The organism is Mesorhizobium sp. B2-1-3A, assembly GCF_006442655.1.
Classification (GTDB): domain Bacteria; phylum Pseudomonadota; class Alphaproteobacteria; order Rhizobiales; family Rhizobiaceae; genus Mesorhizobium.
This window is the reverse complement of record NZ_VFWK01000006.1, coordinates 459555-517225: the sequence shown is the minus strand read 5'-3', so window position 1 is coordinate 517225 and position 57671 is coordinate 459555. Positions and strand designations below refer to the sequence as shown.

The window sequence follows — 57671 nt, the reverse complement described above, 5'->3', positions numbered from 1 at the left end:
GAGCCGAACACATCCGTCAATCGTGGTGTTCGCTCCTGGCGGCAGCGGGCTCCCCTACGCCCGCTGCCGTTTCGGCGCCGATGTCGACCCGTCCGCCCGCAACATTGCGCCTGCCATCAGTCACGTGATTGGCGTTATATATCGTAACCTTGATTTGACCTGACCTGCGACGGACAGCTGATGATCCTGTTTGCCATCGTGGGGAACCGCGTCCGGTATCTCCCAGTTCGGACGACACTTTGTGGAGGCCATGGATGTTGGAGGCACCGAACTGGTACGCGCGTAAATACAACTCCGTCGTGGCCCGTACCGGCGGATCCGATCCCGACGCGGAATTCCATATCCGGCAGATCGGATCACAGCGCCATGCATCGCGCCTGGCAACCATCGACTATGGCGACGCATTCATCCTCGACCTGCAGGACAAAGGTGGCATCGCGATGTCGGGGGCGATCAATGACGATGCGCTGACGGCGGTATTCCTTTGGGGTGAAGGCACCACCTTCAACGGGCAACGGAGTGAAGTACCGCGGTTGCGGGTCATCGGCCCGGGAACGGAATTCAACCTGGAGATGCCCGGTAGCTATCGCCTCATGCGGATCGGCCTGCGTAGGTCCGCGCTCGATTCTCTGCGTACGGCATCTGCTTCCCGCCTGGACGGGCGGAACTGGCTGATGCCTGGGGTGCACGGGCAGCGCTTCGCCCCGGCAACCGAACTGGAGCTTCAACAGAAGCTGCTGCTGACCGTTGGATACGCGCAGGCCGCCGCCGCGCGGCCTGGCTACGACCTGAGTGCCGGCCTGGCGGTTGCAGCGAGCGAGGCGGGCGCCGCGCTCGCGCAGGTGCTCTTCCACACGGAGGGCCCGCCCGCCCGCGGCCTCGGTTCCGGCGATCGACGCGATATCGTCGACGCCACTCTCGCCATCCTCGAGACGAAACCGCACGGCCCGGTTTCGGTCAGCGACGTCTGCGGGATACTGGGCGTCGGCGAGCGAACGTTGGAGCGCGCGTTTCACGAACACCTGGGGGTCAATCCCCGCGCCTATGAGCGGGAGCGGCGGTTGCGCGCGGCGCACGGCCTCATCCTGACGCAGGGCGATCGCCTCTCGATCACCGACATCGCCATGAGCTTCAGCTTCTGGCATCTGGGCCGCTTCGCGGGGGCCTATGCGGCGCTCTTCGGATGCTCGCCCAGCGAGACGCGGCGGCGCATTTGGGGGCACGCGCCGCAAGATTGATGGATGTCGTCGATCACGGCTTCAACGCTTTCCGGCAGCCACTCCGCCCTGTCGGAAAGTGGATAGAGATTAGCTCGCCCTCAGGAGATTCTGGTGATGCGGCGTCGTTGCCGCCGGAGCGCCGCTGATCCGCGGATGCCGGGAGCCAGGGTTGGCCGAAATGCAGGAGAGCGGAATGGTGTCCGATCAGCCTTTATAGGCGCAGCCGTCATGCCGCCCCGCTCACGTGACCCGGGCGCGCCGGCATCATCCTGACCATACAACGCGCGGCTCCCAAGGCTGGAAGTCGGCGGAAGCCGAAACAACCCCGACAGATGGCTGGGAAGAGGCGGTGGCGGCTCGCCACGGCCCCCCAGGCGATGGCGTGACAGGAGTTTTGTCATGGACGCAAGAGTAAGCGCAGCCGGCATTCCCAGCGATCCGTACGCTGCCGAGCCACTGAGATGCGCCATCGACCAGAGCACCGCGTCGGTGCCTCCAGCCGAACAGTTCGACTTCTTCCGGACCTGGTACGCCGGGGTTGCCGAGATGCAGCTTCTTCGTGCCGAACAGCCCCTGTTCCCGGCCCATCATCAGGTGTGGCAATTGGGGGATCTGGCACTGGGCACCATCGAAGTTCCCGGTTCCGGCTACGACATCCGATGGGAACATCGCAAACGGCCGCTGCTGGACCATTGGGTCCTGTCCGCGCCGGTTGCACGATCCCGCGGCGGGAAGATGCCCCCTGGAAAGCCTCGCCTGCGGTGCCTGGCCCTGCCCGATGTCGCGGTGACCCATGATGACCTGACCGTCACGCTCTTCCTGCCGCGCACATGGCCGGCGACCCGCTCGTCAAAAATCGAAGCGAGCGACGCGACATTGGCCTTCCTGGCCCACTACGCGATCCTGCTCTACCGCTCTCTCCCCAATCTGAGGGAAGGAGACCTGCCGCACGTCGTCACGGCGACCGCCAATCTCTTCGCGGCGGCACTGACGCCCTCAAAGGATCATCTCGCGGCCGCGCAAGGACCAGTAGACGCCGTCACCATCGCGCGTATCGCCAAAACCATCGTGGAAAGGCTGACCGACCCCGATCTGACGCCCGCCAAGCTCTGCCGTGCGGCCGGCATCTCACGCTCGCGCCTCTATCGGATTTTCGAGCCGGCGGGCGGCGTGGCCAATTATGTGCGCCGCAAGCGGCTGCTCAAGACACGCGATGCCCTGGCCAACAGTTCGGACAGGCGCACGATCTCCAGCATTGCCGAGGCATGGGGCTTCACCGATCCTTCCACCTACAGCCGGATGTTCAAATTGGAGTTCGGCGTGTCTCCCAAGGAGGCGCGCGAGCTCGGATGGCAAGGCATCAAGCACTCCACCTGGCTGAGCATCGACCAGCCGCTCGATGGTGTCGGCACCCTGGGCACCCTTCTCATCAACAATTCCCTAGGGCTGTCACTTTCTTCCAAGCGATGAGTTGTCTCATGCAGGCACGCACTATCAGCGGAAGCGCCAGGATCGGCACCACGGAGCCTCTGAGGTGCGTCGTCGACATCGACACCTCTTCGGCGCCGCCCGCTGAACAGTTCGACCTCTATCGAAGCTGGCACGCCAACATCGCCGACATCGAATTGCTTCGGGACGAGTTCGGTTCGTTCGCCGCGCGCGAGCGGGTGTGGCAGCTGGGCGGCCTCGTCCTGGCCTGCATCGAATATCCCGGAACCGGCTATCATCGCCGCTGGAGCAGCAAGAAGAATCCGGTCTTCGATCACTGGCTTCTCTGCGTGCCGCAAACAATCCCTTCAGGCGGCGGGCAGCCGCGGACAGGACCGTTGCGCTGGCAGTGCCTGGCGACACCGCATCAGGGTCAGGGCGAGGATGATGGCGTGATTTGCCTGTTCCTTCCGCGAGACTTCGCGTTCTCGCAGCCCTTCACGCTCGACATCCGCCAGGAGATGGCGGCGTTCGTCGCCGATTACATCCTGCTGCTTTATCATTCCCTTCCAAACCGCACGGAGAACGATGTTCCCTATATCGCGGCGGCGACCACCAGCCTGCTCGCCGCCTGCATCTCCCCGTCCCGGGATCACTTCTTCGAGGCCCAGGAACCGATCGATGCCGTCATCATGGCCCGCGCCAACAAGCTCATTGCCGCCAGGCTTGCCGATCGGGACCTGACGCCGGAAAGGCTCTGCCAGGAGCTCTCGATCTCACGCTCGCGCCTCTATCGGATTTTCGAACCGGCTGGCGGCGTCTCACACTACATCCGGCGCCAAAGGTTGCTGAGGACAAGGGACGTCCTGGGCGACAGCACGGACGGACGGCCGATCTCCAGCATCGCGGAGGAATGGGGCTTTGTAGACCCTTCCACGTACAGCCGAACATTCAGGAGAGAGTTTGGAATCTCACCCAAGGAGGCACGCGAGGCCGGCTGGCTGGGCATCAAGCATCCGCCCCTGGCCGAGCGAACCGGCGACGACAGACCTTCCTTAAACAGCCTTCTGGCAAGCAACCTTCCACTCGACGGCCACCTGTAGGCACGCGCAAGCGAACTCGTTGCGGCGATCAATGGGTAATTGCCGTATCCTAAAAATGCGCTATTCCGGGCCAATTTTGAGTGTAACCAGTAATTCTGCAGTCTGTCCAATTTGTCCCACCCCTATGCGTGGGGTCCATTTTTATCGGATTGATGGCCAATCGCCGCAAATCTCGAATTCCGTGGCTTTCGACTTTTCGCGATGGGAATATGCTTCTTCGGAACCTTGCCTAAGGAGCTGCCGAATGAAAAGACGCACATTTCTGACTGGGAGCGCGGCTGCCGTTGCCGGACTATCCGTAGATCCCGTCTTTTCACATGCGGCCACCGCCGAACGCCAGCCGCTCTCCGTCACGGACCTCGAAAACTCCGCCGCCCAGCTTCGAAGCCGTTTTTCCCGGGACTTCGATCCCGCTTATATCGAAAACGCAATCCTTCCCTTCTTCCTGGTCAGCGTCTATCAGGGGGAGCGTGCGATGCTGCCCATGATCGATGAGGCGCTGAGCAAGGAAAATGCCCTTCCCACATATCTGTGGGGCCTGATCAGCGAGAGTTGGCGGCCGGCTCCGGAGAAAGGCGTAACCGTCTTCCTTCAGGGCTTGGACAAGCGCGGCCCAGACAATCGCCGCAAGCGCATCTACATGAGCGCCGTCACGGCGGATCTCTATCAGGAGATGTACAGCGCCAAGGTGACAGCGTTCTTTGAAGGCCTGCTGTCGAAGGGCAATGCCGGCAAGCCGTTGATGCGCCTGTACCTCGATACGTTCTGGGACATGTACTGGGACCTGCATCTCGGAGTCAGCGGCGATGCCATACCCCCGAAGGTGCGCCAGATCGGCATGAGCTTCAACACGGTTCTCGCCTATCTCGATCCGACCCAACGCATCGTCTACGAAAACTACATGGTCGTCCGGGACAATCTCGATTTCCTGAAGTCATGGATTGGGGAGCGGCTTGCCGATCTTGAGACGGGAAAGACGCCCCACCCACACAAGACATTTGCCTGGTACTGGCTCAAGAACGGCGAAGGTGACGACAATTTCGCTCACAAGGACGTGGTCTTTGAGTGCTTTCACAACTTTGTGGCGTTCAGCCAGTGGGGCAACTCGCTCTACAACATGATGCTGAAGCTCGGCACGGCGACCGGCGACCCGGACACACGGGCGTCGTTTGCAAAGACGATGAAGGGCAGCTTCGATAGCGCCGGCGAATCCTCTTTCAGCCCACTCGAGCGTTTCGTCATGGAGCTTTTCCGTATCATCTCGCCGAACAGCGGCAGCATCTCCTCGTTGCAGGAAACTTCCCCGCCTGCGTTCGAGCGGTCCGGCTACATCATCAGCCCTCACACTTCGACCAGCCTCGACCCGGTTCACTGGAAGAATCCGGAGGAGTTCGATCCGTCACGATACGAGCGTGTCCCGACGAGCGCACAGGTCGACGAAAAGCATGTCGAGCGAATCGGGATGGCCCGGTGTCCCTTCGAAAAAACCAGCTTCGACGTGAAGGACGGCCGGAAGGCATCACTGCACAACAGCGCGTTCGGAACCGTTTTTGGTGTTGCCGATGGCAAACCCCTGCCGGTGTGCGACCATGCGGGTTTCGCGCCTTTTGGTTTCGGCTACCGGCGCTGCCCCGGCGAGCAACTAACCATCAATGCGTTCGAGGACTTCCTTCGTACGGTCTGGAAAAACAAGATCGACTTTGTGAAACTCAACCTGGCCCAGGCAGAGGTGTTGCCCATCGGTCCGATGACGGTAATCCGTGACGATCTGGGATTCACCGGATCTGCCTGACGACGCGAGCGCGACTGTCGCCAGCTGGGTGTGGAGCAAATTGCGCGTGCCTTGGAAAAGCATTCCGGAGGGCACGACCGGGCTCTTCTGAACCCTTTGGGTTTGGGGTGTCCCGCATTCCCAGCAGAGATGCTTGTTCGATGATTTGTCCTTCAATGAGCGCCAGACATTCCTGAACAGCGTGTTGGGAGGCGGAGCATCGAGGAACGAGGGCTCCCATGAAGAACCTGGCCCATGGCGCATCCCTTGATTCTGAGGACAAGGGTGCTTCATGAGCCTGAGATCAAGCGGCTAGGGAGAGTTCAATCAAATCCACGCGGTTGTCGGAACGGCCGGCGTGGTGATGTGAACCCTGTTTGCAGACCCATGAGGCGGCCCCAAACCAGGAGCCGGGATGGGTCGGCATATCTCCCCAAGCGTGGCCAGGACGGACGGTAAGGGCGACATATCGCGACGTTCGTCCGGACCTGGGCAATCGCAGACTTCCGTTGATTCCGAATAGTACCGCGACCACCGCTGCCAGATTTGGCACTAGCCAGGGTACGGCGCCAATTCCAGTGGTGTCGTACCCATTGGAAGTGTCAGATGCGCTCGGTCTATCTGATGATCCATGACTTAGAGCACTTCACCGTTTCATAGAAACGGCGAGCCACTCTAACTCCTTGTTTTGACGCAACTCCGGACGGAAAACCGCTCACACTTTCCTGGAATTGCTCTAGTGAAAAGCGATATCGTCGTCATGATCGGCGGGCAGCTCGAACGAACCGGTCTCGGCATCGAAGAACAGGACGTCGCGATCGATGTAGGGGGCGGCCCCCAACTCTTCCCTGATCCGGAATGCTACATTGCCAACACTGCGAATGACATCTTTCGAAGGCGTCGGAACGACTGTGGTGCCCTTGATGGTGATGTCGCCGCTGCGAATGCCCGATATCAGCTGGGACGGCGCCGCAGTATTTTCCTTCTTCACGGGAGTAGCCAAAGTCTTCACCGCAGGCGCAACCGAAGTCTTCACTGCCGGAGCTGCCACTGTCTTGACCACGGGCGCAACCGAAGCCTTCACTGCCGGAGCCGCCACTGTCTTGACCACGGGCGCAACCGAAGCCTTCGCCGCCGGAGCCGCCACTGTCTTGACCACGGGCACAACCGAAGCCTTCGCTGCCGGAGCTGCCACTGTCTTGACCACGTGCGCAGCCGAAGCCTTTGCTGCCGGAGCCGCCACTGTCTTGACCACGGGCGCAACCGAGGCCTTCGCTGCCGGAGTTGCCACTGTCACCACAGGCGCAACCGGAGCCTTTGCTGCCGGAGCTGCCACTGTCACCACAGGCGCAACCGGAGCCTTCGCAGCTGGAGCTGCCACTGTCACCACAGGCGCAGCCGGAGGCGCCACTGTCACAACAGGCGCAACCGAAGCCTTCGCTGCCGGAGCTGCCGCTGGCTTCACCGCCGCCGCGGAAACCTGCACATCCGTTTGCGGCTTGGCAGCCTCAAACGCCATCAGGAGTCCGGCCGCGTTTGGCAGCGTCGTTTCATCGAAACCCTTTATGAACGTCAAGTCAGCGGTCGGGCGATAGACCGGCGGCTGAGCGACCGTGTTGATGATTTTGGGCGTCGTGCTGATGCCATTCGCCGGGGCTGACGCGGCGCCAACCCTGACCGAATTCAATCCGATCGGGTCCAGCGATGCTGCCGCGGTCCTGGCATTGGCGCCAAGTTGCGTCATCAGCGGGCTGATCCAGGAGTTGCCCAGCACCAGGCTGCTGGAGCCTGCATCCAGCGACTGACGGACCACATCCGTGCCGCCGCTGGCCTCGACTTTGTCGCGTGTCCGATCGAAGGCATAGATGTTGGTGCCGATGCCGCCATTGACGGTATCGAAGCCGTTGCCGCCGGACAGTTGATCGTTGCCGGCACCGCCCGAAATATAGTCGTCGCCGAGCAGACCATAGAGAACGTCGTCACCGTCGTTGCCGATAAGCCGATCAGCATCGATCTTGAACAGCGATGGCGTGTTCACATCGGTCGTCAAGGCGCCATGCAAGGCACCGAACGCGCCATAGTTGTAGACGTAACGGAGCGTCGCCGTCAGCGTAGCGGCGGTTTCCCCGACAGGCAGCACCCGAATGCTCTGGATCATGCCGGCGCCTGTGGTGCCGGTGACAATCGGAATGACGGCCGCCATATCGCCGAACATCAGGTCATTGCCGATGCCGCCGTCCATGACATCGCTGTCGAGGACAATGTAATCGGCGGCAGGACGCTGCGACTGGCGCTTGTCCTGGGTATTGAGCAGCCAGGAACTCCTTGACCCGCTCTGCGACCAGTCGACGGTCTTGGAAGCGGCAAGCGTCGACTGTACGCCCCAAGCCTCGGCACGCGCCCGCGTTGCGCTGATATTGCCCAGATAGAGCCGATCGATCGTCTTGAAGAAGGCGTCTTGCAGACCGTCGGCAATCGGCTTGGCGGTCGACGACGTACTCGCGATCGTCAGCATCGGCTGCTCGATCAGCCCCACGTCGCCGATCAGGACATCGTTGCCGGCATCGCCGAATATCTGGTCGTTGCCGACATTGAGCGCATAGCCCAGGCCGTTACCGAACAGCCAGTTGCCGACCTTGTTGGCGTTGGCGTTGATGGCGTGGTCGCGCGCTATATGGGCCGCCAGCGCGGTGGTCCGGGTTTTGTCCTGCGCCGCCAGCGCGGCGTTGACAGCGGAGAGTTCGGCCGTCGAGACGCCGGCCAGCGTGGCTGAATTGGCCGCGCTCACCGCTGGCAGCACGACGATGCCGTTGTCGCCGACAATGAAATCGTTGCCCAGGCCGCCATGGATGACATCGTTCCCGATGTTCAGCCGATATGTTGCGCCCCGCAGCGTCGACTGACCGGCAACGAAGGTGGCATTCGCCGTATTGGTCTTGACGCCGAAATCGGCGATCACCTGTTCGCCGGCGGCATGGGCCGTGTACGACATGTCGGTGACCACGGTCTGGAAATCCATCAGCCAGTTGTGCAGGCTGAGCGCCCCAGCGGTAAGGTTGGTGCCGACCACGGTCAGCGCGGTCGCCGGCACGATTATGGTCCCGGTATCGCCGAATATGGTGTCGTCGCCATCGCCGCCGGTGATCTGGTCCGCCCCAACCGTCACATTGATGATGGCCGCTTTTGGAGCCGCATCGAGCGCGTTTTTGGCAAATCCAAGCGATGACAGGTCGAGCAGCAGGTCGTTCATCGAGACCGACAGGCCGGCAACCTCGTTGTCGATAGCCGTCAGGCCGGTCTCGGTGATGGTGGTGATACGTCCGTCGTCGCCGAAAATGCTATCGTTGCCGGCACCGCCGTCGATTATGTCATTGCCGTAAGCCAGGTCCTTCACCCGCGTCACATCCGACAGCACCGAGGCAAACACCTCGATATGCTTTCCATCGACGCGCATGATGTCGTTCTTGGCCGAGAACTCGCCAAGGAAGCCGCTGGCCCCCGGCAGAATCTCGAGCTGCGGCAAGGAATTCGTCAATTCCGATGGCAGCAGGTTTGCACCCGGCACCACCAGCTGGCCGCCGATCGGCAGCGAGATGTTGAGACCCGCTGCCGCGCCGATGATGCGATAGGCATTTACGATCTTGGGCAGGTCCGTCTGGAAACCGCTCCCGTTGGAGGCGCGGTCGCCGAAGATCGTGTCGTCGCCGAGCCCGCCAAGCAGCGTGTCGTTGCCGCGCTGGCCGAAGATCACATCGTTGCCGTCGCCACCGTCGATGTGGTCATCATAGGCGGCTTCAAGGTCTATGCCGATCGCCTGCGTGTCCCATGTCCCGCCAGCCAACGCCACTTGGACGCCATTGGCATCGACGACCCCGCCGACCAGCAGCATGTCGGGACTGAGCAGGTTCGAAGCCAGATTGGCGCGCGATACCGTCTTGCTGGAACTGATCGAGACGATGCTGACCATCGTGGCGACTTCTTCCAGCACCACATCGCGGTGCCAGCTGCCGTCGCTGTTCAGCAACGCGGTTCCGTTGGGGTTGAAAGCTCGCAGAATCTGGCCTTCGTCGCCGAGCAGATAGTCCACCCCGGCGCCGCCTTCGATCGTGTCGGACCCGAGGCCGCCGACGATCTCGTCGATCCCGTTGTCGCCATACAGGCGGTCATCGCCACGCTGGCCGAAAATCCGGTCATCGCCGTCGCCGCCGTGGATCTCATCCTTGCCACCGACGCCATCGATCAGATCGAAGCGGATGACGTCTCGAAGCAACGACGGCGCTTTGCCGGGAATTGCCGGATCGAGTTGCCATACAGTGTTCTTCCACGACGTTCCGCCGACCACCTTGCGGGCGATCAGGCCATTGTCGCCGAGCACGACGTCTTCGCCGGCCCCACCCTCGACATAGTCGTCGCCGTCAGCGCCGCCGATTACATTGTGGCCGCCGGTGATGTCGTCATCGCCATCGCCGCCGAACAGCCGGTCGTTGCCTTGCTGGCCGACGATAATATCGTTGCCGGCATCGCCGTAGATCGTGTCGTTTCCAGCGCCGTCCTGATTGGTGGTGTAGATCGAGATGATCCGCTGGTTTTCCGGCAACGTCAGGTCGAACAGCGCATGATCGCCGAACAGGCGGTCGTCGTTCGCGCCACCGTGGATCTCGTCCGCGCCGGTACCGCCGACCGCAATGTCATTACCGCCGCCCGCATTGATCAAGTCATTGCCGCCATCAAGCGGATTGATGGTGAAGCCTCTCTGCAGGTTGGCAACGCGCTGTCCCAAGACAGTTGCGATCGCGAATTCGAACCGGGCGTTGTCGCCGAAGATGACATCGGCACCATTTCCGGTGGTTATCGCGTCGCCAAAGGCGCCGCCAGCCACGATGTTGTCGCCGTCGCCGGTCGTGATCGTGTCGGCACCACCCTTGGCGGTGTCGATCGAATAGGCGAGCGTCGGCAAGGTGTTGTCGAACTCGGCATATCCGCTGTCGCCGAAGACGACGCTGTTGCCGGTACCGATCTTGATCTTGTCACCGGCACCGCCGCCGAACACGACATGGCTGCCGTTGCCGGCCTGGATATCGTCGATGCCGTCGTCCTTGGTCCATGCACTGCGCACTGACCTCATCTTGCCATCGACGTAGAGGGCAATGCCGTTGTCGCCCAGGATGACATCGTTGCCGCCGCCGGCAACGATCTTGTCGGCGAACGAACCGCCCATCAGCACATGATTGCCGCTGGCGATGGTGATGGTGTCGTTGCCGCCATAGGTGACATCTGTCGTCTCGACCGAGACACGCCGGCCTGTCGCATCGAAAATCGCCAGGCCGTTGTCGCCGAGGATGACGCTGTCGCCGTCGCCGGCGGTGATATCGTCGTCGCCATTACCGCCGAAGACGACATTGCGGCCCGATCCGGCCTTGATCGTATCCTTGTAGCCGATCAGCACAGGTGCGCCGTTCAGAAGCGGTGCGAAATCGGCGAAGGTGCTTTCGATGCGAAGCAGGATGTTGTTTGCGAACGTCGCCTTGCCATTGTCGCCGAGGATAACATCGTCGCCGCCCTGCGAGGTCACCTTGTCGTTGCCTGAGCCGGCAATCACGATGTTGTCGCCCGCACCCGTCTCGATCACATCGTCGCCGTAGTAGATCGGGTCCGTGCTTTCGATACTGGTGACATTGCCGATGGCGTCGAACAGGATCACGCCATTGTCGCCGAGCACGACGTCGCCGATGTCCATGGCGCTGCCGCCGAGGACCTTGATGGTGTCGCCGGCCGAGCCGCCGACCAGGATGTTGCGGCCACCGGCACTGGTGATCTGGTCGGCGCCGCCAAACTGCGGATAGGTGGTCTTGACGATCTTCGGCAGACCGTTGGCGAATTCGGCGCTGCCATTGTCGCCGACGATCAGGTCCTGGCCGCCGGTGCTCTTGATGATGTCGGCGCCGAAGCCGCCGAAGACAATATTGGGTCCCTTGCCGGCATCGATCTGGTCGTTGCCGCCCACCGACGGGTTCGATGTCTCGACCTTGATCACCGCGCGGTCGACCATCATGTCGAGCGTGCCGGGCACCAGAACGAGGCTGGAACCGGCGATGGTCGCAACCTGTGTGATGATGCCGTGATCGCCAATGATGACATCACCGGTGTCACCACCGGTGATGATATCGGCGCCGGCCGTTTCAGTGGCGCCCTGGGCGTTGATGCCGTCATCATCGATGATGACGGTGCGGTTGAGGTAGTCGACATCGAAGGACGAGTCGCCGATGATCCAGTTCTTGCCGGTGATGCCACCGAAGATATGGTCGGCGTCGGCGCCGCCGGCGATGAAGTTCGTGCTGTGGCCACCGGTCAGGGTGTCCTTGCCGGCGCCTCCGTCGATGACGACGATACCATGGGCGCCCGATGCGTCGATGATGTCGTCACCGGTGTTGAGGAACGAATAGGCGGTGCCGTTCGGCGTGCCGGGCGTCGAGCTGTAGCGCAAGCCATTGGCCGAGGTGTCGCCGAACAGGACGACCGGTCCGGTGCTGTCGTGGACAGTCAGCGTATCGCTGCCGCCGCCGCCATGCACGACGGTCAAGGTCTGGTCCTTGGTGCTGTTGATGGTGAAGTTGTCGTTGGCCACGCCAAGCAGAACCTCGACCACCTGCAGGTTGGTGTAGGTGATGCCGCGCGGCACGTTGACCGGCGGATTGCCGTCATTGTAGTCGACCGACAACGGGTTTGCCGGCATTCCCAGGCCGGAAATGTGCGTGTCGGTCAACACGCCGGTCAGCGGCGCCTGGGCGGTGTCGCTGAATACGACGAGCTGGTCCACATCGGTGCTGTCATCGACCTCTATCTGCCGGATCACTTCCGGGTTGAACTCGTCCGGCAGCGCCACCGAAGGCGTCAGCGAACGGTCTTCCGGTCCGACACCGCCTTCGACGAACAGGGGGCCGCCGATGCGGGTCAGGTCATGCGGCTGCTGGGAGAAAACACGGACGCCTTCCGGCGGCGCCTGGCCGGCGGCGTCGAAGACCAGGTTGACGGTAACCGGCTGATCCCAGTTGGTGTCGTTGAACGTCACGAAATAGCCGCCGGCGTCCTGTTGCACGCCTGGAGAAGCGGCGAGATCGACGCGCGCCTGGCCGTCAATGGCAATATGGACCGTGACCGGCGCGGTCGGCTTGGTCGTCAGCACGATCTGGTAGCTGTCGGTTTCGCCTGCTTGCGACACGACGGTGCTGCCATTGGTTTCGATGATCCGAACCGCTGCCGTATCGGAATCGACCACCTCGACACTGACCTTCTGGGTATCGACGACGGCATAGACGCCATCCGCCTTGTCCGAAGTGACGACATTGCTGATGGTGGCGACAATACGGTTCTCGGGCGTGGAATCGGTCGGCGAGGACACAAGCACGGTCTGCGCGTCGTTCCAGGCGAAGACATTGTTTGCGGCATCCGCGACCAGCCCGAACTTGATGGCGGTGCGCGACAGATCAACCTGGTTGCTGCTGGAGGACAATGTCACGGTGACGGTTTCGCCGACTGCCGGCGGCTTGTTCAGCACGACAGTATAGCCATCGGCGGCGCCGCCTTCGATCACACTCGTCGAGCCGCCGCTTTCGGTGATGATGGCGTCCGGTTTGTCGTCGTCGATGACGGTGACCAGCACGTTCGGGATCTCGAGATTGTTGAGCGGCTGGGCAACGCCATTGCTGTCGACATTGATGACCGAATGGCTGATGGCAACGACGGTCTTGCCCTCCTCGGCGTTGTCCGAGATCGCCTTGACGAAGATCTGCCGCCCTGCCTGCCAGTTCGAGCCGTCGAAGGCGACGGTCACGGCTTCGTGCCAGTCGTCGGCGTTTCCGGTCAGCGAGACCAGGATGGTCTGGCCCTGCTTGGCACGCTGCTGGGCCGACGCCTGCGCGGCCGAGACCGTGACATAGGCGATGGTGCCGGCAACCGGCGCCATCGGCAGCGTCAGCGTGTAGCTGTCCACCGAGGTCGCGTCGTCTTCCTTGACCGTGAGCCCGTCGCCGACATTGACCGCAACGGCCGTGCTGCCCTTGGTGGTAAGATCGATACCGGGCGTGAACAGGCCGCTGTAGCGCGGGTCGGCGCTGGTCACCGTATGCGTGATCGTGCCGCTGTCGCCATTGGTATCGTCCGACACAACGGTCTGCGTTACGTCGCCCGCGACGTTGAAGGTGTCGCTGCCGAGGCCGCCAATCAGGGTGGTGACGATGTCGTCGGCGGTCGACAGCACGTAGAACGTGTCGTCGCCCTCGAGGCCGTCGACATCCATCGCCTCGGCGTTGCTGACCTTGACCGTCAGGCCGGCGCCGTAGACGCCGTCCTTGGTGATGACAAACGTGTCGGCAAGCTCGGTGCCCAACACCACGACCCTGTCGAACCCGGCGCCGCCATCGATGTTGACCGGCGCGTTGACATTGTACTGGATGACGTCGTCGCCATTGCCGCCATTGACCTTGACATTGACGCCGTCGGCCAGCGCGAAGGCGCGGATGATGAACTCGTCATTGCCGTCCTCGCCCTCGAGCCTGAGGTCGGCATGGTTGGAGTAGACGACGAACATGTCCTCGCCGCTGCCGCCATAGAGCACGGCCGGCACGCTGATGCCTTGCGACAGATAGCCAAGGGTCGTCTCGATCGTGGCGAAGCGGTCTTCTTCCGAGATGATGGCATAGGCGCCGTTGGGGTCGAGTTTGCCATCCGCATCGACTTTCTGGTCGCGTGAGCTCCCGAAGATCTGGCCGACCTGGAAGAAGTCGTTGCCGATGCCGCCGTCAACGGTGAGGATCGCCGAATTGTCGTCGAAATAGAAGCGGTCGTCACCGTCATTGCCTTCGACGATGACGCGGCCGTTGCTGCTGGCATCATAGTTGATGCGCTCGACGGCGGACTTGTAGCCGCCGCTGCCGTCCGGCACCATGTGAGCGATGAAGTTCTTGCGGAACAGGAACGTGTCCGCGACGCTCGTGCCCTCGATCGTCAGCGTGTCGACGCCGTCACCGCCGGCGCCGCTGTCATGGATGTTCATGACATAGTCGGCATTGCCCTTGATGTTGACGACCACGGAATCGGTGCCGCCCTCGCCGTCGATCGTCAGTTCGTCGCGAATGATGCGACCGGTCGCGTCGCGGCCGAAGGCCGGCAGGCCGTTGGCGCCCGGCGCCACGTCCTTGCCCAGGTAGGTGGTCATCGACGGCAGCTTGTTGACGGTGATGAGATCCTCGTCTCCTCCGCCATGGACAAGCGTGTTGCCGCGCAGCGCGGCCACGTCGATCAGGATGTTGTCCTTGTCGCCGCCGCCCGCGATCTCGATCTGCGGCGCCTGCAGCGTGCCGTGCAGTTCGATGCTGGAGCCCACGCCTGGATCGGGGTCTGTCACCGCCGGAGCCTGATAGTCGCCGGCAATCAATATCTTGGTGGGCGAGATGATGACCGAGGTCGCATCCGTATAGACGTTGTCGCCCGCCAGGATACGAACATCGCCGACCGAGGCTTCCAGTGTCACGCCCGCCGCGACGGTGATGTCGTCCGGCAGGTCGTCATCGCCAATGTGTGTGCCCTCAAGGTCGTCCTCGGCCCAGAATTCAAGCGTGGCGTGCTGGGCGATACTGCTTTCGGTGATCAGGATCGGGCTCGACGCCATGATATAGGCGCCGCCCCCGGCATTGACGCCGGAGGTCTCGGCGCGCACGCCGCCAACTTCGAGCGCACCAAGATTCTGAATCCACGTGTCGTTCTCGTAGGACCAGGATTCGAGATTGGCGACCGAGGTTGTGACGCGCTTCGAGGACGTGCCGATGCTCTTGGAAGCGAAAAGATAGGTTTTCTTCGAAATGACATTGGCAAGGCCGTCGGTGCGACCGTTCAGGATGCTGCCGTTGACCGCGGTGATGAAGGCCACCGCGTCGGCGAACGCCGCTGCATTGGCCGTCCCGGCGCCGACCTCGTTGAGGACGAGATCGCCCGAGGTCTCGATGAGATAGATGCTCTCGAGATCGGTGTGCGCACTGACAGTGCCCGGCCCGGACGCGGAGCTGTCGATATCAAGCTCGTTGGCGACGGTGCCGATGCCGAGATGCGCGGTGAGGTTGATGTTGCGGCCGATGACATCGGCCTTTGGCAGCACGACTGCCCGTGTCGGATGCGACGGGTCGATATTCGAGTCCGGAATGGTGAGATTGTAGTTTGGATCGGGAAGCTCGGCATCGATGATCGATCCCTCTTCGGCGACCAAAGTGACATCCCCGTTGATCGAATGGATGCCGCGGACATTCATGTCGCCGTGCGTTTCCGTCAGGAATATCGAGCCGCCCGCTATCGCGATGATCGTGCCGCGGTTCGTCGCATTGATCGCAGGGTCGCTCGACAGGTTGCCGGTGACGTCGATCTCGAGCGCGTTGGTGCTCGTTCCGATGCTTCCGCCGGCACTGAGCGATATATGCTGTGCCTGCACCTTGGTCGCGGTCGAGCCCGGCAGCGCGTCGAGGATCGACTGCACCGTCGCGGTCAGGAAAGCGTCGCCGCCCTTCGAATAGACGGATTCCACCCTGAGGTCGCTGGTCGGAGCGGTGATGCGGACATCGTCCTGTGCCCTGGCGATGAGCCCGCCCTCGCCGCGCATCGTCACGGTGACGGGAGTGCCGTCCTCGCCAATGTGGCCCTTGCTGGCTTCCAGCAGGATGTTGGCGCCGTCCAGATTGACGCCGCTCGTTGCGCCGTTGATCAGACTGCCGCTGGTCTTGATGCGGATGTCGTCGCCGTTCGCGTGGCCCTCGCCGGCAACCACATTGCCGAGCTTGATGGTGGTTTCGGAACCGAGATAGATGGCGCCCCCGGCCTTGGCCGTAAGCAGGTTGCCCACTGTCAAGTCGACGTCTTCGCGGCGATTGACGATGATGCGGGTAATGCGCTCGGTCGTGCTCAGCGGATCGTCGACGACGGCGGCGAGCGTGACCGTGCGGCCGAGCTCGGTGACGAACGACTGATCGGGAGCAAGGTTTACCGTGATCACGTTGCCGACCACCGAGGCAATGGTGAAATAGGCGTCGTCTTCGGTCGTGTTCTGTGTGTTTCCGGCGATGTAAAGCAGGTCACCCGGCTTGAACATGCCGGCCGGCCAGGCGCTGGCGCCGGTGATCGTACCTTTCGTGCCGCCGGCCAGGGCGGCAAAGTTGACGACTGTCGAGGCGATATAGGAACTGGCAACGACGCCAGGCGAGGTCTCATAGCCGCCGACATAGACGATGTCCTGCCGCTCGGCGGCAGCGAGCGCGACGCGCTGGTCGTCGGTCAGGATGATATGCTTGTTGCCGTCGCTGAGATCGATGTTGAGTTCGCCCAGCACGATGCCGATGTTCTGGCTGGTGTGGATCTCGATGTTCTTGCCGACGATGTTGGCGCTTTCGATCACCACTTCGGTGTCGGTCACCGACTTGGTCAGTCCGGATCCGAACGCGTTGAGCAGTTCCGCCTCGGACCAGACCTTGATCGTGCTGGTGAGTTCGGCCGCCTTTTCGCCCTCGGCGAACAGGAGCTTGTATCCGAAGGTCCGGCTGGCGTCCTCCTGCGTCTCGTTCAGCGTCCCGAACTGCTCGTTGAGCTTGTGGTATTCCGTGGTGCGGATATCGCGCTCGGTCTGTATCCCATCGGCCACATAGGCGTCGAGGGCACTCCCGGAAAGGCCGCTGAGCTGACCCTTCGTCGTCAGATCACTTGTCAGGCTGGTCAATTCGGCGCCGGTGATGGCAACGACATATTCGGGATCGAACTTCGTCGGATCGGTCTGGCCGTTCCGATAGTTCCAATACTGGTCATAGTCGGCCTTGATATCGGCGCTCATGAACAGCGTCGTGTCCTGCTGCGCCTCGCCGAGGCCGCCGAACATCAATTGCAGGTCGGCATAATCGGTGAGTTGGCCCGCCGTCAGGCCGACGGCGGTGCCGGGATTGTAGCTGGTCGCATCCGCCTGGGTGTGGCGATAAGCCCAATACTGCTTGTAGGCGGTTTCGATGTCCGGACGATAGGTCGAACCATAGCTGGCGTAAATTGCGTCGAGACTGGTGAACTGCGCCGTCCGAGAGGCTTCAAGCGTAGCAATTGCTGCCGCGGCGTCGTCCGGGGAAAGCGTGTCTTCGTAGTACTGCCGCTCGGCATCGCTGAGCTTCACCGTCCCCGAGACCTGGTCGTAGTTCGCCTTGAGGCGCCAATAGGTGTCGTAGTCGCCACGCTTCAGCATCTCGTAGCCGAGCAGCGTCGAGTTGATCTTGTCCTGCACACCGGTGGTCCCGGTCAGCTGCAGATCGGTCCAGACGCCGGCCTTCAGTTCATCATAGGTGCGCTTGTCCTTGACCGAGACGTCGTCGGAATCGAGCAGCGAGCCGTTCTGGACCTGGATCCAGACGTCGCCCTGGGTGATGGCACGCTCAAGGTGGAGGTCACCGGCAACTTCGGAGACGAAGACGTCGCCCTGCGCTCTGATGTTGACCTTGTCGTCCTTGGTATCACCCGAGTCGAGCAGCAGCGGACGCAGCGCCGAATTGCCGACACCGCCCTGCGCGCCGACCGGCAAGGCGCCCTGCCCGTCGACATAGGTGTCGGCGACCAGCGTGATCTTGGCACCCTTCACCAGACCCTGCAGGTAGGTCCCCGGTCCGGAATCGGCGACGACGATGCCGGCCTGAGCCGTCAGCGTCACATTGCCCTTGTCGGCAACGACCGAATTGATCGACATGTCGCCGGTGCGTTCCTTGATGTAGATGTCGCCATTCGCGGAATGGCCGGTCAGGTAGGCGTAGGCGGTCGGCTTCACGCCGGACTGGCCCTTGTAGCCTTGGGGGTAGAGGTCGACGAGATCGATCTGCAGCGCCCGTTCGGCGGTCCCGACGCCCAGATTGCCGTCGAGCGTGACGCGCACGCCCTGCACGACGGAATCGTCGTTGCTGGCTTCGATCGTGGTGTTGGAGACGATCTGGGTGAGGCCGGTATCGTTGTAGATGCCGTTGTCGATGATGACCTTGCCGGCCCCGGTCGAATTGACCTTAACCGTCGCTTCCTCGTAGCCGATGAAGCTGATCTGCACCGGCAGATCGGCCTTGATCGAATTGGTCGCCGTCGTCTGCGTGCGACGCTCGACAGTGTATTTCTGGTAGTAGGTCTTCTTGCCGTACCAGGTGCTGGTCGTCCACTTGTCGCCAGGCACTGGAGGGGTTTCGCTCAGCGTCACGGTCGATGAGCTGTGGGTATAGGGGTCGGAGACGTTGCTCTGGTAGAAATAATCGCTGCCGGGGACCAGGGTCGGCTTCTCGAGCAGCGTATATTCCGTATTGACGACGTTGTCCGGATCCCTGGCGAGGAAATCGATCCCCAGCCAGGCCGACGTGCCATAGGTGGTCGTCACGCTTTCCAGCGTCTTGGTCGCAACCGACCAACCGTAGCGCCATCCCGCCTGCGGTTTGTACTGCGTGACGTAGTCCCAGGTGCCGTTGTGCTGGCCGGCGTAAGTGTTGAGCGTCACGGCGCCGGTCTCGATCATCTGTTTGGTTGGCACGGGCTGGCCGTTTGCGCCGAGCGCGTTCAACACCGGCGCGAAGTCGACAACGCGCACGTCGACCGTGCCGTCGATCTGGGTCTGGTACCAGGTCTGCGTGTAGCCGCCGTCGGTACGCTTCGACTTGTCGTTCAGGATGATCGTGCCGAGGCCGCGCTCCGTCACGTCGATCCGCTTGATCAGCACGTCGTAGTTGGACGCATTGTTGACGGTGACATTGACATAGGCGCCGAGCGCCTTGATCTGCCCGTTGCCGGTGTTCATCAGCTTGCCGGTGATCGTGATCGATCCGGCCGGCGTCCTGAACTCCTGGACGACGATCTTGCCTAGGTCGGAATCCCAGTACGCCTTGAATTCGTTGTACTGGACGGTCTTCAACATGACCTTGCCGCCCTGGATCTTGCCGCTGGCAATGTCCTTCTTGATCTGGTCGATCTCGGCGATCGTGTCGGCGCCGATGTTCAGGACATAGTCGCTTGAACCGCTCTGGATCAGGCCGTTGAGGTTCACATATTCGGCGTTGATCGAGATCAGGCTGGCATAGATGCCGCTGGTCGGCTGCTTGGCGAGTTCGGCGTCGCGGTTTGCATCGGTCGCCGCGCCCATGCCATCCGGACTGGTGATCTGCTTCCAGGCGATATAGGGGTCGCCGCCGGTGTTGAGCACGCTGCCAGGCGGCAGGTCGATCACCACCATGCCGGCGGTGATGACCTTCAACGAGGCGCTGTGGATACTGCCGGTGATGGTAATGTTGCCAGAGCCGACGTGGTTATCGATCGTCACGTCGGCCGAGATCGCGTCGATGTCGCCGGAGATCGTTATTCCCGGCCACGGATTGTGAGCGGTATCGACGATCAGCGTGTTCTGGATGAGCACCTTGTTGACCGGCGCAACACCGAAGGTGCGGGTAATATCAAGGTTGACGAGGCCCGGCACCAACACCGGCTCGCCGCCGCGCTGGCCGTCCGAATTGTCGGAGTTGGCGTTGGCCTGGTCCTGGGCGGCGATCACACCGTTGAGCAGGCCGCGCACCACGGCCGGATCGGTCGCCGGATTGTCGATCTGCGAAATCTCGTTCTGGAAGCCGTTGAAGTAGACGCCGCCATTGTTCTCGGGGATGTAGATGCCGCCGATGTCGAGGAATGCGACCGTGTTGTTGACGATCGTGACATTGACGTTGCCGGGCGCGTCGAGCTTGCCCTGGCCCTGCAGCACATCGCCCCGGATGTCGATGTACCCGGCCGCCGCCAGGATCGGGTCGACATGGATTGTCAGCACCTTTTTCTGGACCGCGAAAAGCGCGGTCTGAACATGCCCGTTCGAGTCCAGGATCGGGTTGCCGTTACCGTCAACCAGCGTTTCCACCTTGGCAAGCCCAAGGAAGAGCAGCTCGTTGGTCATGCGCGCGATCTCGCGATCGTAGAAATCGACGAGGTCTTGGTTGTCGGCGTATTGGGCCTTCTTGCTTTCCGCATCGGCGATCAGGTCGAAATAACCGGAAACCAGCGGCGCCTGATCAACGCTCAGCGAGACGGTCTCGGAGCCGGGACCGCTATAGTCGATCGTCGGGTTGGCCGTTGTGCCGCCGATGCTGTTGATGGTGATGTTGATGTTGCGGTTGAGGCCGGTTCTCACCGTGCCGTCGACGGTGACGAAGGCGTGCGAATCGGTGTGCGCGGTGCCGTCGAACTGTGCGTACGCATTGCCGCCCAGCGCCTTGTCGATGGCGCCCGACAGCGACGAGGCCCAGTTGACCGCCTTGCCTTGCGAGGTCATGTCGGCGAAGGCGGATTTATCGGCGAACAGCCTGACGTTGCCGCCGGTCTCGACCAGCGCGGCGGTATAGATGGTGATGACGTTTTCCTGGTACAGGAGCGCGTCTGAAACCACGTGGTCGATCGGGATGACGCTGCCAGCGAAGGTGTCGCTGTAGACCGCCACGCGATAGACGTCGTGGTTGGAGTTGGCATCCATGCCCGACAGCATGTTGACGTCGGACAGCGCCTTGATGTGCGAGCCGTTGCCGACAAGGATGCTGTTGGTCGGGCTGAGATTGATGGTGGCGTCGGCCACGGACACGGTCACGCCGCCATAATTGTCGACGCTGACATGCAGTTCCGCATTTGCGTTGGTGTCGGCCTTGAGATCCATCTCGCCGACGGTGCTCAGTTCGACATTGCTGTCGACGGCCGTGTTGGTGCCGATCTGGACGGTCGCGAAGACATTGTCGGCGTCAAACGTGCTCTCTGCGCCAATGCCGGACCCGAGACCGCCGCCCTTGTAGGAGACGTTCTCGTAGAAGGTGATGTCGTTTCGCGCCGCGAGCGTGAACTCGCCGGCGTTGATCGACGTCCCGATCACCTTGAGCTGGGCGTTGTTTTTGACCAGCGTCTTGGTGTTCAGCGTCAGGTGCGTGTCGCTGCTGACGCCCGCGCCGTTGACCAGGCCGCCGGTGCTGCCGTTGACGTTGTCGCCGATATTCGGCTTGTCGAACCGGTTGAGCGACGTGGCGTTGATCGCATAGGCGGTGACCTTGGCGCCGTCGCCGACGATCACGTTGGAGGTCGAGTTGATGTTGTTGTCGGCCTCGGCGCCCGAACCGGAAAGCAAGCCATAGGCGCTGGTGACGATCACAGTGTTGGCGCGCGCCAGATGGTCGGAGGTCATGGCGAAACGGCCGGCGATACCCTGGTAGGCGGTGAAGGCCGCCGCGCTCTCGCCGGCCAACTGGGTAGCGGCCTTGGACAGCGTTACCTGCGTGTTGTTTCCCAGCACCGCCTGAGTGACGGCGTTGGAGGTCGTGTCGGCCACCGCCGCGGCTATGCCGACGAGGCCGCCGGCGCCCGGCGAGCTCGATGCCTTGTTGTCGTCGCTGCCCAGCGCCGAGATGCTCATCGCACCAGCGCTGATCGTGACATTGTCGGCCACCTGGGCCGTGGTGTTGGCGACCGGCACCCCATTGCTGGAATGCTGCAGCGACTGCGCCTTGGCCTTGGTGGCGCCCGCGGCGACCAGACCGTATGCAGCGCTGTTGGAATCGGCGCGCTGGCGGCTGTCGTTCTGCGCCGCGACGCTGACGCTGCGGGCCGCCGTGATGAGCGTGCCGGTGCCGAGCAGAGCGAGCACCGTGCTGGTGTTGATTGCTTCGGTAATCGTCGCATCGACACCGATCAGGCCGCCGGCAAGGCCTTGGGCCTTGGCGTTGGCAGTATCGCCGGTCGAAGGCAGCGTCTGGCTTGCGGCGATGCGCAGGCTGTCCACATTGAACGTGGTGCTGCTGGTCTGGGCGCTCACATGCGTGTCGACATAGGCCTTGGCCACCGACACACCGACCGCTGCGGTGCCGGCGTTGACGCCGGCCGCCTGCGAGCGCGCTTTCGGCGTCATCACCGCCTCGACATCGACCGCCCCGGCCGTGACCGTCGAGCCGGAAATCTCAGCCGAAACGCTGGAATTGACATTGGATTGCGCCGATGCGCCACCGGCGGCAAGGCTGAAGATGCCGATCGCCAGCGAAATCGCCTCGACCTCAGTGACCACAGAGGTGACGTCGCGCGCGCTCATGGTAAACGCGCCGTTGACGTTGATGGTGCTGCCGGTCAGCGAGACCGCCGTGCTCGATGAGGCGGTGTTTTTAGTGACCGCGCCGCCACCGGCTACGGTGACGCCGATATCCGTCGATGCCGCCAGCGAGGCCATGATGGCGGCGGACGAGAGCGAGGCGCTTTCCCTGGCGGTGATCGCCAGCGACCCAGTCTTGGCCTGATAGGCAGGCATGACGCGATCGTACACCGGCGGGATAAAGACGAGCACGTTGTTGACCACGGTCGAGATGCCCGTGCCCGGATGAACAGCGCCGGGCAAGGTGTAGATATAGCCGTTCGACTGCACCGGAATCTGGCCGGTCGCGGTGATGTTCGTGTTCTTGGCGTAGGCCGAGATGTCGTTGGAGATCAGGTTCTCGGCATAGGCGACGCCCAGCGCCAGCGCGCTGCTGCCGCCGCCGAAGCCGACGGAGATGGCCACGGCGGCCGCGCCGGCAAAAGCATCGATGGAAGACGAGTCGATCGCTTCGATGGCAACGTCGCCGGCTTTGATGATGCCACCCTCGATGAAGCCGTGCACATCGGCGCCGACGCGATTCAGCGTCGTGGCGGCCGCGCCCGCGGCGCTGAAGGAATACATGCCGACGGCGAGTGCGACCGATGCGGCTGCGACATTGGCATCGATGGACTGGTTGGAGTTCGCCGACACGCCGAGCGTGCCATATGTGTCGACATTGGTGTTCTTCAGGTAGGCCGAAACCTCGACCGCCGAGCGCGCACCGCCGACCGTGTAGCCGATGGAATTCAGCGCGACGCCGAAACCGAGCGAGGCACCGACCGAAACGCCGCCGATCGCCACGCCAACGGCCGCCGCGATGATGTCGGCCGAGATGGCCGATGTGTTCGCGGCGCTGAAGTCAATGTCGCCGCCCGCGTCGAGTACGCTGTCGAGCGCGTAGGCGCGGGTTCCGCCAAGAATGACGTTGGTCGCGACGGCACCGCCGCCAGCGACGGACACGGCCACCGCGCCTCCGGAAATGGCGACGGCGGCAGCGGCCGAAATGGCGTCGATCGTTGCACCTTCCGTAGCCGAGACCGTGATCTTGCCCGGCGCGGGCGCATTCGCGGCAGGTTCATTCTTGTCGACCACGGCAACGCCTGTCGGATCATTGGTATAGACCGGATCATGCGTGTAGTCGGGATTGTGGATCGGTATGTCGGTGACCGCCACGTCGGCGAAATCGAGATGGGCGTCGACGTCGTTGGCGATCGTGTTCTTGGCGATTGCGACACCGAAGCTGACGCTGGCGCCCACTAAACCAACGGCCGCCGAGATCGCGGCGGCACCGGCTTTGGCCGCGATGTGCGAGGTATCTTCCGCGCTCACCGTCACATTGGCCGCTCTGATCGTCGCCTTGTCTGCGGCGGACTTGCCGGTGATCGAGGCTTCGGTCAGCACGCCGATCATGTTTTCAGTGTAGACGCCCGCGCCGGCGACGCCGACACCGACAGTTCCGGCACCGAGCGCAACGGCGCCAGAGATGACCAACGCGTCGATTGTCTGGTCGGCCTTGGCATGAACCGTCAGCGTGCCGCCCGCCGTCACGTCGCTGTCGATGATGGTGGCACTGACGCCACCGCTGCCGGTCGCGTTGAAGATCGGCGCCAACGTCGGATCGTTGCCGGGATTGTTGGGAACAGTCCAGTTGCCGATCCGGTTGATGGCGGCCGAGACACCAAGGGCGGCACCGACGCCGGGGCCTGCCGACGCTCCGACCGCGAGCGACAACGCGGCGATCTTGGCGGTGATGGAGGATGTCGAAAGCGCCTCGACGGTAACCGCGCCGGCGCTGACCAGCGTGCTGTCGACGACGGTCGCGATCGTGTTGTCGTTGATCGTGTTCTTGGCGGCCGCACCCGCGCCCGAAAACGCGAAGCCGCCCGCACCGCCGATGCCGATGCCGATCGATGCCGCCACCGAGATGGCGTCGATCGTGGCGTTCTGGGTAGCCTCGACGGAGATCGCGCCCGACGTCGTGGTCAATGTCTGGCCGTCGAGGACGCCGGCATAGGTGTCGTTGTGAATGTCGTTGAGGGCGACCGAGATGCCGATTGTGACGGCGACACCCACGGCGCCGAAGCCGGCCGCCAGCGACGCCGCCCCGACGATCGCGTTGATGTGGGACGTGTCGGTGGCGCCTGTAGCCGCCGAGCCGACAGTGATGACGGACCCGGCCTGATCGATCGGATCGTCGAGGAACGCAGCGGTGCGTACCGCGACCGTGTTGCGGGTACCGGCGCCGGCGCCGCTGATGCCTACGCCGGCCGTGCCGGCGCCGATCGCGGCCGACCCGGCGGCGACGATGGCGTCGATGGTTCCGCTCGAGGTCGCGCTCAGCGTAAGCGCACCGGTGGCTTCGATGGAGCCGCCGCGCACATAGGCCTGCACCTGGTCGCGATCCGCCTCGCCATGACCGATCTCGTTGACCGCCACGGCCGCGCCGAAGGATGCGGCGCCACCGACATCGCCGCCGATACCGAGCGAAAGCGATACAGCGAGCGTCTCCGCCTTGATGGTCGAGGACCCGTTCGCGGTGACCGAGACGGAATCCGCCTGTGAAATGCCGCTCGCCTCGATGAAGGCATTGGTGTCGGTGGCGATGTTGTTGAGCGCCACCGCGCCGCCGCCACTGAACGAAATGCCGGCGGAGCCGCCGATAGCCACCGAGATGGAGGCGGTGGCAACCGTCGAGTGGACCTTGGCGGCGTTTTCGGCGCTTATCGAAATGCCGCCCGCCGTCGCGTCCACGCTGTCGGCGTTCTTGAGATAGGCGGCAACGTTGTTCTCTATCTTGTTCTGCGCCATGGCGAAGCCGATCGACACGGCGACGCCGGTGGTGCCGGCCATGCCGGCGGCAAGGCTTGCCGCGCCGGCCAGCACGTTGATCGTCGTTTCGTCCTTGGCCGAGATGTCGATCGATCCGACGGAGACGCTGCTGGCGTCGGTGATATAGGCCTGGGTCGCCACCGCGACGAAATTCAGCGTGTACACGCCCGCGACGCTGACGCCCACGCCGGTCGACCCGCCGCCGGCGATCGCAACCGATCCAGCCGCGACAATGGCTTCGATCGAACCGGTGGAATGCGCATCGACCTTCACCTGGCCGTCGCTGTTCACATCGGTGTTGCTTATGAAGGCGCGCACACCATTGGTGCCGTCGCTGGCAAGCGTTGCATTGCCTGTCGGCAAGGTCTGGCCGCTCGCATCGTCTTCCTCTTCCTCGACCGACCAGTCGCCGATGCGATTGATGGCGACGGCGGCACCGATCGAGGCGCCGATGCCGGCATTGGCGCCCACGCCGATGCCGACGGACGCGGCAAGCACGGTGGCGGTAATCGTCGATTCGCTCAGCGCCTCGACATCGACGCTGGCGCTGTCGATGATGTCCGAGTCCACGATCGAGGCCGAAGTGTCGACGTTGATTATGTTGGACAGCGCGGCGCCCGCGCCGCTGATGGCGATCGAGGTTTTGCCGGAGAAACCGACCGTTATCGACGCCGCGGCGCCCTTGGCATCTATGACGGCGTGGTTGTCGGCCTTTACCTTGACCGCTCCGTCCGAAGTCACATCCGTGTCGGCCACGCCTGCGCCAACGCTGCCCTTGATGTCGTTGAGCGCGACGGCAAGGCCGATCGATATCGCGGTCGCATTCTTAGCGGCAAAGGACGCGGCGATGGTTGCGGCCGCGGCCAGCGAATGGATCTCGCTTGTGTTCACGGCCTCGACATCGACGCCGTTGGCGCCCGCGGTGATGGTCGACTTGCCGTTGGCGACGGTGCCGCCGTCGATCAGAGCCGTTGTATCGGCTGCAATGCTGTTTTGGGCAAATACGCCACCGGCGCTGAAGGACGTGCCGTTGCCGGAAGCCGAGATGCCAACCGCGACGGAACCCGCAACGGTGAGCGCATCGATGGTCTGGTCAGACGTCGCCGACACGCCGACCTTGGAACCGCCGACGCTGGAATTACGGATTCGAGCCTCGGTTTTCAGCGGCGTCGCCACCCCGGGTGCTTCGATACTGCCGGCATAACCGACATAGTTGAAGGCAAGCACGATCCCGACGGCAATCGCGGTGCCAGATGAATTGAAACCTCCGGCGACCGAGGCGGCCGCGGCCGCTATGGTCGCGTCGATGTCGGCGCTGTTGGTGGCGGACACGGTGACGTCGCCGGTCGCCTGGACGTCGCTGTCCTGGATCAGCGCGTCGACCGCGCCCAGTATGGTGTTGAAGGCAATGGTGCCGGCGACGCCGACTGCCAGCCCGCTACCGGTTCCGGCAGCCACCGACACGGAAGCCGCCGCAGCGGTGGCATCGATCTTGCCGGCCTGCGAAGCAGTGACCGAGACGCTGCCCGCATTGAGGTCGGACACGTTGTCGATGGTGGCGGAAACCGTGGCGTCGATCGCATTGCGCGACACCACCAGCCCGATCGAAACGGATTTGCCGTCGGGATCCTGGCCGTAAGTGTAGTTTATGGCTATGACGGGCAGGACCACATGCGATGTGATCTCGCTGATGTTGCTGGCCGAGACCGTAACTAGGCCGTCTGCGTCGATGCTGGTCGAATCCTCGATTACCGCCTCGACGGAATTGATGACCCGGTTGAGGGCGAAAACGCCGCCGACGCTGACCGCCGTCGGGGCACCGCCGCGCAGGGTTTTCACGTAGTTGGAGATTTCCGCGTTGATCGTCTGCGAAGCCGTCGCCGAGACGGTCAGGGCACCGCTCATGTCGGTGGTCGAATTCGAAATCCGCGCGCTGACCTGCGCGGCCGGATCGTGGCCGTAGATGGTGTCGACAAGATTGGTGCCGACCAATGCATCCACGGTGTTGAACAGGAAGTTCTGCCCGGCGAGCCCGATCGTGTTGAACGCCAGCGTGATGCCGGCCGCGGTCGCCTTGGCGATCGTGTCGGCGTCGATCGACGCGTCGATCGACGCGTGGCTTTCCGCCGTGACGGCGAGGTCGGCGCCTTCGACGTGGCTGTCCTCGACCAGCGCGGTGGCATGGCTGACGACGTTGTTGGTGGCGATGACGCCATTGACGGCGATCGACTTGCCCTTGGCGCTGCCCGTAGCCTCTACGCGCGCCGTGGTGGTGGCCACGATCATCCCGGTTTGCAGCGCCGAGACCAGCACGTTGCCGGTGGCGATGATGCTGGCCGCCGTGACGGTGGCGGACGCGCCGCTGTCAATGTCATTGCGGGTGGCAATGCCGCCCGCAGCGATGGCGCTGCCGCCGGCAAGGCTGGGCACGAGGTTGGTGTTGATCCAGTCGATAATGTCGGTGGCGATGAATTTGGACCAGTTGCCGTCCGAGAAATCGATGTTCGACAGATCGATCGACGCGCCGTCGGGGCCGTCATAGACCCATTTTTCGCCGGTTGCCGGACCGCTTAGGCCCGTATCGTCGTCGATATAGACGAGGTCGCCGCTGTTGACCGTCTGGACACCGGACTTGGTGGTGAACTGATAGCTGCCGAGCGCCGAATTGATCAGATTGGTGACCACCGAGGCGCCGTAATCGTTCTTGATCTCGGCGAGCGCCTGAACTTTGCCGTCGGACGTGATCGAGGCATCGTCCGTCGAGGCCACCGTGACGTCCGTGCCTTTGACCTGGGCCGTCGAGGCACCGCTGTTGTCGATGGAAGCCGAGGATTCGCTGGCGATCTTGTTCATCGCCAGGATGAAGCCGAAGGCCTTGCCGTCCGTGCCCGAAATCGAGGTCGAGGACGAGGTAGCCTTGTTGCCGACCGTGGCGTCGATGATCGACTTGTTGTCGGCCGTCACCGAAACAGCACCACCGGCCGCGATGTTGGAATCGACGATGGTCGCCTGCGTCATCGCCGGATTGCGGCCACCGAACGCATCGGCGATCAGGTCGTCGCCAAGCAGGGCGTCGACGCCGTTGAAGAGCACATTGCTCGCCTTCCAGCCGATCGTATTGAAGGCGAGCGTCACGCCGCCCGTGTCGCCGCCGCTCGTGTAGGCCGAACTCTGCGTATCGGCCTTGATTGCAGACACGTTCTGCGCGGCCACGGTTACGGCGCCGGCGCTGGTCACGTCGCTGTTGGAGATCGTTGCCGTCGCGCTGCTCTGCACGATGTTGGTGGCGATGGTGCCGTTGATCGCCAGCACCTTGTCTGCCGGTGTTTCTTCCTTCGGATCGGTCGGCGTCACGGGATTGGCCGGATCGGCCGGCGAGCCCGGCTTGTGGTTGGTGCCGGGATCCGTGTCGGCCGGCTTGCCGTTGCTGCCGTCGGTCTTGGAATCGCCGTCCCAGTCAATCGAACTGCCGCCATTCGCCGTGATCGACGTGTCAACCTTGGCTTTGATGTCGGCGCTTTCCAGCGCCACAACCTGCACGTCGCCGGCAGTGGTGGAGACGGTGGCGTTCTTGATCGAAGCGTCTGAACCGCCGCGCACGTCGTTCATGACCACCAGGCCGCCAACCGCCCGCGAGGGCGCCGCCGACAGGTTCAGATCCTGCAGCAGGACAGTCGCCTCCGGCGCTTCCTTCCAATAGCCAAGATTGGTGAAGTCGGTGCTGGCTAGATCGAGCCCCTGCCCGCTCGCGTTGTCGCCCATGTAGATATAGATACTGCCGGCGTTGCCGCCGATGCGGGTCCAGTTGGGATCGTTGTCGATGTCTTCCGTGCCAGCGTCGATCGCATTGACCAGCGCCTCGAGATCGATGACGCCGTCCTCGCCATTGTACTGGTAGATCGGGCCGCTGTCCTCGCCTTCGGGGGCCTCGAACTGGACCGCGTCGCCGTTCGAGATCGGGAATTTCGACGGCGGCAGCATCTGGTCGAGGTTGATGACCACATTACCGGTGTAGTCGTCGGCGATGCGAACACGGTCGCCAAATTTGATGTCGCGGATCTTGGTGCCGATGCCCGCGTCAGGCCTCGTGTCGTAATCGGCCGGCAGGATGTCGTTGATGGTCTCCTGGATGATCGATGCGCCGCCGTCGGTGCTGACCGAGGTTTCGGCGACCAGCTTGGAGTTCGAATAGATGCCGGAGGAATCGTTGGCCGTGACGGAGATCGTGTCGCCGGCACTGATCGTCTTGCCGGTCGTGCCACTGTTGTCGATGGTCGCCTTGGCGGCCCCCGACACCTTGTTGCCCGATATCACAGCGCCGTAGGAGGCGCCGGATGCCCCGTATAGTGCCGCCGTGTCGGTCACGGCCGCATTGGATACGGTGGCGTTGATCTGCGCGTTGTTGAGTGCCGAGACGTCGATGCCGCCATCGGCGTCGACGGAACTCCTCAGAATCGAGGCGGTGGCGTCGGCGCCGACATTGCCGTCGAAGGCATTGTCGGCGAGGTAAGGCGAACCGATCAGCGTGTCGAGCGTGTTGAACAAAATGTTCTGCGCTTCCCAGCCGACGGAATTGTAGGCGAGCGTCACGCCGACAGCCGTCGCGCCGGATACGCCCGACGAATAGAGCCTGGCGTCGATGCGCGCCTCGTTGTCGGCCGACACGACCAGGTTGCCGCTGGCGGTGACCGAGCTGTCTTCGATGCTGGCCGAGGTCTTGCCGAGCACGACATTGGTGTCGATCTGGCCGCTGAAGCCGAGCACGTCGCCGGAGCCGTCGATGCCGCTGCCGCCGGCGGCCGAAACCGTGTTCGTGGTGTAGGCCGTGATCGTCGACGCGCCCTTGGCCGCAACCGTCAAGTCGCCGCCATTGGCCGCGACCGTCGTGCCCTTGATGTAGGCTTTGGCATCGCCACGGGTGTCATTGTAGGCGATGGACAGGCCGATCGCCTTGGAATTGGTCGTCACCACATTCCCGATGGCCGGGAAGAAGATGTCCTCGAAGTCGGACGTCTTCAGCTGCTGCCATTTCGTGGTGTCGGAATAGTCCACCACTGCGGGATTGTGGCTACCGAGATCGCCCGTAAACGGCGTGTCGCCGATATATCTGTAGACCTCACCCGAATTGACATCGAGAGCCTTCCACTGCGCCGTATTGGTCAGGGTGATGCCGCTTGTCTGGGTGATAGGATCGTCGCCGAGATAGCGGTAGATGGTGCCACCCTTCTCGACCAGATCGCCATGCGTGATCTCGACGGCCCCGCTCACCGTGTCGAGATCGTATTTGGCGTCGAGATAGTCGAGCGCGACACGGACCTTGTCGCCGTTCTCGACCGTGCGTGTTCCGGACTTGGTTGTATATTTGTAATCGCCGGCGCCAAGTTCATCGGCCACCTTGCTGACGACATCTTGCAGCGCGCCGAGCGTGCTGCCGGGCGCGGCTGTCGACACCACCGATATGTCGGCCGATATCGTCGCCGCATTCGAGGTCTCGATGTCGACCGCGCCGCCCGCGGTGACGGTCCTGGCCGGGGTACCGCTGTTGTCGATATAGGCGGACGCGCCCGAACTGACCTTGTTGCTGGCCAGGATCGCTCCGGCCGCGGTGCCGCTGACGCCGTATTTGGCGGAAGGCGTGAACGTGTTCGTCCAGTCCATCGCCGTTTCGTTGCCGGTCGTGGCGGTGATGCCGGCCTCATTGACGGCCGACAGATCGATGTTGCCGGCGATGTCGATGCTGGAGTTCGTGATGAAGGCGGTGGTCAGCACCGGTGTTTCGTTGCCGAGCGCCTTGCCGATCTCGGGTGAACCGATCAGCGTATCGACGGCGTCGAAGAGCAGGTTCTGCGGCTGCCAACCGACGGCGTTGAAGGCGAGCACGAAACCGTAGACGCTGCCCGAGCCATAGGCCTGGCTGAGCGCCGTTGCGTCGATCGTCGCTTTGGTCGTCGCCTTGACGGTCAGGTCGTTACCGGCAACTCCACTTGTTGCCTTGGTGACAGAGCTGTTCTCAACGGAAGCCGACGCGCCACCTTGCACGGTGTTGGAAACCGAGACACCGCTGGTCGAATCCCAGGAATCGATGACGCTGGTGTCGACGGCGGTGATGGTGGCGGACTCATCCGCCGTTACCGAAACCGCGCCGTTCGTGGTCACCGAAGTGTTGACGAGCTTGGCGATCACATTGCTCTTGACCTGATTGCGGTCGAAGATGCCGCCCAGGCCCGTGGCATTGCCGACGACGGATTTTTCCGACATGCCGGCCGCCAAAAGACCCGTCTTGGCGAGATCGGCCGGGATCAGGTTGTCGCTGTTGAGCTTCTTCCACAGGCCGAAATCGTCGAAATTGGCCGTCGCCAGATCGACGGCCGCGCCGTCCGGTCCCATGTACCGGTAGATGCCGCCCTTCTCGCCGGTGCCCGCGTAGTCATCCGCGTCGCTGATACGGACGGTGTCGCCCAGATTGAGATGAGGCGTGCCCGACTTCGTCGTATATTTGTAATCGTCCAGCATGTCGCTGGCGATCTCGTTGACGATGTTGACGCCATTGGTGTTGTCGAGCTGGGAACTGACGCCAAGGCCGGTGGTGGCTTCGATGCCGGCCTCGTCGGCGGCACTGACCGCGACTGTCTTGGCGACAACCGTGCCGCCGCTGATGAACGCGGTCGCGGTGCTGCTGACCTTGTTGCCGGAAATGACCGCGCCGTAGCCGGTCGTCGCGCCGTCGAACAGGGCTTCGACCGAGGCGGAGGCCTCGTTGGTGATCGTCGCGGTGATCAGAGCGCTTGATACAGCCTCGACAAGCACTTCGCCATCGGAGGTGACGTTGGAATTGGTGATCGAGGCTTCGACATTGAACGGGTTTTCATGGCGCAGCGACGTGTTGGTATCGCCCGTCGCGCCGGCGACATCGGCGACGACGTCACCGAGCAGCGTCTCCACCGTGTTGAAGAGGAAGTTGCCGCGCTCCCAACCGATCGTGTTGTTGGCGATCTGGAACGCCGCGGCCTTTTCGCCTTCTCCCACTTCAGCGACGGTCTTGTTTTCGGACTGGATCAGCGAATGGTTCTCGGCGTGGACGGTCACGTCGCCGACCGTGTTGGCGCTCGTACCGATGGTGGCGCCGGTGATCTTGGCTGAGGTCTGCCCCTGGATCAGGTTGGTTGCCACGATGGCACTCTGCCCGCTGGTGGCGCCTGCCTTGAACAGGAAGCCCTTGACCGAACCGAGCGCCTTCTGGACCAGCGCATCCTGGTTGAACGGCGAACCGCCTTCGGCTTCGCTGAGCACATCCGCCATGGCCTGGATGGCGCCGGTCGAATCCGCCGTCACCGAGACAGTGGCCGCCTGGACTTTGGCCTTGTTGATGAGCGCGGCCGCGCCGCCTCGCACGTCGTTGAACACTATGGCCGCGCCGATCGCGCTGCCGCCGGTCGCGCGCAGGTTGAAATCGAGTATCGAATAATCGAGATCGGCCTTCCACAGATCCTTGTCGGTGAAATCGACCTGGCTCGGATCCGTCAAGTCGAGCGTCGGGTTGTCGGCGCCCAGATAGGTGAAGGTCTGCCCGCGTTCGCCGGTCAGCAGGACAAAGGCGGGATCGGTCGCGAAATCGACGGTCGTGGAGCTATGCGTGAAATCGATATGCTTGTCGGGGCCGGTATATTTGTAGAGATGGCCGGCGCCGCCCAGCACCGAGACATAGACGATATCGCCGGTCTTGACGTCGATCGACCCGGTGTTGCCGTCGGTCTTGACGTCGTAATCGAGCCCGACCTTGGTGCCATAGGCCAGCGGCACCACCTTGTCGTCGGTCAGCAAGCGGTCTGTGTTGGGCTTCTGCCCGTCATCGAACAGGTCCGCAAGCGCATGCAGTCCGCCGTCGCTGGAGGCGATCGCCGCCGTCTCGATCTTGGTGTTGGAATTGATCGTGGTGTCGTCCCGGGCGCTGACGTCGAGCGCGCCGCCCGCGGTGACCTGCTTGGAGGTTGAACCGCCGTCGATCGTCGCCGAGGCAAGCCGGCTGACCTGGTTGCTCGACAGGATCGCGCCGATCGACTTGGCGCCGCTGGAGAGAATGCCGCCTTCGGAGACATTGCGCGAGGCATTGCTGACCGTGGCGTTGACGACGCCTTTCGAAAGCGCCGTGACCATCAGCGCGCCGGCCGCCGCGACCACGGAATCCGAGATCGTGGCACTGACCTTGACCTGTTGCTCGCTGGTCCAGAACTGGGTGCCGAGCAGGACATCGAGCGTCGCCCTGGCGATACCGGCGGCCGTGCTGCCGACATTGAAGCCGATGACGTTGAGCGCCTCCAGCCCGGTCACAGCCTTCGAAGAACCCATGGCCAGGCTGACCGGACCACGACCGTCAATATCGACATAGATGGTTGCGTCCACGAAGCTGTTGTCGGTGGCCGAAACGACGACATCGGCGGTGCCGGTCGTCTGGACATTGCTGAGATTGATCGTTGCCGTGGTCGAGCCATTGACGACATTGACGGCCAGCACGCCGGCGACCGCTGTCTTGGCGACAACCGGGGCATCCGCACCGACCGGGGCGGAGGACGAGTAGGCCAAAAGGTTGGTCTGGTTTATCGCGGCGACCGTGACCGTGCCGTCGCTGTCGACATTCGACTGCGAAATCGAAGCGGCGGTCGTCTTGGTCACCATGTTGATGACGCTGACGCGCGCGACCTGCGTCGAGGGCGCTGTGTCGTTCGGGTTCACGCGCGGCTGGAACGGTGTCGCGATCGCGATGAAGGTCGAGTAGTCGCCGGCCAGCACAGAAACGCCGCCAATACCGGCGTTGACAACGCTCTCGTCTATCCCGGCGCTGGTTTCGCCGGTGACGCGATTCTCGGCGTCGAGACCGGTCGAACGGTAGGTGGTCGCGCTGTCGGCAGTGACCGCCAGTCCACCGGCATTCACGGTGATCCCACGGGCCAGCGCCTTCGTTGTATCGGAGGCGACATTGGTCACCGAGCCGAGCGAGCCCGAGATAATGGCGTTGCGCACCTCGCCCTTGCTGGACGCGGCGACCGCGACATCGCCATCGGCACTGATCGCGATTGGATGCGTGGAGACGGCGGCGGTTGCGGGACCGACGGTGACGCCCGTGGTCCGGTTGACATTGGTGTCCGAACTGACAGCCGAGAAGATGACAATCCCCTCGGTGCCCGGAATCAGCACATCGGTTTCGGTCTGGAGATTGACCGCAACGCGGCTGTCGTCGGCGGCCGAGATTTGCACGTCCGTCACGCCATCGTTGATCGTGCCGCCGGTCTGAATGATCTTTGCGGCGGCATCGACCGACGTTGTCGTCGTGTTGGTGACAGTGACGTTGGATTGAACCTGCGAGTTCGTAAAACCGTTGATGACGGTCTTCGCCATCGTCGCCAGGTCTTCCGCGGCAATCTCGCCGCGCGACAGAGCGTCATTGAAAGCCTGCGAGCTGGTATCGAAAACGCCGCCGGAGCCGGCCTTGATCTGGGCGATCGTGTCTTGCGGGATGCTGGTGAGAGCCAGCACATCATTCGGAACGACGACTTCGGTCAACCCGAGAAGATTCGGGATCGGCACCTCGGTGATCATCAGGTCGACATCGACACCGGTGTTGGCCGCTATCGTTATCGCCGATCCGGTGAGCGACGCCGTGGCGGCCAGCGTCACCGTCGATGTATCGGTCAGCGTCGCGGCGATGGTGCGCAGGCTGGGCAGGGCCTTGCCGTGGGCCTTGACCGTGTTCGACACCTGAGACGAGACCGTCACCGCACCGCCGGCCGCCGCAAGCGATCCGGCGATGGTGACGGTTGCCGACGTCGCCGTCGTTGCACTGAGCGTCGAAACGATCCCGGCGGCGTCGATCGATGTGCGGGCCCAGTCAACGGCCTCGATGTCGATCGACTGCGCGCTGATCACGGCCGAGGAGCCGATGTTGATGTCCTCGGCGCTCAAGCCAAGGCTGCCCGTGGTTGAAACGACCGAATTGACGGCGATCTCCTCGCCCGCATCCAGCATCAGCGAGAAGCCGGCATCGGTGGGCAACGACGAAAGCGTCGTCACATTGGCGCTGTCGCCGAGATAGAGCCAGACTTTGCTGGTCGCCGCCGAATCGTAATTGGTGCCGTCGATGATCACGCGCAGGGAGTTGGTGCCGTTCGCCTGCACGGTGACGTTCTTGTTGGTTGCCGCCGAAACCGTCGCCGAGCGGTCAACGACGAGCACGCCGCCGCCGACGGCGAAAGGCTCCATGTTCTCGAAGGCAAGTGTCGAGCCGTTCGGATTGGCGAACGTGACCTTTCCGGAGCCGTTCGCCCCCAGCGTCGCGTTGCTGGCGGCCAGGCCTCCAGAATAGACGATCGTATCGTGGCCGCCGAAGCCGCCATCCATCGTGCCGCTGAGCTTGCCAGCGGCTGCGATTGTGAAGGTGTCGTTGTTGCCGTCGGCGCCCTTCAGGTTCTCCGTGCCGGTGAATGCGACATTGACATGCGCGCCATTTACGGTGCCGGCATTGTTGCCGTTCAGCGTCCAGGTGGCGTTGGCGGAGCTATCGAACACCACCTTGTCGTTGCCGCCGCCGCCGTCGAACAGGATCGACTTGGAAAGCGTATTGGCGCCAAACGAATCCGCGTCGATCTTCAGCGTATCCCTGCCGCTGCCGCCGGTGATCGAGATCGACGACGTGTTTGCGCTGGCATTGATGGTGCTCAGGTCGCCGAATGCCAGCACCTTGCCGCCATTGGTCTGGTCGATGATCTGGACCTGCTGGATGGTGGTGGCGACGTTGTTGACCGTCTGCACCTCTTCGATCAGACGGACCAGGATTTCATGGTCGACGTTCGGGCCGTCGGTTGCCAGATTGACGTTGAGGTCGGCATTGAGCAGCAGGCGCGGCTCGAGGGGATCGAAGATCAGCCGAATGCGGTCGGCTAGTTCGCGCTGCACGCGCGAGCCCTTGAGCAGGCGCGCCAGTTTGGCTTTCAGGATTTCAGAAAGCTTCGCCCGCCGGTGCGATATAGGCCTGCCCGAAATGCCTTCCGACTTGAACGGAAATGCCATCTTCGCTTACCCCCCGCTCGCGCGCTCATCTCAATGAACCGCGCGGAACGCCCCAAAATTCCCTGCCCATTTCCATGCCCAGTCACGAAAAAGGGCGCATTGAATGCGCCCTCCTTCAAGTCATGCGTCCGCAGGCTCCGGAGCAGTTTCCGGCTCGGGCGCTTCATCTTTCACCCCGACCGCTCCCGCTCCCATGCGCTCGGCCGTCGCCGACAGATGGCGCATTGACTGCAGATGCAAATAAATCAGTTCCAGGTCATCGGCCCTGGCAAGCTCGGCCAGTTGATCGCCAGACAACGCCTTCAGCCGATCGCGGTTGACCGCGAAAAACCCCGACAGCATCAGCGTCTTGCCATCGCGCAACGTAAAGCGCGCCTGCATCGCTTCGAACAGGTTGAGATCGTTGAGGCGCTTGGTCAGCGCCTGGGTGCGCTGGAACTGCACCTGATAGGCCTGCAGGAAACCAAGCACGTTTTGCAGGTACAATGTGCGTTCGCCGTCGCCGTCGAACAGCCGCTCGCCGCGCCCCTTGCGGTTGCAGCCTTCGAATTCCTCATCGACGCAAAGCGTGAAATTCGCACCGTCATCGGTGCTCGAGAAGACGAAGGGATAGCGGCGCAGGAACGCCGGGACATAGCGCCCGCCCCAGGATCCGTCCTCATTGACAAAGAGATTCTCGCCGTCGCGCACACCGAGAAGAACCACCGGAATTATACTTTCGCCCTGGCCCGCGAAAACCACGGCATATTCGGCCGCGGCACCGGAAAACTCGGCGGCCATCAACGGCACCGAGTTAACCTGCCTGGCGAAAGCAAAATTGTTGCCGGTCTTGACGGACAAGTCGCCATGGCTTTGGCGTGATACCGGTACCGCCCGCTCATATATTAAAAGTTGCTTTACCATTCCCCACCCGTATCAGCACAAAAAAGCAACCGAACGATCCCGTTCGGCCCCCGTCCAAAAAACATTAAGGAAACCCTTAATTAGGAAACTAGACGATGGTTTCCGCAAGGGCAACAGCTTCTTTTGAAGAATTGATCAGCGGGACCAGTCGATCTGCGTGATCGCCATATCTTTTGACATAAGCGCTGTTGAGGCCAAGGCATTGTGTTGACGCGCAACTGTCCCTGTAGGGGCACTGATAGAAGCCGTTTTTCGCAAACTCGTCCCAGAAGGCAGGGTCGATGTAAAGTTGCGGCTGATCGTTAACCAGAAGTAAAGAATCGTCGCCGAGCAGGCACTCGGGAAAATTCTTGATCTCCACCGAACGGCCGTGCGCGCGCGCTTTGCGCGCCGCTTCCTTCAGGTAGGGCAATACGTCCAGATGGTTGGCGGCCAGGCCTTTTTCGTCGGTCTCGGCCATCGGCCAATACAGCCAGAATTCCATCTGCGTAAGCCGCTTCAGATGCGCAAGCCTGTCAACAACAGCCGGCAACAATCGATAGCTGGCTTCAGTTACGACAGTATTGGTGATTGTCGCGACGCCCGGATATTCGTCGAGGATCTCCAATCCGCGTACCGTCTTCTCAAACGAACCTTTGACCGTGGTTATCGTGTCGTGGGTCATGGCGTCGCTTCCGGCGACGCTCACGAAAAATTCATCGACGCCCGCCTCAACGAGGCTCTCACTGTACGCCCGGCGGCCCAGATGCATGCCGTGCGTCTGTATGCGGACATGGTCGAAGCCGGCGGCACGTGCTTGGCGAGCCAGGTCCGGCAGGTCCCGGCGAAGTGTGATCTCCGAGCCGGTGAGGATGAGCCCAGTCCATTGCCGGGTGCGGCTGTTGTGGGCGAGCAACTCACGGAAGGTGTCATCGCTCTCGGGCGCAAGGCGATCCATCGTGCCCTCGATCATGCAATGCACGCATTTGAGGTTGCAGCGGAACTCCATCGTCAGCGAGACGTATTTGCTATGATCGTAGATTGCCATCACGCGCCCATGAGAAAATCTACAGAACGCCGTAATAGGCGCTCTTGAGAATTTCCAGCCTGCCGCCGATCATACGGTAATCGATACCGACATCATAGAGCATGTGGTCGAGCCGGGTTTTATTGGCGGTCAGGAAGGCTTGTATAGCGTCGGGATAGCCTAGCCTGCCGACGAACCAGATCAGTTGGTCGATGCGTATCCGGGAGAAATAAACACCGTCATTATACTTCTTGTTGGCAACGACGATGATGCCGCAGTCGCAGAGTTCCGGCCACAGGATGGAGGAGATATCGAGGCCGTCGAGGTCTAGATGCGCCGACGCCGCGACCTTGCCGACAATATCTTCCCAGTCATCCTTGGCGTCGAAGAAATAATAAAGGTTGTCGAAGCGCAAGCCGGACGGGCTGAGCTGGTAGCAGAGCCCGGAGGAAACCACGCTGCTCGGATTGCCGAGATAGACACTGATCTCTTCGATCCCGCGCTTCCGCTCGCCAAGTGCGGCATCGAGATCGAGCGAGAACATGAAATAGGGGCGCTTCGGCGACAAGGCGAGCGTCGACGGCGCATAGGGCGCCAACGCTGCCAGCACCCTTTCTATCGAGACTTCTCGCTCAAGGCGCTCGTAGTCGTAGAAATAGAGCTCCCAGCTGAAATCGCTCCCTTTCTGCTTGACGCCCCACACGGTCCGGAACGGACCGATTTCGCCCTGCACCGCGCGCACCATGTCGTTCAGCAGGGGCGGAGCGCCAAGCGCCTCGAAGGATTGCCAGAGCAGCGTCGAGGAGCGAAGCTTGCCCGCCGTGGCGGCCACCGGTTTGTAGGGCCAAAGGCAATAGTCGAACTGCTTGTCTCCCGGCTGCGTCCACTCAAGAAAGTCAGCCACGGCCAACGCCCTTTCTTGCGGATGCGCCAAAGTAAAGCGTCGCGAAATCCCGGCCATTGCGTCCAATTCCGCCAGACAGATGACCGAGCGGTTCGCCGGCGATCCGCGAAAGCCATCCATCAATATTAGCCGGCTCGATACCGTAGGCACGCCCCAGCCGCCTGACCGTGTCCTCCACCGAGGCAACCTGGAGACCGGCCGAGTAGAAGTTGATGTCGAAGGAATGCCGCGGCGATCCGTCCTCCTGCACCTCCATGAAGAAAATCCGGTCGTCCGGACAATGGTGGCGCGCCGCCTCGATCATCTCAAAGGCGGCATCGACCGAGGGAAAGGCAGCAGCATTGGCGCGCAATCCGGCTAGACGCTGCCGGACTGCGGCGACGCCACGTGCTTCGGCCGGCCAGAGATAGCGCGAAACCCTGGCGGATTGCGGGTCGTCAGGCCGCCATTTGACGGCGACATGGACCAGTTCGGTCACCGGTTTCGCGCCCTTGGCCAGACCGCGCCGGACCCGTCCGGAAAACTCGACATAGATCTTGTACAGTCCGGCCTTGCCGCCCTCGTAACCGAAATGCACGATCTCGGCCTCGCCAAGATGTTCGCACAACATGGCAAGCATGGCTTCCGGCAGCGAGAGCTTGCGGGCAATCGAACGAAGTCCGGCCTTGGCATCGGTTCCCAGCGAATCCTTGTGCACGATGGCGAGGAACCGATCCTCGTTGATCTCGCCATCGCCAAGCTTGGCCGATCGCTCGAGCCCGAATGGGCAGTTCAGATCCTCGATCAGCGAAAGCATGCGCTTGCCTTGCGCTTCGATCGGCGTCCGCTTCGGGTCGCCGGCCTCGGCAAACCGGTCCAACCGCTGCAGGATCGCAAGCACTGCCTCTTCGGCAAGCCTGTCCACCGAAGCCCGGCCATCCATGATGATATCGGCGGCGGGCCGCACCCGTTCGCGTTGCATGGCATAAGTACCGGCGATGAACCCCGTGTAGTGCGACAGGTAAGACTCCAGCCATCCCATGAAGGCCGGCGCTTCGCCGGGGGTCGCGCGTGCCCTGCCCGCTGCTTCGCCGATCTTGCGGGCCAGCGCTATGTCGGGCGGTGTGTCGACCCAGATCAGCGTGTCGATCAGTTCGCCGGTAGCGCCGTGCGCGCGCCCGAGCAGCGTATCGAGCAGCACGCATTTCGGAGGTGGCGTGGTTTCGGCAAGCCGGATCATCTCCCGGACCAGCGGCTCCAGCATGATCTCGTCGTAGTTCGACCCGCGTTCGATCCAATCCCTGATCTTTGATGGCGGCGATGCGGTGATGGTCTCGAAGTCGTCATAGTGCAGGGCCGGCACGCCGAGTCGATCCTGCAATGCCTTGGTCAGAGAGGTTTTGCCGCTGCCGGGGTGGCCTGATATCGCGACAATGGGCGCTCGCTTCATTGCCATTTCTTTCTCGCGGTGATCAGCGCAAAAGGCATCTCGATCCCGACGGACTGGACACTGATATCGATAAAGCCGAGTTTGTCGAGTTCGACCGCATAAAAATCCGGCTTGCGAAAAAACGGCAGGAAAACAAGGTTGGCGACCATCGAATAGGGAAGCCTGGTGCCGGCGGGCTCGATCGGCATGCGCTCGAAGATCACCATGCGCCCACCGGGTTCGAGCGCGGCGGCGGCTTCCCGCATGAACGTGGCGGCGTCGTCCTGCGGCCAGTCGTGCAGCACCGACTTGAAGCTGATGATGTCGTGGCCGGCCGGCAACCGGTCGCGGCGAAAATCGCCCTCCTTGAAGGTGATCCGCGCTGCCTGTGGCGAGCCTGAAACATGGCGCCGGCCAAGCGCGCAGACGACGGGCAGATCGAAAACCGTCGCTTCCATCGACGGATTGCGCTCGCATACCTGCCGGGCGAATTCACCGCTGTTGCCGCCGACATCCAGGATCCTCCTGTGTCCGGCGAGGTTCAGCCGGTCGAGACAGGCCGGCGCTTCGTATCGGGTGAGCGTCGAGGTGTAGCCCACCCATCGCGCCGTGGCGGCGAGGTTTTCCGGCGTCACCTCCATGCAGCGGTCGTAACGGAAAAGCTCGAACACCTGGGCTCGCGCCATGAACTGCGGAATATCCGAAAGCAGCTCAGCAAAAAGGCCATGAACGTCCGGCGCCACCAGATTGGCGAACCAGAGCTTTGCCTCCAGCAGGTCACGGTGGGCCAGCGCGTCGCGGAAATCGGGCGTCAAGCGGAGCGGATCCTCGCCACGAACCACGCCATTGCTTGCCAGCAGTTGAAGAAAGAAGTCGAAAGCAGTCTCGGGCATCTGAGCCAAACGATGGATATCGCTTCGAGCCGCCGATTGTCGGCCAGCCAGCAGGTCGACCAGCCCACGCGACAAGGCGAGAGCCAGGGCCCGCGACTCAATCTCGGTTTCGAGGAAGCGGTCTACCTGCCGTATCGGGTCGGTATTGATCACGCCCAGTCCTCGCCCACGTTCCACTTGCCAGCCTCATCGATCAGAGCTTTCGACAGTTGAGGCCGTCGATTTTCACCGGCATCGTCATCTATTGTGGCAGATTCAACACAGTACATCGCAAGTGTATAGGATCGAGACCAATCCACGGACAATTTTTTGACACATTTCAGAACCGCGTGTTAGTCGCAATAGCATTGGGTGAGGGAGTGACTTTATGGTCCGCAGTCTGTTTGCAGCGTCGGTCACGATCGCCGCGCTCGTTTCCGTCACCTCGCTTTCACGAGCCGCAGACCAAGTCGTCGCGCCCCAGGAAGCCACCGGCCCGTCGTGGACCGGATTTTTTGTCGGCGTGCACGGCGGTGGTGCCTTCGGCAATATGGGCTACGACTTCCCGTCGGACCCCAATTCGCTCGATTATAAGTTCGGAGCCGCGGACTTCACCTACGGCGTCCATGGCGGCTTCGATTACCAGTTCAGCAATCGCTGGGTGGCGGGTTTTGAACTGGACTATACGCAAATCGACGCCGACTATTCGCCTTTCGCCGCCGGCGGCTTCGGAACGCTGGTCAAGGCAAAATCGATCTATTCGGTATCCGGTCGCGCGGGCTACCTCGTGACGCCGCAGACGCTGGTCTATGGCCGGCTGGGATATGCCGGCATCAAGCTTGACGATATCGAGCAAGGCTTTTTCGACACTGTTAGCAAGACTGTTGGCGCGGCTGAAATCGGCATCGGCGCTGAAACCTTCCTGTTTGGCAATCTGACGGGGCGGATCGAGGCGAATTATTACCACCCCTTCGACAAGTTCACGAACACTGATGCTGAATCCTTCGATCCCCACTATCTCCTGGTGACGGCGGGCCTGGCCTATCGCTTCAACGCGCAGAACGGCTCCGCCTACCCGGTCCAATCAGCACCCGATATGAATTGGGGCGGTTTCTATGCCGGCGTCGATGGTTCGTACAATTTCGGCAACATGCATCTCGATGTCGATGTGCCAGGCGCAACCGTCGGTCCCTATGGGGCGCAGAGCATCGGCGGCGGAATCTTTGCCGGCTACAATTTCCTTCTGGGCTCTTCCTATCTGCTTGGTGTCGAAGCCGGTGCCGACTACCTTGATGCACGCTTCAAGGATCCGTCGCAGAATTCGCTCGATCCGAGCGCTCCGACGCTGTTTGGCACCGTCAAGGCTGAGCTCTCCCTCACTGCTCGCGCCGGCTACTTCGCCACGCCTTCAACCCTTGTCTATGCCAAGGGTGGCTTTGCTGGTCTGTGGACCGACGCCAATGATGAGTTCTTCGGGCTCGACGGTGGCGGCAGCAAGATGCTGTCGGCCTACCAGATCGGCGGCGGTATCGAATCGGCCCTGACAGACAAGCTCAGCCTGCGTGTGGAAGGCCTGTACACCAAGGCGGTGGATGGCCTGACCGTCGCCAACACCCAGCTTGATCAGAATGAGTTGAAGCCGTCGCTGCTGACCGGCAGGATCGGCCTCGCCTATCATTTCTAGCCCAGGCCAGCTCTCGGCTCGCACGCGATTCTTCGCGGTCCGAGCCGTGCGCGGGCCGCGGTAACGTTACCTCCCGCTTCTCCCTTTGCGCTGCGAAGACGCCTTTCGGTCCCGACCCATTTGAATTATTGTCCGCCTCGGGCGTGTCGACCAAGATGGTCGGTGCCTTTCTCGGGGCGAGAATCGTAAAAACCGGCAGCGCATTCGACGATCGCGGTTCTCGACCGCGATCGAGGCAGCGACGACAGGCATGGGAGACCAAATGGCCAAGACACCAGCATCCGCTAAGCCCGCAAGACCCGCAACACCCAAAAAGGAAGACGGCACGGCGCGCAAGGGCGTCCAGTGGCTTGAAGACCAGATGACCACCCACTTCGCCAATGTGGTCAACGTTCAAGGCACCAGGGAGCAGGTCGACCTGTTCTTCGGCACCAACCGGACCTGGAATGTCGAGGATGGCGGCTCCGTTTCTGTCGAGCTGTCCAATCGCATCATCCTGACGCCCCTGGCGGCGAAACGGTTGTGGACCGTGCTCGGTGGCGTGCTGCGCGAGCATGAGGCCCGCTACGGGTCACTCAACGTCGAGTAAGCGACCGGGAAAAATGGCCAAGGTCACGCAAAGCGACGATGCGGATGAGGCCGAAGAGGCCGCATCCGCCAGTTCCTTGACGCTTCTTGCGCCAGCGCTCTGGAAGCGCCTCTCCGAAGCAAGCACGTCCGAGGATCTGGCCACCGCATGGCTTGCCTTGCAATGCAGCATGATCCCCGGCGCGTCGAAGGGCATCGTGCTCGTTGAAGCGCGTGGAGGGATGCGCCTGCTGTCGGCATGGCCCGAAGCGAACGACGAACCAGCAGACCTCAAGAGCACGACGGAGCTGGCCCTGTCCGAACGCCGTGCCGTGGCACGCGGCGCGACCGCCGATTCCGTCGCCAGTCCTTCCGTGGCCTTCCCGATCCTGCTCGACGACGCCGTCATCGCAGTGGTTGCGGTCGGGATCGCCGTCGCCAAGCCGTCGCAGGCCAAGGAGGCGATGCGGGCCGCCATCCGCCAGATCCAGTGGGGCTCGGCCTGGCTGCGCGACCATCTGCGCGGCCAGCGGGCCAGCACCAATGTGCGCCAGCTCGACCGTTCACGGGCCACGCTCGACCTGATCGCTTCGGTTCTCGAACACCAGCGATTTGCTCCCGCGACCATGGCGGCCGCGACGGAACTCGCGATCCGTTTCGACTGCGCCCGGGTCAGTATCGGCTTCACGCGCCGCGGATCGGCCCGTATCGCCGCCATTTCGCACACCGCGCAGTTCGGCCGTCAGATGGGCCTCGTGCGCGCCATCGGGGCGGCCATGGACGAGGCCATCGACCAGCGCTGTTCCATCCTCTATCCCATCGGCGTCGATGAGCCGATCGCCACCCACGCCCACGGCGAAGTCGCCCGGCTACAGCATGACGGCCAGGTGCTGACGGTGCCGATGTTCGTCGTCGACGCCTTTGTCGGCGCCATCACGTTCGAACGCCGGCGCGGTCATGCCTTCGAGCCTGAGATCGTGCAGATCCTCGACATGATCGCCACCGCCATCGGTCCCATTCTCAACGAGAAACGACTGAACGACCGCTGGCTGATCTTCAAGATCGGCGAGTCGCTCTGGCAGCAGATCAAGCGGCTGCTCGGGCCTGGCTACACCGGCCGCAAGCTCGCCGCGATCGGCCTCGCCGCGGCGGCGGCCTTTGGTTATTTCGCCACCGACACCTACCGCGTCAACGCTGACGCGCAAATCGAAGGATCGGTTCGCCGCGCGATCATTTCCTCCTATGACGGCTTCATCCAGGAGGCCAAGGCGCGGGCCGGCGATGTGGTGAAATCCGGGGATGAACTGGCGACGCTCGAAGACCGTGAACTGGCTCTCGAGCGGCTGCGCTGGGCGACCCAGCGGCAGCAATACAGTTTCGAATACGACAAGGCCCTGGCGACCCGCCAGCCGGCCACGATCAATGTCGTTAAAAGCCAGATCGACCAGGCCGACGCGCAGCTCAAGCTGATCGACGAACAGATCGGGCGCACCAGGATCGTGGCGCCGTTCGATGGCCTCGTCGTGTCCGGCGATCTCAGCCAGCGGATCGGCGGCTCGGTCAGCCGCGGTGAATTGCTTTACGAGATCGCGCCGCTGACCGATTACCGCGTCGTCATGCAGGTCGACGAACGCCAGATCGCCGACGTCAGCGAGGGCCAGAAGGGCGAGGTTATCTTTGCTTCCCTGCCGGAAGAGCATTTCGAGCTGACTGTGGGCAAGATCACGCCGGTGGCGCAGGCCAAGGACGGCAAGAACCTCTTCCAGGTAGAGGGCAGCCTGACGCAGACGTCGCCGCGGCTGCGGCCCGGCATGATCGGCGTCGCCAAGATCGCGATCGACCAGCGTCGGCTCGTCTCGATATGGGCGCGGCCGGTGCTGGAATGGTGGCGCCTGGCAAGCTGGCGCTGGATGCCGTGACGTGGCCAAGTCGCTGTTCAGCCCGTCCTGGTATCGTGTCGCCGAGCTGAAGGTCAGGCTACGCAGGCATGCCCAGATTCACCGGCAGAAATTCCGCGGCGAGATCTGGTACGTTTTGCAGGATCACCAGACCGGGCGCTTCCACCGGCTGTCGGCGTCCGCCAACCTGATGATCTCGCTCATGGACGGCAGGCGCACCTTGCACGAGATATGGGATCTCGTCGGGCGACGCGTCGGCGACGACCCGCCGACGCAGGATGAGGCCATCCACCTGCTTGCCGAACTGCACGCTTCAGACCTTCTGCAGGGCGAGCTGCCGCCCGATTTCCAGGAACTGACCGACCGCTCCGCCAAGCAGGCGCGCAACGAGGTGATCAACAAGCTGCGCAACCCGATGGCGCTGCGCATGCCGCTGTTCGATCCTGACCGGTGGCTCGATCTCACCATGCCGCTGGTTCGGCCACTATTCACCATCTATGGCCTGATCGCATGGCTGGCGCTGGTCGGAACCGGCATTGCGCTGGCGGTGCTTCATTGGTCCGAACTGAGCTCCGATGCATCGGATCGCCTGCTCAGCGCCGGCAATGTCGCCTTGATCATCGCCATCTACCCGCTGGTCAAGACGTTCCACGAAGCCGGCCACGCCTACGCCACCAAAGCGTGGGGCGGCGCGGTGCACGAAGTCGGGCTGATGCTGCTCATTTTCGTTCCGGCGCCCTATGTCGATGCAACCGCATCGACCGCCTTCCGCGAGAAATGGCGCCGCGTGGTCGTCAGCAGCGCAGGCATCATGGTCGAATTCGCATTGGCCGCCGCCGCCATGATCTTCTGGGTCAACGCGGAGCCTGGCCTTGCCCGCGCCGCCGCCTTCAACGTCATGGTCATCGGCGGCATCTCGACGCTGTTCTTCAACGGCAACCCGCTGCTGCGCTTCGATGGCTACTACATTTTCGCCGATCTGATCGAGGTTCCCAACCTCGGCACCCGCGCCAATCGTTACTTCTGGTACCTCGTCCAGCATTACCTTCTGGGGATCACGAATATCGACAATCCGGCCTCGGCGCCGGGTGAGCGCAAATGGCTGTTCGGCTACGCCGTGCTGTCCTTTTGCTACCGCATAATGCTCAGCCTCACCATCGCATTGCTGGTCGCCACCAAGCTGTTCTTCATCGGCGTCCTGCTCGCCCTGTTCACGGTTTTCGGCACCGTGGTGATGCCGATCTTCAAGGGCCTGAAATTCCTCATGACGACGCCACGCCTGCAAGGCCAGCGCGGTCGCGCCATCGCATTGAGCGGAGCCGCTGTTGCCGGGCTCGCCACGCTCGTACTGTTCGTGCCCATGCCATACGGCACGGTGGCGCAGGGTGTGGTCTGGATACCGGACCGCGCCGAAGTGCGGGCCGACACCGCCGGTATCGTCACCGAAATTCTCACCGCGCCGGACACGATGGTTTCGGCCGGAACGCCGCTGCTGCGGCTGGAAGATCCAGGCATTAGCGGCCGCGTCGCGCTGATCGAGGCGCAGCGGCACGAGTTGCAACTGCGTTACGAGGCGGTGCGGTTTTCCGATCGCGTCGAGGCGGACGTCCTGCTCGAGCAGATAAAAAACATGGAGGGCGTGCTCGCCTCGGTAAAGCAGCGGCGTGACGGACTGGTGGTGAGCGCCCATGACGCGGGACGATTCATCCTGCCAAAGGCGGCCAATCTGCCCGGCCGGTTCCTCAACCAGGGCGACCTGGTCGGTTATGTCGTCTCGACCGCCACGCCGCAGTTGCGCGTGATCGTGCCGCAAAGCGAGGTCGATCTGGTGCGCGCGCGCACTGACGGCGTCGAGGTCCGGTACGCGGGCGAGTCCGGAAGGCCGGTGCCGGCCCGTATCAGCCGGGAAGTTCCGGCAGCCCAGTTCGATCTGCCAAGCCTGGCGCTTTCCGTGGAAGGCGGTGGAACCGTCGCCATGCGGTCTGGAAACGACGCCAGCGGCAAGCCGCGTGCGCTGGAAGGATTGTTCGTTTTCGACATAGCCCCCCAGCGGGCAGGCGAGCATCTGCTTCTGGGCAGCCGCGTCTTCGTTCGCTTCGACCACGGCAGGGAGCCGCTGATCTGGCGCTGGGTGCGCACCGTGCGCCAGACCTTCCTGAGCCGCTTCAATGTCTGACGCCGCTCTGATCAGGCCGCCGCTGCCGATCCTCTATGCCGAACGGGAAGATGCCAAGCGGGCGCCACTCGATGAATTCGCCTCGCGTGTCCTTGCCTATGGCGTCGTCGCGGGCTCCGGGCGCCGTGCCCGCCGGCTCGCCGATATCGTGCCCAAGGCAGATGCGTTCGACGGCGAGATGCGGGCGTTGTCGGACGAAGCGCTTCGCCTGCGAGCGCGGCATGTGTCGGTGTCGCTCAGGCGCAGGCGCGGCTTTCCGGAAGAAACCGTCGCCGAATGTTTTGCAATCATCCGCGAGCTGTCGGCGCGTTTGAGCGGCAGGCGCCACTACCCCGTCCAGATGATCGGCGCATATGCGATGATCCGCGGCTACCTCGCCGAGATGGCCACAGGCGAAGGCAAGACGCTGACGGCGGCGTTGGCTGCCGGCACGGCGGCGCTCGCCGGCATGCCGGTTCATGTCGTGACCGTGAACGATTACCTCGCCAAGCGTGACGCCGAGCTCACCCAGCCGATCTACGATGCGCTCGGCCTGTCCGTCGGCGTCGTCGTCAGCGGCCAATCGATGCAGGAACGGCAGGCGGCTTATGGTGCCGACATCACCTATTGCACCAACAAGGAACTGGCATTCGATTACCTGCGCGACCGCATCGTGCTCGGCCAACGCGACGGGAACCTGCGGTTGAAGCTCGAGGGCCTGCAGGACGAGACACCACGCTCGAAGAAATTGCGCCTGCGCGGCCTGCATTTTGCAATTGTCGACGAGGCCGACAGCGTGCTGGTCGATGAGGCTCGAACGCCGCTGGTCATTTCGGGCGAAGCGAAGGGCGAAATTTCGGCAGAGGCGGCGCTGGAGGCGTTGGAACTCGCCGCCACGCTGGAAGCGGGCACCGACTATCTGCTTTTGACCGAACAGAAGCGAGTGGTGTTGACCGATGCCGGGCGCGAACGTGTCGCCGAGTTCGCCGAGGCCCATGGCAAGGAATGGCGCGGTGTCATCGTCCGTGAGGAATTCGCACGCCAGGCACTGTCGGCGCTGCATCTTTTTCATCGCGCCGAGGAGTATCTCGTCCGTGACGGCAAGGTGCAGATCATCGACCAGCACACCGGTCGCCTGATGCCTGACCGCGCCTGGACCGACGGGCTGCACCAAATGATCGAGGTCAAGGAGGGCTGCAAGCCCTCGGCGCGGCGCACCACCATAGCCCGCATGACGTATCAGCGCTTCTTCCGCCGCTATGCACATCTTTCCGGCATGACAGGAACGGCACGTCAGGTCGCCCGTGAATTCTGGAATGTCTATCGGCTACCGGTGGTGGCGATCCCGACGCACCGGCCGAGGCGGCGCAAGAACCTGATCGATCGGGTACTGCCCGACGAAGAGGCCAAATGGGGGCTCGCGGTCGACCGCATCGCCGAGCTGCACGCACGTGGCGTGCCGGTTCTGATCGGCACAGGCTCCGTGGCTTGCTCGATGATCGCCAGCGAGCATCTTGCCAATGCCGGGCTTCCTCACCTTGTTCTCAACGCCGCGCAGGACAGCGCGGAAGCCGCCATCGTCGCGCAGGCCGGCGAACTCGGCCGCATCACGGTCGCCACCAGCATGGCGGGGCGCGGCACCGATATCCATCTGGCCGAAGGCGTCGAGGAACTCGGCGGATTGCACGTCATCATGATGGAGCGCCACGAGGCGCGCCGCATCGATGACCAGCTCGCCGGTCGCAGCGGCCGGCAAGGCCAGCCGGGTTGCTTCCAGGCGATCCTGTCGCTCGACGATCCCCTTGTCGAGTTTGCAGCCAGCCGGGCGTTCAAGAACCTCGCCCGGGCAGCTGCTCCGATCCTCGGTGAAAGGCCGTCGCGCTGGTTGCTGCGCCACGCCCAGCGCCGTGCCGAACGTGTGCACGCGGGCATGCGCAAGGACCTGTTGGCTTCCGACGAGAAACAAAGCCGCACCCTCGCCTTCTCCGGCCGTCCAGAGTGAACCAATGAAGCCAATCGTCGCCGTTGCAGCCGCCCTTCTTTCCGTTGCCACCACCGCCGTCAGAGCCATGACGTTCGACTGCGTCGCCGAGCCGGCGCAGCGCGTCCAGATCGGTACTCCGGTCACCGGTCTATTGGCGTCTGTCGCTGTCGGTCGCGGCGCCCTCGTGTTGCCTGGCGACGTGGTGGCGAAGCTGGAATCGACGGTGGAGGAGGCCAATGTCGCGCTTGCCAAGGCGCAGGCGGAGGCCGACGAGGCCGTGCAGGCGCAGCAGACACGGCTGACGCTGGCCGAAGCAGATCTGTCGCGCTCGAAAAAGCTGGTGAACTCAGGATCCGTCGCCACCTCGAAGGTCGAGGAGCTGGAAGCCAATGTCGAGATCGCCAAGCGCGACCTCGACACCGAGAAGCGCAAGATACTGCTCGCGCAGATCGAGCTTCAGCGCCAGCAGGCACTGCTTGATCGGCAAAGCATCCGCAGCCCAATCAAGGGATTTGTCGCCGAACAGAGCCTGCGCGCCGGTGAATTCGTCCGCCAGGACAGCCCTATCATGACGATCGTGCAGATCGATCCCCTGTTTATCGAGGCCTATGTTCCCGTCGATCTGTGGGGCAAGATCATCGTCGGGACTCACGGCTCGATCATCCTCAACCAGCCTGACCAGCAAAGGCGTGGAGCAGCGGTCACCGTTGTGGACAAGGTTTTCGACGCCGCCAGCGGTACGTTCGGGGTTCGATTGGAACTTCCCAATCCCGATGACCAAATTCCGGCAGGCCAGAGATGTCAGGTCGATTTTGACGTGCAGTCGCAGGCAACCGTCTCGCCCTGATCGCTGTTTGATGGAGAAAAGCAGAACGGACCCACCGATCTGCGCGCGGCGCATCAGTCGCGCGATATGGACAGCCCCGCCAGAAGCGGCGCGTACGCGGCGAGCCTGCGGGATACGAACTCGGTGAAGAGCCGCACGCGCTTCGTCTTGCGTGTCTCCCCCTGCGTGAGAAGCCAGAGCGTTCCGTACATGTGCAGGTTGGTGCCCGGCACCCTCACCAGCAGCGGGTCGGCATCTCCGACGAAGCAGGGCAGCGTCGTCATCCCGAGCCCCTGCCGCACCGCGACGACCTGCGCCTCGGCATCCGTGACCCTGAACGGAACCTCGGCGGTGCGAACCTCACCCTCATGGGCCCAGTCCGGAATTCCATGAATGCTTATGACGATCCACCGGATGGGATCAGGCGCGCCCGCACGCCACGCGGCTAGTCGATCGCGGGATATGTAGATACCGCCGAACAGCTCCGGTCCCTTCAGGCCGTGAAGATTGAGCGGCAGGGTCTTGCGGTCGTAGACGACACGGATCGCCACGTCGGCCTCTCGGTTGGTCAGGTTCGCCAGCTCGCCGGACGACAGGATTTCCATCTCGATGTCCGGATGCAGACGCGCGAAATCGGCGAAGTCCGGCATGAGCAGGTGTGTCGCGAGGGGCGGTGCCAGCGTGACCCGCAGAAGCCCGCGCACGCTCTGGTCGCGGCCAAAGACGCGCGTCTCCAGCTGGTGCGACGACGCTTCCATCTGGGCAGCGAGCTCGAGGACCTCCTCCCCCGCGGTCGTCAGGCGATAGCCCGAGGGCAGCTTCTCGAACATGTGCGCCCCGAGGCGTTCCTCGAGTTGGGCGATGCGTCGCAGCACGGTCGAGTGGTTCACACCGAGGCGCTCGGCGGCGGACCGCACCGAGCCGCCGCGCGCGACGGCAAGAAAGTAGCGAACGTCATCCCAGTCGATCATGGTGCAATCTCGCACCGCGCGGTGCGCCTTCCAAAGCCCAAATCTAACACATCGAACCGTATCTCGTCTGTGGGCAGCACGATGGTCATCGTAGCCCAATGCGGACAAAGAGGCCCCAATTCCGAACAGCCGACGCCCATCGTCGCGGCTGGCTTGGGTCGTTCAGCCGGATCGATTTCGCACCACCGATATGCGCGTTTCCGCACTCAACGCCTGAAGCCGGCAGACCTATTTCGAGGCTCTCGGGGATCTCCCCGAACGACCAAAGGCAGAGCCTGAAAGGAAAAGTCATGGGAAAGCTGGACGGTAGGGTTGCAGTCGTCACGGGTGGATCGAGCGGGATGGCGCTGGCGAGCGCCAAGCGGTTCGTTGAAGAAGGCGCCTATGTTTTCATCACGGGCCGGAGACAGGAGGCGCTGGACGAGGCGGTCAAGCTGATTGGCCGGAACGTGACCGGCGTGCGTGGCGACGTGGCCAATCTCGAGGACCTCGACCGCCTGTTCGATACGGTCAAGCGGGAAAAGGGCAAGATCGACGTCCTGTATGCGAGCGCCGGCACGGGCGAAGCCGTCCCACTGGGCGAGATTACCGAGCAGCACTTTGATGCGACCTTCAACCTGAATGCGCGCGGGACGCTGTTTACGGTTCAGAAGGCGTTGCCGCTCTTCAACGATGGCGGATCTATCTTCATGACCGGGTCAGTTGCTTCGGTGAAAGGTTTTCCTGGTTACGGCGTTTATTCGGCGAGCAAGGCGGCGCTGCGCTCATTCGCACGCACTTGGCTCAACGAACTGAAGGGCAGGAATATCCGCGTGAACGTGCTGAGCCCGGGGCCGATCGCCACACCGATGCAGGACCAGGTTCTCACCGAGGAGGCGAGGCGGATGTTCGAATCCCTGATCCCGCGGGGAAAGATGGGGCGCCCTGAGGAAATTGCGGCGGTCGCGCTGTTTCTTGCTTCAGACGATTCGAGCTTCGTGAATGGGGTGGAGTTGTCTGTCGACGGCGGCTTCTCGGCCATCTGAAATCGCGCCGGATCGCGGGAAGCGGCTAACCGGCGAAAACTAGCATGTCCATGGTTGAACGGCGGGACGCCTACGCGAAGGTCGCCACGCAGCGAAACGGACAACCCAGCGCCGTTGAAGGCCAGGGAATCAATGCCAACACAGATCGGAGAAATACTATGAGCTATGCGATTGTAGGATTCGGTAAGATAGGCCAGGCCCTCGCCCACGCCTTCGCCCGTAGGAACATCGACGTGACCGTCGCGAGCCGCCGGCCGCCCGAGGCGTTGGCGCCGCAAGCTCGGGCGATTGGACCCACCGTCGTCGCCAAGTCGCTGCGGGATGCGCTCGAGGCCGACACAATCATCCTGGCGGTCCCGTTCGGGGAACATCGCGAGGTTGCGAAGGCCCTGCCGAGTTGGAAAGGCAAGACGGTCATCGATGCGATGAATGCGTTGGTTCCCCTTGAGGAACTGGACGGTCTCCTGTCCTCCGCCTTCGTTGCGAAGTCGTTCGCCGGCGCCAAGTTCGTGAAAGGCTTCAATCACTTGATCGCAGCCACCCTGGCCACCGATCCGGTTGTCGAGGGCGGCCACCGGGTCGTCTTTTTGTCGAGCAACGATGAGGACGCGACCGCTCCCGTGGCGGATTTGGCCAAACAACTCGGGTACGCACCCGTCAAGCTGGGAAAGCTCGACGAGGGTGGCGCGCTGGTGCACGCACGCGGTCGCACTTGGGGCCAGCTCATCTTCCAGGATTTGTTCAAGAAGGAGCAGTAATCGATCCACGACCCGTGTGATCGACGCCGAGGACTGGTCGCGCGCTAACTTCTTCGAGCAGCGCGCGACCGAATATTTGCAGGCCACAAAGTCGCGAAGGTACTGTGCGGAGCCATCAGGATCGAATGTATGTAGCGTCTCGACCAGAGCTTTGTGCACTTGGAGCGGTGCAACTTCAAACCAGGATGGGTGAACCGCTCCAAGTACTTTCTGCCTAGACTATCTTTAGTTGTGCCGGATTTCCGTGCCGAGCACTTTCAGGCATTCCCGAATGAAGGCTGCCAAGGCCGTCCAGCCTTTGGCTGAAACCATCGTCCCGTCGACATAAGCCTCCGTGGGAGACAGGTCGATGTAGGTGCCGCCGGCGAGTGTGACTTCCGGCTCGCAGGCCCCCAAAGCGCCAACCTTCTTGCCGCGCACGACGCCATCGACTGCAATGAGAATCTGAACGCCATGGCAGATCGTGAAGATCGGCTTTTGGGCTTCGTGGAAATGACGCACGATCGCCTGAACGCGCTTGTCGGTGCGGATGTACTCGGGGCCACGACCGCCAGCGCAATAGACCGCGTGGTATTGGTCGAGCTGCTTCTCAGCGTCGGAAAACGTCTTGTTGATCAGCGCGTAGTGGCCGAGCTTTTCGGTATAGGTCTGGTCGCCCTCGAAATCGTGCAGCGAGGTCTTGATCACGTCTCCGGCGCTCTTGTCCGGGCACACGACGTGGACCGTGTGACCCACGGCTTCCATCGCCTGCTGATAGACGAAGATTTCGTATTCTTCGGTGAACTCACCGGTCAGCATCAGTATCTTCTTGCCTGGCATGGCTCTTCCTCTCGGTTTTGGCTCGGCAAGGCGCAGATCGCGCCTTGCCTTTCTGGGAATCGGATCGGATCAGAATGGCGAGTCAGGGAAATAGTATTCCTTGGCATTGGCCTGGGTGATCAGCGGCGCATCGAGCTTGACGGTGCCGCGGACAGGTGCCTGGCCGATCAGATTGGCAACGGTCATGTAGATCGCCGTCTTGATCATCGACGGCGGGTATGGGGTCTCGACCGGAGTCATCGCGTCGCCGTCGATCACCTTCTTGACGATGTCCTTCATGCCATTGCCACCGAGGGCCAGCTTGATATCGGTCCGGCCCGATTGCTTCACGGCCTCGAGCACGCCAAGCAGCATGTCGTCGTCATTGGCCCAGACCGCATCGATATGCGGATACTTGGCCAGGTAGTCCTGCATCAGCTTGAAGGCCTCGTCGCTGTTCCAATGCGCGTACTGGATGTCCAGCACCTTCAGTCCGGTGCCCTTGATCGTGTCTTGGAAGCCCTTGATGCGCTCGTCATCGATGACCGTCGGAATGCCGCGCAGCACCACGAGATCGCCCTTGCCACCCAGCTTGTCGATCATGAACTTCGCGGTATTGGAGCCCACCGCGATGTTGTCGCCGGCGAGATAGAGGTCCTGAATCGAGGAATCGGTCAGCCCCCGGTCGACGACCGTGATGAAGGTCCCCGCGCCCTTGATGGCCTTGACCGGCTGGGTCAGTTCTTCCGAACTGTATGGCAGGATGACCAAGGCATCCAGTTTGCGGCTGGCGGACAGATCCTCGAGCGCGCTGACCTGCTCGGCGGCCGATGGCGACGTTTTGACGACCACTTCCACGCCGGGGAATGCCGCGTTGATTTCCTTGGCGGCCTGCTGGGCATGATAGACGACGCCCGCGGTCCAGCCATGGTCGGCCGCCGGTATCGACACCGCGACGACCTTCTTGTCTTGTGCCATGGCCTGGCCGGCCAGCAGCAGCGAGCCAAGGGCGGCCGCCGCGATCCATTTTCTACTCAACATTCTCTTCTCCCATTGGACCTACAAAAACCTGGCTCCCGCGTGGTCCGGACACGAGGCTATTTCGAATTGGAAAACCGCTGGATGAGCATGGCGATGATGATGATGACGCCCTGAACGGCGGCCACGAGGTACTCGGAAACAAAGTCCGACAGCACCATCAGGTTGGCGATCAGTTCCAGGATGACCGCGCCTGCGACTGTTCCCCACACATGGCCCTTGCCGCCGCGCAATGCGGTGCCGCCGATCACCACGGCGGTGATCACCTGCAACTCCCAGAGCTGCCCGGTGGTCGGCGTGGCGGCGCCAAGGCGCGGCACGTAGCAGATCGCGGCGATCGCCACGCACGCGCCCTGGACGATGTAGGCGATGGTGCGCGTCTTGATGACCGAGATGCCGGAATAGCGCGCGACATCCTCATTGGCGCCTACAGCCGCGCATTTGCGTCCGTATTTCATCTTGTAGAGGATGAAGGATGCGACGGCCGCAACCGCGATGGATATCAGGATCGGGATCGGAATACCGGCGACCGTACCGAAATAGACAGGTCGGTAGGCGTCGCGCAGCGACCGGTCGATCGGGATCGTGCCGCCGTCGGTCAGATAGGTGATCAGCGCCCGGAAAATTCCCATCGTGCCAAGCGTCGCGATGAACGGCTCGATCCGGCCGACCGTGACGATCAGCCCGTTGGCGAGCCCACACAGCAACCCGACCAGGATCGCAACGACCATTCCGGCGGGAATGGCCCACAGGCCGGCATGCGGTGCCATCGCGTTCATGAACATGATGGTGATGCCGGTGACGAAAGCGGCCATCGAGCCGACGGAAAGATCAAGCCCTCCCGACGAGATCACGAACGTCGCACCTACCGCGATGATCGCGATGAAGGCGCTGCGGGTGATCACGTTGGCAAGGTTGGTGGCCGAGAGAAAGTCCGGATTGATAAGAAAGCCCGCCACGAGCAGGGCAGCCAATGCCAGGAAAGGTCCGACGTCGGTCCAGGTGAGATTCAAATCGCTGATCCGGCGCGTCGTCGGGGATCCGGTCATGACAGCCATTCTGTTTCTCCCTTGGCCTTTGGCCCCGGCTTCGGGCCGCTGGTTGCCAGCAGCGCCACATTGCTTTCAGTCATTTCGGCGCCGCTGACTTCTCCGGTGACATGCCCCTCACGCATCACCAGGATGCGATCGCAGATGCCGATCAGCTCCTGCATCTCCGAGGAGATGACGATGCAGGCCTTCCCCTTGGCGACCAGGCCGTGGATGAAGGCGTAGATCTGCGCCTTGTTGGCGATATCGATGCCGCGCGTCGGCTCATCGATGATGACCACCGACGGGTTGGTCAAAAGGATCTTGGCCAGAAGCAGTTTCTGCTGGTTGCCGCCCGAGAGTTGGGCCGCCTTTGCGGCCGGGCTTTTCACCCTGATGTCATAGGTCTCGACGGCCTTTTCCAAGGCCTCCGTTTCGCGTCGGCGGCCTATCGAAAGGCCGGGATGGAAGACGCCGAGCGCGGAGAGTGTCAGATTGGGTGCCAGGCGCTCCTGCAGCAGCAATCCCTTGCCCTTGCGGTCCTCGGTCAGGTAGCCGATGCCGGCGTCGATCGCGGCGCGCTGCGACTGGAAGTGGACCGGCTTGCCCTCGAGCTCGACCGTCGCGGTTGCCGGGCGCAGGCCGACGATACCCTCGAACAGCTCGGTGCGGCCGGCGCCGACCATCCCGGCAAAGCCGAGTATCTCGCCCTTGTGGACCGTGAACGATACATCCTCGGCATAGCCGGGAACGGTGGCGTTCCTGACACTCAGCATCGGGATATCGGATGATGCCCCGATCTTTTCGGGGTAGAGCGCGGCCAGTTCACGCCCGACCATGAGGCGCGCCATGTCCATCTGGTTCAGCGTCTTGCCGGGATAGGTGCCCACCATCTTGCCGTCGCGCAGCACGGTCACCTTGTCGGCGACCCTTTGCACCTCGTCCAACCGGTGGCTGATATAGAGCACGGCGGTGCCGTGGGCCTTCAACTGCAGAACGATCTCCAGCAGCCGTTCGACCTCACCGCCGGTCAGCACGGCGGTCGGTTCGTCGAAGATCACCACCTTGTAGTCGTCGAGCAGCGCGCGGGCGATCTGCACCATCTGCCGGTCGGCCAGCGAGATGTCGCGCACCAACGCGGTCGGCGATACGAAACAGCCGATCTGCGCCAGCTTCTCGGCCGCCAGCCGCCGCATGGTACGGTCGTCGACGACCGGGCCGCGCGAAAGCTCACGCCCGAGAAACAGATTGTCCGCCACCG

General features: G+C 62.7%; 23 protein-coding genes (1 of these 23 only partly in view). 12 read left to right on the top strand and 11 right to left on the bottom strand.

What is annotated here, in order from left to right:
* Positions 1–254: 254 nt before the first annotated feature.
* The 4 genes from FJ977_RS26660 (at position 255) to FJ977_RS26645 (ending at position 5543) form a co-directional block, all read left to right on the top strand.
* Complete coding sequence (locus FJ977_RS26660; RefSeq protein ID WP_140775133.1) at positions 255–1238, top strand: helix-turn-helix domain-containing protein; 984 nt, start codon at positions 255–257, stop codon at positions 1236–1238.
* Positions 1239–1619: 381 nt separating this feature from the next.
* Entirely contained in the window at positions 1620–2690 is a 1071-nt protein-coding gene (locus FJ977_RS26655) for a helix-turn-helix domain-containing protein (RefSeq protein ID WP_140775132.1), read from the top strand.
* An 8-nt stretch (positions 2691–2698) separates the two neighbouring features.
* Positions 2699–3751, top strand: a complete 1053-nt coding sequence (locus FJ977_RS26650) for a helix-turn-helix domain-containing protein (RefSeq protein ID WP_181180081.1) — start codon at positions 2699–2701, stop codon at positions 3749–3751.
* Positions 3752–3995: 244 nt separating this feature from the next.
* Positions 3996–5543: a hypothetical protein gene (locus FJ977_RS26645; protein ID WP_140775130.1), complete on the top strand. Its 1548-nt coding sequence runs from the start codon at positions 3996–3998 to the stop codon at positions 5541–5543.
* Between the two features lie 715 nt (positions 5544–6258).
* Here FJ977_RS26645 and FJ977_RS26640 read toward each other — a convergent pair.
* The 6 genes from FJ977_RS26640 to FJ977_RS26615 all read right to left on the bottom strand — a co-directional run bounded on the left by FJ977_RS26640 (position 6259) and on the right by FJ977_RS26615 (position 41852).
* Positions 6259–36585 carry an LEPR-XLL domain-containing protein gene (locus FJ977_RS26640; RefSeq protein ID WP_140775129.1) on the bottom strand — a complete coding sequence of 10109 codons (30327 nt, stop codon included), beginning with the start codon at positions 36583–36585 and terminating at the stop codon, positions 6259–6261.
* Between the two features lie 120 nt (positions 36586–36705).
* Positions 36706–37488, bottom strand: coding sequence for a SapC family protein (locus tag FJ977_RS26635; protein WP_140775128.1), 783 nt, complete (start codon positions 37486–37488; stop codon positions 36706–36708).
* A gap of 88 nt (positions 37489–37576) precedes the next feature.
* Positions 37577–38515: a radical SAM protein gene (locus FJ977_RS26630; RefSeq protein ID WP_140775127.1), complete on the bottom strand. Its 939-nt coding sequence runs from the start codon at positions 38513–38515 to the stop codon at positions 37577–37579.
* A 19-nt stretch (positions 38516–38534) separates the two neighbouring features.
* The gene (locus FJ977_RS26625) at positions 38535–39398 is read right to left on the bottom strand and encodes a hypothetical protein (RefSeq protein WP_246683341.1); all 864 of its coding nucleotides are present in this window, start codon (positions 39396–39398) and stop codon (positions 38535–38537) included.
* Entirely contained in the window at positions 39391–40827 is a 1437-nt protein-coding gene (locus FJ977_RS26620; RefSeq protein WP_140775125.1) for a hypothetical protein, read from the bottom strand. Before FJ977_RS26620 ends, FJ977_RS26625 begins: the two co-directional genes overlap by 8 nt.
* A complete protein-coding gene (locus FJ977_RS26615; RefSeq protein ID WP_246683340.1) occupies positions 40824–41852 on the bottom strand; it encodes a methyltransferase in 1029 nt (342 codons plus the stop codon). Before FJ977_RS26615 ends, FJ977_RS26620 begins: the two co-directional genes overlap by 4 nt.
* Positions 41853–42066: 214 nt before the next feature.
* Between FJ977_RS26615 and FJ977_RS26610 the strand changes: the two genes are divergently transcribed.
* From FJ977_RS26610 to FJ977_RS26585, 6 genes are all read left to right on the top strand, one after another.
* Positions 42067–43362 (top strand): outer membrane beta-barrel protein, encoded by a 1296-nt coding sequence (locus FJ977_RS26610; protein WP_140775124.1) that lies wholly within the window; start codon positions 42067–42069, stop codon positions 43360–43362.
* Between the two features lie 262 nt (positions 43363–43624).
* On the top strand, positions 43625–43951 hold the full coding sequence (locus FJ977_RS26605; RefSeq protein WP_140775123.1) for a DUF3467 domain-containing protein: 327 nt from the start codon (positions 43625–43627) through the stop codon (positions 43949–43951).
* Positions 43952–43964: 13 nt separating this feature from the next.
* On the top strand, positions 43965–45848 hold the full coding sequence (locus tag FJ977_RS26600) for an HlyD family efflux transporter periplasmic adaptor subunit (RefSeq protein WP_140775122.1): 1884 nt from the start codon (positions 43965–43967) through the stop codon (positions 45846–45848).
* A 1-nt stretch (position 45849) separates the two neighbouring features.
* Entirely contained in the window at positions 45850–48003 is a 2154-nt protein-coding gene (locus FJ977_RS26595) for a PqqD family peptide modification chaperone (RefSeq protein ID WP_140775121.1), read from the top strand.
* Positions 47996–49984 (top strand): preprotein translocase subunit SecA, encoded by a 1989-nt coding sequence (locus FJ977_RS26590; RefSeq protein ID WP_140775120.1) that lies wholly within the window; start codon positions 47996–47998, stop codon positions 49982–49984. The genes FJ977_RS26595 and FJ977_RS26590 overlap by 8 nt, the downstream gene beginning before the upstream one ends.
* A 4-nt stretch (positions 49985–49988) precedes the next feature.
* A complete protein-coding gene (locus FJ977_RS26585; RefSeq protein ID WP_140775119.1) occupies positions 49989–50813 on the top strand; it encodes an efflux RND transporter periplasmic adaptor subunit in 825 nt (274 codons plus the stop codon).
* Positions 50814–50866: 53 nt separating this feature from the next.
* Here FJ977_RS26585 and FJ977_RS26580 read toward each other — a convergent pair whose 3' ends face one another.
* Positions 50867–51763: a LysR family transcriptional regulator gene (locus FJ977_RS26580; protein WP_140775118.1), complete on the bottom strand. Its 897-nt coding sequence runs from the start codon at positions 51761–51763 to the stop codon at positions 50867–50869.
* Positions 51764–52053: 290 nt separating this feature from the next.
* On the opposite strand from FJ977_RS26580, the gene FJ977_RS26575 reads away from it, so the two are divergent.
* On the top strand, positions 52054–52788 hold the full coding sequence (locus FJ977_RS26575) for an SDR family oxidoreductase (protein ID WP_140775117.1): 735 nt from the start codon (positions 52054–52056) through the stop codon (positions 52786–52788).
* A gap of 158 nt (positions 52789–52946) precedes the next feature.
* Positions 52947–53546: an NAD(P)-binding domain-containing protein gene (locus FJ977_RS26570; RefSeq protein ID WP_246683339.1), complete on the top strand. Its 600-nt coding sequence runs from the start codon at positions 52947–52949 to the stop codon at positions 53544–53546.
* A gap of 225 nt (positions 53547–53771) precedes the next feature.
* Here the strand turns inward: FJ977_RS26570 and FJ977_RS26565 are convergent, their stop codons facing one another.
* From FJ977_RS26565 to FJ977_RS26550, 4 genes are all read right to left on the bottom strand, one after another.
* Positions 53772–54365, bottom strand: a complete 594-nt coding sequence (locus FJ977_RS26565; RefSeq protein ID WP_140775116.1) for a DJ-1/PfpI family protein — start codon at positions 54363–54365, stop codon at positions 53772–53774.
* Positions 54366–54434: 69 nt separating this feature from the next.
* Positions 54435–55385, bottom strand: coding sequence for a substrate-binding domain-containing protein (locus FJ977_RS26560; protein WP_140775115.1), 951 nt, complete (start codon positions 55383–55385; stop codon positions 54435–54437).
* A 56-nt stretch (positions 55386–55441) separates the two neighbouring features.
* Positions 55442–56440 (bottom strand): ABC transporter permease, encoded by a 999-nt coding sequence (locus tag FJ977_RS26555; protein ID WP_056565103.1) that lies wholly within the window; start codon positions 56438–56440, stop codon positions 55442–55444.
* Positions 56428–57671, bottom strand: partial view of a sugar ABC transporter ATP-binding protein gene (locus FJ977_RS26550; RefSeq protein WP_140775114.1) — the 3' portion only. 352 nt of this gene lie beyond the right edge of the window; only the last 1244 of its 1596 coding nucleotides appear in the window; the start codon falls outside the window, past its right edge; the stop codon is at positions 56428–56430. The genes FJ977_RS26555 and FJ977_RS26550 overlap by 13 nt, the downstream gene beginning before the upstream one ends.

What these genes read in the sequence shown, in the direction of transcription:
- FJ977_RS26660 (WP_140775133.1), top strand. Translation starts at nt 255, where the DNA reads ATGTTGGAGGCACCGAACTGGTACGCGCGTAAATACAACTCCGTCGTG.
- FJ977_RS26655 (WP_140775132.1), top strand. Translation starts at nt 1,620, where the DNA reads ATGGACGCAAGAGTAAGCGCAGCCGGCATTCCCAGCGATCCGTACGCT.
- FJ977_RS26650 (WP_181180081.1), top strand. Translation starts at nt 2,699, where the DNA reads ATGCAGGCACGCACTATCAGCGGAAGCGCCAGGATCGGCACCACGGAG.
- FJ977_RS26645 (WP_140775130.1), top strand. Translation starts at nt 3,996, where the DNA reads ATGAAAAGACGCACATTTCTGACTGGGAGCGCGGCTGCCGTTGCCGGA.
- FJ977_RS26640 (WP_140775129.1), bottom strand. Translation starts at nt 36,585, where the DNA reads ATGGCATTTCCGTTCAAGTCGGAAGGCATTTCGGGCAGGCCTATATCG.
- FJ977_RS26635 (WP_140775128.1), bottom strand. Translation starts at nt 37,488, where the DNA reads ATGGTAAAGCAACTTTTAATATATGAGCGGGCGGTACCGGTATCACGC.
- FJ977_RS26630 (WP_140775127.1), bottom strand. Translation starts at nt 38,515, where the DNA reads ATGGCAATCTACGATCATAGCAAATACGTCTCGCTGACGATGGAGTTC.
- FJ977_RS26620 (WP_140775125.1), bottom strand. Translation starts at nt 40,827, where the DNA reads ATGAAGCGAGCGCCCATTGTCGCGATATCAGGCCACCCCGGCAGCGGC.
- FJ977_RS26610 (WP_140775124.1), top strand. Translation starts at nt 42,067, where the DNA reads ATGGTCCGCAGTCTGTTTGCAGCGTCGGTCACGATCGCCGCGCTCGTT.
- FJ977_RS26605 (WP_140775123.1), top strand. Translation starts at nt 43,625, where the DNA reads ATGGCCAAGACACCAGCATCCGCTAAGCCCGCAAGACCCGCAACACCC.
- FJ977_RS26600 (WP_140775122.1), top strand. Translation starts at nt 43,965, where the DNA reads ATGGCCAAGGTCACGCAAAGCGACGATGCGGATGAGGCCGAAGAGGCC.
- FJ977_RS26590 (WP_140775120.1), top strand. Translation starts at nt 47,996, where the DNA reads ATGTCTGACGCCGCTCTGATCAGGCCGCCGCTGCCGATCCTCTATGCC.
- FJ977_RS26585 (WP_140775119.1), top strand. Translation starts at nt 49,989, where the DNA reads ATGAAGCCAATCGTCGCCGTTGCAGCCGCCCTTCTTTCCGTTGCCACC.
- FJ977_RS26580 (WP_140775118.1), bottom strand. Translation starts at nt 51,763, where the DNA reads ATGATCGACTGGGATGACGTTCGCTACTTTCTTGCCGTCGCGCGCGGC.
- FJ977_RS26575 (WP_140775117.1), top strand. Translation starts at nt 52,054, where the DNA reads ATGGGAAAGCTGGACGGTAGGGTTGCAGTCGTCACGGGTGGATCGAGC.
- FJ977_RS26570 (WP_246683339.1), top strand. Translation starts at nt 52,947, where the DNA reads ATGAGCTATGCGATTGTAGGATTCGGTAAGATAGGCCAGGCCCTCGCC.
- FJ977_RS26565 (WP_140775116.1), bottom strand. Translation starts at nt 54,365, where the DNA reads ATGCCAGGCAAGAAGATACTGATGCTGACCGGTGAGTTCACCGAAGAA.
- FJ977_RS26560 (WP_140775115.1), bottom strand. Translation starts at nt 55,385, where the DNA reads ATGTTGAGTAGAAAATGGATCGCGGCGGCCGCCCTTGGCTCGCTGCTG.
- FJ977_RS26555 (WP_056565103.1), bottom strand. Translation starts at nt 56,440, where the DNA reads ATGGCTGTCATGACCGGATCCCCGACGACGCGCCGGATCAGCGATTTG.